At 63.1% G+C, this 57361-nt stretch carries 52 protein-coding genes and 1 pseudogene (2 of these 53 only partly in view); 18 read left to right on the top strand and 35 right to left on the bottom strand.

The window, feature by feature from the left end:
• Window positions 1–338, bottom strand: the 5' portion of a protein-coding gene (locus tag JGZ97_RS01640) for a hypothetical protein (RefSeq protein WP_207060852.1). The gene continues 268 nt to the left of window position 1, outside the view; only the first 338 of its 606 coding nucleotides appear in the window; its start codon is at window positions 336–338; its stop codon lies beyond the left edge, outside the window.
• 177 nt (window positions 339–515) lie between these two features.
• Between JGZ97_RS01640 and JGZ97_RS01635 the strand changes: the two genes are divergently transcribed.
• From JGZ97_RS01635 to JGZ97_RS01620, 4 genes are all read left to right on the top strand, one after another.
• Complete coding sequence (locus JGZ97_RS01635; RefSeq protein WP_207060851.1) at window positions 516–761, top strand: hypothetical protein; 246 nt, start codon at window positions 516–518, stop codon at window positions 759–761.
• A gap of 98 nt (window positions 762–859) precedes the next feature.
• A complete protein-coding gene (locus JGZ97_RS01630) occupies window positions 860–1654 on the top strand; it encodes a hypothetical protein (RefSeq protein WP_207060850.1) in 795 nt (264 codons plus the stop codon).
• Window positions 1655–1734: 80 nt separating this feature from the next.
• Window positions 1735–2490 (top strand): hypothetical protein, encoded by a 756-nt coding sequence (locus tag JGZ97_RS01625; RefSeq protein ID WP_207060849.1) that lies wholly within the window; start codon window positions 1735–1737, stop codon window positions 2488–2490.
• 79 nt (window positions 2491–2569) lie between these two features.
• Window positions 2570–2899 (top strand): YebG family protein, encoded by a 330-nt coding sequence (locus JGZ97_RS01620; protein ID WP_207060848.1) that lies wholly within the window; start codon window positions 2570–2572, stop codon window positions 2897–2899.
• A gap of 15 nt (window positions 2900–2914) precedes the next feature.
• Here the strand turns inward: JGZ97_RS01620 and JGZ97_RS01615 are convergent, their stop codons facing one another.
• From JGZ97_RS01615 to JGZ97_RS01605, 3 genes are all read right to left on the bottom strand, one after another.
• Window positions 2915–3523 (bottom strand): DUF4136 domain-containing protein, encoded by a 609-nt coding sequence (locus tag JGZ97_RS01615; protein WP_207060847.1) that lies wholly within the window; start codon window positions 3521–3523, stop codon window positions 2915–2917.
• Between the two features lie 31 nt (window positions 3524–3554).
• Window positions 3555–4508: an autotransporter outer membrane beta-barrel domain-containing protein gene (locus JGZ97_RS01610; RefSeq protein WP_207060846.1), complete on the bottom strand. Its 954-nt coding sequence runs from the start codon at window positions 4506–4508 to the stop codon at window positions 3555–3557.
• Between the two features lie 111 nt (window positions 4509–4619).
• Entirely contained in the window at window positions 4620–6797 is a 2178-nt protein-coding gene (locus JGZ97_RS01605) for a bifunctional diguanylate cyclase/phosphodiesterase (RefSeq protein WP_207060845.1), read from the bottom strand.
• A 210-nt stretch (window positions 6798–7007) separates the two neighbouring features.
• Between JGZ97_RS01605 and JGZ97_RS01600 the strand changes: the two genes are divergently transcribed.
• Entirely contained in the window at window positions 7008–7328 is a 321-nt protein-coding gene (locus tag JGZ97_RS01600) for a hypothetical protein (RefSeq protein WP_207060844.1), read from the top strand.
• A 155-nt stretch (window positions 7329–7483) separates the two neighbouring features.
• Here the strand turns inward: JGZ97_RS01600 and JGZ97_RS01595 are convergent, their stop codons facing one another.
• The 7 genes from JGZ97_RS01595 to JGZ97_RS01565 all read right to left on the bottom strand — a co-directional run bounded on the left by JGZ97_RS01595 (window position 7484) and on the right by JGZ97_RS01565 (window position 15998).
• Window positions 7484–9547 carry a PKD domain-containing protein gene (locus tag JGZ97_RS01595; protein WP_207060843.1) on the bottom strand — a complete coding sequence of 688 codons (2064 nt, stop codon included), beginning with the start codon at window positions 9545–9547 and terminating at the stop codon, window positions 7484–7486.
• A gap of 276 nt (window positions 9548–9823) precedes the next feature.
• Window positions 9824–10639 (bottom strand): divergent polysaccharide deacetylase family protein, encoded by an 816-nt coding sequence (locus JGZ97_RS01590; protein ID WP_207060842.1) that lies wholly within the window; start codon window positions 10637–10639, stop codon window positions 9824–9826.
• Entirely contained in the window at window positions 10636–11946 is a 1311-nt protein-coding gene (locus tag JGZ97_RS01585; RefSeq protein ID WP_207060841.1) for a S41 family peptidase, read from the bottom strand. The genes JGZ97_RS01590 and JGZ97_RS01585 overlap by 4 nt, the downstream gene beginning before the upstream one ends.
• 18 nt (window positions 11947–11964) lie before the next feature.
• On the bottom strand, window positions 11965–13083 hold the full coding sequence (locus JGZ97_RS01580; RefSeq protein ID WP_207060840.1) for a murein hydrolase activator EnvC: 1119 nt from the start codon (window positions 13081–13083) through the stop codon (window positions 11965–11967).
• A 65-nt stretch (window positions 13084–13148) separates the two neighbouring features.
• The gene (gene gpmI, locus JGZ97_RS01575; RefSeq protein ID WP_207060839.1) at window positions 13149–14690 is read right to left on the bottom strand and encodes a 2,3-bisphosphoglycerate-independent phosphoglycerate mutase; all 1542 of its coding nucleotides are present in this window, start codon (window positions 14688–14690) and stop codon (window positions 13149–13151) included.
• An 80-nt stretch (window positions 14691–14770) separates the two neighbouring features.
• On the bottom strand, window positions 14771–15736 hold the full coding sequence (locus tag JGZ97_RS01570; protein ID WP_207060838.1) for a hypothetical protein: 966 nt from the start codon (window positions 15734–15736) through the stop codon (window positions 14771–14773).
• A 4-nt stretch (window positions 15737–15740) separates the two neighbouring features.
• Window positions 15741–15998, bottom strand: a complete 258-nt coding sequence (locus tag JGZ97_RS01565) for a hypothetical protein (RefSeq protein WP_207060837.1) — start codon at window positions 15996–15998, stop codon at window positions 15741–15743.
• Between the two features lie 271 nt (window positions 15999–16269).
• Between JGZ97_RS01565 and JGZ97_RS01560 the strand changes: the two genes are divergently transcribed.
• From JGZ97_RS01560 to secB, 3 genes are read left to right on the top strand one after another with little or no spacing between them, the layout of a single operon-like run.
• Window positions 16270–16686: a rhodanese-like domain-containing protein gene (locus tag JGZ97_RS01560; protein ID WP_207060836.1), complete on the top strand. Its 417-nt coding sequence runs from the start codon at window positions 16270–16272 to the stop codon at window positions 16684–16686.
• Window positions 16687–16705: 19 nt separating this feature from the next.
• Complete coding sequence (gene grxC / locus JGZ97_RS01555) at window positions 16706–16969, top strand: glutaredoxin 3 (protein WP_207060835.1); 264 nt, start codon at window positions 16706–16708, stop codon at window positions 16967–16969.
• Between the two features lie 25 nt (window positions 16970–16994).
• Window positions 16995–17477, top strand: coding sequence for a protein-export chaperone SecB (gene secB, locus JGZ97_RS01550; protein ID WP_207060834.1), 483 nt, complete (start codon window positions 16995–16997; stop codon window positions 17475–17477).
• Between the two features lie 37 nt (window positions 17478–17514).
• Here the strand turns inward: secB and trmL are convergent, their stop codons facing one another.
• The 4 genes from trmL to glnA all read right to left on the bottom strand — a co-directional run bounded on the left by trmL (window position 17515) and on the right by glnA (window position 22185).
• Window positions 17515–17979, bottom strand: coding sequence for a tRNA (uridine(34)/cytosine(34)/5-carboxymethylaminomethyluridine(34)-2'-O)-methyltransferase TrmL (trmL, locus tag JGZ97_RS01545; RefSeq protein WP_207060833.1), 465 nt, complete (start codon window positions 17977–17979; stop codon window positions 17515–17517).
• Window positions 17980–18003: 24 nt separating this feature from the next.
• The gene (gene glnG / locus JGZ97_RS01540) at window positions 18004–19434 is read right to left on the bottom strand and encodes a nitrogen regulation protein NR(I) (protein WP_207060832.1); all 1431 of its coding nucleotides are present in this window, start codon (window positions 19432–19434) and stop codon (window positions 18004–18006) included.
• Window positions 19418–20497 carry a nitrogen regulation protein NR(II) gene (glnL, locus tag JGZ97_RS01535; RefSeq protein ID WP_207060831.1) on the bottom strand — a complete coding sequence of 360 codons (1080 nt, stop codon included), beginning with the start codon at window positions 20495–20497 and terminating at the stop codon, window positions 19418–19420. The genes glnG and glnL overlap by 17 nt, the downstream gene beginning before the upstream one ends.
• A gap of 284 nt (window positions 20498–20781) precedes the next feature.
• Window positions 20782–22185, bottom strand: coding sequence for a glutamate--ammonia ligase (glnA, locus tag JGZ97_RS01530; protein ID WP_207060830.1), 1404 nt, complete (start codon window positions 22183–22185; stop codon window positions 20782–20784).
• Between the two features lie 378 nt (window positions 22186–22563).
• On the opposite strand from glnA, the gene typA reads away from it, so the two are divergent.
• The 8 genes from typA to JGZ97_RS01490 all read left to right on the top strand — a co-directional run bounded on the left by typA (window position 22564) and on the right by JGZ97_RS01490 (window position 32122).
• Window positions 22564–24381, top strand: a complete 1818-nt coding sequence (typA, locus tag JGZ97_RS01525) for a translational GTPase TypA (protein ID WP_207060829.1) — start codon at window positions 22564–22566, stop codon at window positions 24379–24381.
• A gap of 79 nt (window positions 24382–24460) precedes the next feature.
• Window positions 24461–25411, top strand: coding sequence for a prolyl aminopeptidase (gene pip, locus JGZ97_RS01520; RefSeq protein WP_207060828.1), 951 nt, complete (start codon window positions 24461–24463; stop codon window positions 25409–25411).
• 31 nt (window positions 25412–25442) lie between these two features.
• A complete protein-coding gene (gene dtd / locus JGZ97_RS01515; protein ID WP_207060827.1) occupies window positions 25443–25880 on the top strand; it encodes a D-aminoacyl-tRNA deacylase in 438 nt (145 codons plus the stop codon).
• Window positions 25881–26159: 279 nt separating this feature from the next.
• The gene (locus JGZ97_RS01510; protein ID WP_207060826.1) at window positions 26160–28229 is read left to right on the top strand and encodes a diguanylate cyclase domain-containing protein; all 2070 of its coding nucleotides are present in this window, start codon (window positions 26160–26162) and stop codon (window positions 28227–28229) included.
• A gap of 290 nt (window positions 28230–28519) precedes the next feature.
• Window positions 28520–29149, top strand: a complete 630-nt coding sequence (gmk, locus tag JGZ97_RS01505; RefSeq protein ID WP_207060825.1) for a guanylate kinase — start codon at window positions 28520–28522, stop codon at window positions 29147–29149.
• A gap of 77 nt (window positions 29150–29226) precedes the next feature.
• On the top strand, window positions 29227–29490 hold the full coding sequence (rpoZ, locus tag JGZ97_RS01500) for a DNA-directed RNA polymerase subunit omega (RefSeq protein ID WP_207060824.1): 264 nt from the start codon (window positions 29227–29229) through the stop codon (window positions 29488–29490).
• Between the two features lie 59 nt (window positions 29491–29549).
• The gene (spoT, locus tag JGZ97_RS01495; protein ID WP_207060823.1) at window positions 29550–31667 is read left to right on the top strand and encodes a bifunctional GTP diphosphokinase/guanosine-3',5'-bis pyrophosphate 3'-pyrophosphohydrolase; all 2118 of its coding nucleotides are present in this window, start codon (window positions 29550–29552) and stop codon (window positions 31665–31667) included.
• A 68-nt stretch (window positions 31668–31735) separates the two neighbouring features.
• The gene (locus JGZ97_RS01490; RefSeq protein ID WP_207060822.1) at window positions 31736–32122 is read left to right on the top strand and encodes a RidA family protein; all 387 of its coding nucleotides are present in this window, start codon (window positions 31736–31738) and stop codon (window positions 32120–32122) included.
• Between the two features lie 34 nt (window positions 32123–32156).
• Here JGZ97_RS01490 and ggt read toward each other — a convergent pair whose 3' ends face one another.
• Entirely contained in the window at window positions 32157–33863 is a 1707-nt protein-coding gene (gene ggt / locus JGZ97_RS01485) for a gamma-glutamyltransferase (protein ID WP_207060821.1), read from the bottom strand.
• A gap of 183 nt (window positions 33864–34046) precedes the next feature.
• Here ggt and JGZ97_RS01480 point away from each other — a divergent pair, with 183 nt between their 5' ends.
• Entirely contained in the window at window positions 34047–35321 is a 1275-nt protein-coding gene (locus JGZ97_RS01480; protein WP_207060820.1) for an HDOD domain-containing protein, read from the top strand.
• A 38-nt stretch (window positions 35322–35359) separates the two neighbouring features.
• Here JGZ97_RS01480 and JGZ97_RS01475 read toward each other — a convergent pair whose 3' ends face one another.
• Complete coding sequence (locus tag JGZ97_RS01475) at window positions 35360–37261, bottom strand: ATP-binding cassette domain-containing protein (protein ID WP_207060819.1); 1902 nt, start codon at window positions 37259–37261, stop codon at window positions 35360–35362.
• 240 nt (window positions 37262–37501) lie between these two features.
• Between JGZ97_RS01475 and JGZ97_RS01470 the strand changes: the two genes are divergently transcribed.
• Window positions 37502–38212, top strand: a complete 711-nt coding sequence (locus JGZ97_RS01470) for an FKBP-type peptidyl-prolyl cis-trans isomerase (RefSeq protein ID WP_207060818.1) — start codon at window positions 37502–37504, stop codon at window positions 38210–38212.
• A gap of 89 nt (window positions 38213–38301) precedes the next feature.
• Here the strand turns inward: JGZ97_RS01470 and JGZ97_RS01465 are convergent, their stop codons facing one another.
• From JGZ97_RS01465 to JGZ97_RS01380, 18 genes and pseudogenes are all read right to left on the bottom strand, one after another.
• Entirely contained in the window at window positions 38302–38694 is a 393-nt protein-coding gene (locus JGZ97_RS01465) for a carboxymuconolactone decarboxylase family protein (RefSeq protein ID WP_207060817.1), read from the bottom strand.
• Between the two features lie 257 nt (window positions 38695–38951).
• Window positions 38952–39650, bottom strand: a complete 699-nt coding sequence (locus JGZ97_RS01460) for an HNH endonuclease (protein ID WP_207060816.1) — start codon at window positions 39648–39650, stop codon at window positions 38952–38954.
• Between the two features lie 384 nt (window positions 39651–40034).
• Window positions 40035–41432: a TRAP transporter large permease gene (locus tag JGZ97_RS01455; protein ID WP_207060815.1), complete on the bottom strand. Its 1398-nt coding sequence runs from the start codon at window positions 41430–41432 to the stop codon at window positions 40035–40037.
• A complete protein-coding gene (locus JGZ97_RS01450; RefSeq protein ID WP_207060814.1) occupies window positions 41432–41989 on the bottom strand; it encodes a TRAP transporter small permease in 558 nt (185 codons plus the stop codon). The genes JGZ97_RS01455 and JGZ97_RS01450 overlap by 1 nt, the downstream gene beginning before the upstream one ends.
• 224 nt (window positions 41990–42213) lie before the next feature.
• Window positions 42214–43197: a TRAP transporter substrate-binding protein gene (locus JGZ97_RS01445; RefSeq protein WP_207060813.1), complete on the bottom strand. Its 984-nt coding sequence runs from the start codon at window positions 43195–43197 to the stop codon at window positions 42214–42216.
• A gap of 292 nt (window positions 43198–43489) precedes the next feature.
• A complete protein-coding gene (locus JGZ97_RS01440) occupies window positions 43490–44854 on the bottom strand; it encodes a sigma-54 dependent transcriptional regulator (protein ID WP_207060812.1) in 1365 nt (454 codons plus the stop codon).
• A 62-nt stretch (window positions 44855–44916) separates the two neighbouring features.
• Complete coding sequence (locus JGZ97_RS01435) at window positions 44917–45321, bottom strand: bacteriohemerythrin (protein ID WP_207060811.1); 405 nt, start codon at window positions 45319–45321, stop codon at window positions 44917–44919.
• Between the two features lie 30 nt (window positions 45322–45351).
• Window positions 45352–46323 carry an HD-GYP domain-containing protein gene (locus JGZ97_RS01430; RefSeq protein ID WP_207060810.1) on the bottom strand — a complete coding sequence of 324 codons (972 nt, stop codon included), beginning with the start codon at window positions 46321–46323 and terminating at the stop codon, window positions 45352–45354.
• A gap of 191 nt (window positions 46324–46514) precedes the next feature.
• Window positions 46515–47651, bottom strand: coding sequence for a chemotaxis response regulator protein-glutamate methylesterase (locus JGZ97_RS01425; RefSeq protein ID WP_207060809.1), 1137 nt, complete (start codon window positions 47649–47651; stop codon window positions 46515–46517).
• 14 nt (window positions 47652–47665) lie between these two features.
• Complete coding sequence (locus tag JGZ97_RS01420) at window positions 47666–48145, bottom strand: chemotaxis protein CheD (RefSeq protein WP_207060808.1); 480 nt, start codon at window positions 48143–48145, stop codon at window positions 47666–47668.
• Between the two features lie 21 nt (window positions 48146–48166).
• The gene (locus tag JGZ97_RS01415; RefSeq protein ID WP_207060807.1) at window positions 48167–48979 is read right to left on the bottom strand and encodes a protein-glutamate O-methyltransferase CheR; all 813 of its coding nucleotides are present in this window, start codon (window positions 48977–48979) and stop codon (window positions 48167–48169) included.
• Between the two features lie 152 nt (window positions 48980–49131).
• A complete protein-coding gene (locus tag JGZ97_RS01410) occupies window positions 49132–49680 on the bottom strand; it encodes a chemotaxis protein CheW (RefSeq protein WP_242521446.1) in 549 nt (182 codons plus the stop codon).
• A gap of 9 nt (window positions 49681–49689) precedes the next feature.
• The gene (locus JGZ97_RS01405; RefSeq protein ID WP_207060806.1) at window positions 49690–51849 is read right to left on the bottom strand and encodes a methyl-accepting chemotaxis protein; all 2160 of its coding nucleotides are present in this window, start codon (window positions 51847–51849) and stop codon (window positions 49690–49692) included.
• Window positions 51850–51897: 48 nt separating this feature from the next.
• Complete coding sequence (locus JGZ97_RS01400; RefSeq protein WP_207060805.1) at window positions 51898–54090, bottom strand: chemotaxis protein CheA; 2193 nt, start codon at window positions 54088–54090, stop codon at window positions 51898–51900.
• Window positions 54091–54182: 92 nt separating this feature from the next.
• Window positions 54183–54503, bottom strand: coding sequence for a lipid asymmetry maintenance protein MlaB (locus JGZ97_RS01395; protein WP_207060804.1), 321 nt, complete (start codon window positions 54501–54503; stop codon window positions 54183–54185).
• Window positions 54504–54523: 20 nt separating this feature from the next.
• On the bottom strand, window positions 54524–54895 hold the full coding sequence (locus JGZ97_RS01390) for a response regulator (protein ID WP_207060803.1): 372 nt from the start codon (window positions 54893–54895) through the stop codon (window positions 54524–54526).
• Window positions 54896–55249: 354 nt separating this feature from the next.
• A pseudogene (locus tag JGZ97_RS18420) lies at window positions 55250–55519 on the bottom strand (methyl-accepting chemotaxis protein); the annotation flags it as partial.
• A 781-nt stretch (window positions 55520–56300) separates the two neighbouring features.
• A protein-coding gene (locus JGZ97_RS01380; RefSeq protein ID WP_207060801.1) for an ATP-binding protein crosses the window boundary here: on the bottom strand, window positions 56301–57361 show its end. The gene runs 1210 nt beyond the window's last position; the window shows 1061 of its 2271 coding nt (coding positions 1211–2271); its start codon lies off the right edge, out of view; its stop codon occupies window positions 56301–56303.

Below are 57361 nucleotides of genomic sequence, written 5' to 3'. Positions count from 1 at the left end.
ACCTCTGCCCCGTATTGAAAGAACTCCTCGCCGCCGAAATAGTGGGTAACGCGGGCAATATTATTGAGCCGCACCCGGGTGATAGTGCCAGCGCGAAAGCGGATGACCGAAGGGTCGAACTGAAAGTCCGAGAGGTAGACATATTCGGTCTCGCCGTTGAAGACCAGTCCCCGGCCTTCCACCGCTTTCACCGCCTTGGCCAGCGCCCGTCTTTTACCCTCGGCATACTGGTCTTCGGTCAAAAGCGGTTCGCGATCATGAAGATGCCGGCTCTGCGGCGGCGCCTCCACCGCAGGCCCACTGCACCCCAGTACCAGCGACAAACCGAACAGCGGCATCCACCTCTTCACCCGCGAACCTCCAAGTCTCTTTTTCTAAAGAATAGAAAAAATGCCAAAAATCACAAACTTATCGACAGCCTGCCGATGGCGCTGAATTTCAGATTTTTTCCAATCCCAACTTTCCGGGCACTGTGGCAGATTGGAGGCCTGATAATAAAAACAACCGAGTTTTCCGTGCCTGCACCCTCGCAATACATAGGCCACGTGCTGTTTGAGCTGGACCAGTTGCACCTTCAGGCGATGCGTTCAGGATTTGACGCCATCCACGTCATCAAGGCCTGCCAGCGCATCGAACAGGAAATCAACGCCCGCTGTAACGAGGAGCAGCGAGCCCAGATGGAGCGCATGTCCCGCGCTTACCGGCAGTTGAAAAACCACGTCCCCCGCTGGCCCTCCCCCCTGCAAGACCGCCTTCCATGATCTGGGACAAAAACCCCGCCTTCAGCCCCGGGACTCAGCCCCTTATAATTCCATCAACCCAATTCAGGGGACCGACCAACAGGTAGCACCGCTTTCTTATGGCCCAACGCATCCTCAGCTGGCTTATCGGACTTCTTACCGTGGCGGCGATCGCCCTGGCCTTCACCGTGCAGGCAGTGGTGCCCGACCCTCAGGACCGCTCAGCCGGGATGGGTGCCAGCGAGCCCGCTCCACCCAGCGAAGAGGAAAGCTGGATGCGCAGCGAAACACGCGCCAGCGACAACAGCCTCCAGCACCCGGCCAGCCTGTCAGACGGTGACCGCTCGCTGGAAGAGCGGGTCATCAATACCCTCAAGGCCGAAAACCGCAAGCTGGCAGACGAGCTGGGCGCGGACGAGGAGGAACTGAAGCAACTTGCCGTCGATCGCGAACTGCTGCTTATCCAGTCTCAAACCCCCAACGCGCCGGCAGCGGCAACGATCGTCGGCGACCCGTTGCGAGAGGCCCGCAAGCAGGCTGGCGCGCATATTCGCAACCTTCTTCAAAGCACCTCCCTGGGGCAGGGACTGCACCCGGAAGAGCGGGAGATCATCGCCCGACTGGCGGTAGACAGTTACCAGGAAATCATGCGCCGCAGCCGCCTCGGCATGGCCGATGAACTCCAGCAGATCATTCTGGATACCGCGCTCCCCGATTACAGCCAGTGCCTGCGCGAGGGCATTCCCTATATCGCGCCTCTGGCGCACGAGCGCCAGCGCCTGCTGCGCTACCTCGAGACCGGCAACTCCCGGCAGCTCAACTACCGCCACCTGCGCGAAGACTACGAGGTGATCACCCAGGAGTGCTTCAGCGCCCTCACCGACCAGGTCAACCGGCGGATCGCCGCGGGCTAACCCCGGCTACCCGCTGAGCCCCTACAACCAAGCGAGCTCCCCTATACTTAGCCGTTAAAGCGGCCAGGCTCGTTACGCCCATGTCCCTCGACCCGTTTTTCACCCACCACCGCCCCTGGCGCTGGATAGAGGAGCCCCTCGGCGAGGCGCCGGGGGCGGCCCTTGCCCGCGATACCCAGCTGGTTCAGGCGCTGGCCCGGGGCGAAGGGACAGCCGTGGCCCGGCTCTGGGAGAACCCGCGTTGCCTGGTGGTCACCCGCCGCGAAACCCGCCTGCCCCAATTCGAAGCCGCCTGTCGCCTGCTGGCCGACGAGGGCTGGCCGGTCATCGTGCGGGAAAGCGGCGGTACCGCGGTGCCCCACGGGCCCGGCATTCTCCACTTCAGCCTCGTGTTTGCCCAGCACCGCGATGGCCGCTACGACCTCGACCAGGCGTACCAGGCCCTGTGCGAGCCACTGCGCGGCGCCCTGTCGGCCCTGGGCCTGAAGACCCAATACGGGGCGGTCGCCGGTGCTTACTGCGACGGGCGTTACAATCTCAACATCGATGGGCTGAAGGTGACCGGCACCGCCCAGCGCCTGATCGCCGCCCGGGCAAAGGGGATTAAAAATGCCGTTCTGGCACAGGCTATGCTGATGGTAGAGAGCGATGCCGCCGCCGGCACCGAACAGGTCAACCGGTTTTATCGCCTGGCGGGAGATTCGCGGCACTACGACCCAACCGTTTCCACCAGCGTTGCCGAGCGCCTGCGCGCCGCCGGTCGCCCCACCGAGGGACTGACCCAACAGGTGCGGGGCTTGATCAAGGAATCCTGGCAGCATTTAACCTCAGGCTGATTTTAGTCAAACGGTCGTTTAGCCCCTTGGGGCTATACTCCCTGCATCGCGAACCGCCCGAACCAGTTGGAGTACCGAGATGAATTTTCAACGCAAGACCGTTTTCATATACGAGATAAACGGCAAGGAGAAGATGCGGATCACCGATCCCAAGGATGCCGAAAAATGGGATCTGATCTTCGACACCGCCACCCGGCTAGACGGCATCCTTAGCAAGAAGGACCTGGGCTTCAAGCTGGGGGAGAGCGAGCGGGGCGACCTGTGCCTGTTCATGGCGCAGAACAAGCACGAGCTGATCGAAGCCCTGCGCGGCGACACACCCGCCACCGCCGGCAAGGCCGCGGCCAAACAACGCTCCAACATTCCGGAGATGAAGGTCCCCTCCTCCAGCGACGGCTTCAGCCTGTAGCCCGGTGCTAAGGCCTCAGGGGGCGCCTTCCACCGGGCGCCCCAATTGGGGCGGCAACCGTTCCAAAATCGCCCCCACCATTTTTTCGGTAAAGCGGCGGTAACCGGCCGGGTCGGAAAAACCGTCTGCGCGCCGCTCCCCCACCCCCCGCCAGATCAACGCCTGCTCGGGCAGCTTCACCAGGTCCAGGGTCAGGACCAGCGCCCGGTAATCCCGGGCCGTCCAGTGCACGCTGCCGCCGAGTTGGCTGCATCCCAGGCAGCCACCCAGCCCCACGAAGCTCTCGTACCCCTGCAGCTCCGTGCGTGGTTCGAGCTGCAAGTGAAGCTGAACGCCGAGGCCTGCCTGCCCGCTGCCGGGCCGCAGCCCGCGGGCCTGCAGGATCGCTTCCACCGCCTCCTGCACCCGCCGCACCGCCAACGGGCTGTTGTAGATCCGCGCGGCCCCCTCGCCCACCTCCGGAGCCAACCAGACATAACGTTCAAAACCGTCGAAAGCGGCCCCCTCGTCGTAATCCACCAGGACCGAGACGCTGCTGCAACCGGCCAGCAGAAGGAGACCGAGAAGAAGCCCCAGCCAGGCTGCCCCCTTGGTCGCCATGCCGCTTACGATCCCAGTTGCCATCCCGCTTCCCCCTGCCCTTACCGGCCTGCCCCTAAAAGCTGCGCTGGTAGCTCACCACCAGAGCGGTGCGGCTCCAGTCGACGCCATTGAGCCGCGTGCGGGTCACCCCGCCATCGGCAAAAAACACCGTATCCAGCCCCGGCGCACCGCGCCAGCGCTGGCGGCTGAGGGTAAGCCTGAGCCGTGCCGGGTCATCACCGGCCAGCCGGTAAGCCGCTCCCAGCTCCAGGCCGAGGCCGCTGCCGCGGGTATCCTGTACAAAGCTCTCGGGATGGGCAAAATCAGGCCTCAGGTTCCAGTCGGCGGTGGCCGAGTAGTCATCATCCCAGGAATAGCGGGCTTCAGCGAACCACTGCCAGCGCTCGGAGTAGGCGAAAACGGCGCCGATTCCCAGGAAAGGCCCGCGCCACGTTGCATCATAGGTACTGTCCAACCCCGCGAAGGGGCCCAGCTCCTCGCCCAAGGTGTTGAGGGTCTGGTTGCCGTCGGTAATAACCAACGCCAGCTCCCGGTAACCGTAGCCCAGGTAAGGGGACAGCCGCAGCCGCGGCAAGGGCAGGAAATCGACCCCCAGCGCCAGGCTCAGGTGCCAGGAGGCGCCATCATCGGCGCGATTTTCAGTACGCAGGAACTCCTGCTCCCGGTTGTCCGCCAGGAAGTCGCTGTCCCGGTTATCCCCGTCATAAATCCAGCCGTAGCAGCCCTCGATAAGAACAAAAAACGGAGGCTTCTCAACGGCCTTGCCCAGATTGAGCCGCAACCCCGCCTCCAGCTCGACCATCTGAACATCCCGCCAAATCAACTCCGAAAGAATATTGGGGTCGCTGCCGGCCAGGTTACCGGCGATCGACCAGTCGAATTCATGCTGGCTGACACCAACACCCAGGCGCAAGGCGGTTTCGGCCGGGAAGGGCTCGGCGCCGCTGACGCCACACAGGCTGATCAGCGCGGGGAAAGCCCACCAGGGCCTGCTTGGTTCGCTCACGGCAGTCTCGGAAAGTTCGCAGCTGAAATCAGGGGCCAGGGCCCGCCCACAGCGACAACCGAGCCCAGGCCGCATCGATCAGTGTAGACCCGGGAGCGGCCCCGGTGAGGGTTACGAGGAGGCCTTCCGCGCCTTGATCTGGACCGGCCAGGGAGCCGGCCGACTGATCAGAAAGCCCTGTCCCAGGTCGCAGCCATACCCCTTGAGCAAACGCCGCTGCTCGGAGGTCTCGATCCCCTCGGCCACCACCTTGAGTTGCAGTTTGTGGGACATGGAGATCAACGCCTGGACGATTTTCTTGTCGCTGGGATCCGTTTCCAGATCCTGGACAAAGCTCTTATCAATCTTGAGCCGTTCCACGGGGAGCTGTTTCAGCAGGGCCAAGGACGAGTAGCCGGTGCCGAAGTCATCGATCGCCGCCGAGACCCCGATCTCCCGAAGCTGGCGCAAGGTAGCGACAGCCTCGTCAACATTCTCCATCACGCAGGATTCGGTGACTTCGATCTCCAGGCGCCGTGCCTCGATACCGGCGTCCTCGACAATGCGCCGAATGTTGTCGAGCAACAGCGGGTCCTTGAACTGCTTGGGCGAAAGGTTGATGGCAATTCCAAAACGCCCCTCCCGAGCAACATCACTCGCCTTTAACTGGCGGCAGGCCTCGCGGATCACCCAGTAACCGATCTGGGTGATCTTGCCGGTCTCCTCGGCGAGGCAGATAAAGCGATCCGGATAGAGCAGACCGTCCCGGGGGTGCTGCCACCGGATCAGGGCCTCGTAGCCACGGGTCTCGCCGCTTTTCAGGTCGATGATCGGCTGGTAGTGCAGCACGAACTCTTCCCGGGCGATGGCCTCGTTCAGATCTTCTTCAAGTTGCATGCGGGCCAGGGCCTCGGCCTGCAAGCCGCGGTCATAGAAGCTGAAGTTGCGCTTACCGGCTTTCTTCGCCGCGTACATCGCCATGTCGGCGTTACTCATGATGGCCGCGACGCTGTCGCCGTCGGCGGGAAACAGGGTGATCCCGACGGAGGTGGAGACGTTCACCGCACGGCTGCCCAGCACCACGGGGCGCTCAACGGTTTCAATCAGCTTCTCGGCAATACGGCTGACGTCACGCACCGACTCGGCGTCCAGCAGCAGAATCCCGAATTCGTCGCCACCCAGACGGGCCACCAGGTCGCTGGTGCGCACACAGCCCCTCAGGCGCTCGGCGATCTTTCGCAGGAGCGCATCGCCGGCGTCGTGGCCCTGGGTGTCGTTGACCCGCTTGAAGTCATCCAGGTCCAGGTACATCAGCGCCGCCGGCTGACGATAGCGCTCGTGCTCGCGCACCACCCGGTCCAGCTGCTCGCTCAACTGCCGGCGGTTGGCCAGCTCGGTGAGATGGTCATGAAATGCGAGCCGCTCCAGGGCATAGGTCTTTTCCTTGACGATTTGCCGCAGCCGCTCGGGCTGGCGCAGCAGAATGTAGGCCACCCAGGCGGTCAGCAGCCCGGCCAACAGGCTGGCGATATAACCGGTGGTCGAGCGCCACTTCGGTGTCGGCGTGGACCGGCTCATGACCAGTTGCCAGGTGGCGCCCGGCACCTCCAGATCCACCGCGTAGCTGTCTTTGGTGAGGGGCGTGGAGGAACGGGAAAACACTTCCCTTTCCCCGGATGTTGGGTTGTTTCGACTCAGTTCGTAGCTGTATCCCTTGCGCCCTTCGGGATCCAGCTCGGTGACCCGGAGCAGGTCTCGCAGCGAGACCAGGGCCGAGGCAAAGCCCCAGAACGTCTCCCCGTCGGGGCCGCTCAGGAACACCGGGTTACGACCGATCAGACCCACCCCGCCCTGGATCAGGTTAAGGGGACCGGCCAGGGTCAGCCGGCGCTCCTCGATGGCCTGCAGCGCCAGGGAGCGGCGCTGCTCATCGGCCAGGATGTCATGGCCCAGCACCGCCTCGTTTCCCGCCAGCGGATAGACATGGCGAACCACGCCCCCCGGCGCCAGCTGCAGGTTGGAGATACCGTCGACCGAGCGCAGCACCTCGGCGGCGTAATCATCAAAGCCCGCAAAGGCCCCGCCGTTCTGACGCACCGCCTGGGCCAGGATGCGGGTGGCGGAGAGCGAACGGGTCAGGCGCCGCTCAATGGCAGAAGCCTGACCGTTGACCAGCTCGCTCATGTAGAAACGCTGCTCGTTGGTATAGAGCGCCTGACCCAGCCGGGTCCAGTAGGTGCCAATACCGCCAAAGAGCAGGAAAACCAGCAGGCAGATGAATGTTTTTCGGGTCACCACTGCAGAAGGCAAGCCGCCGCCTCTTCCGATAAAGTCTTTACAGTCTTCAGGGACAAACTACTCACAATTTCCACCCGTGACCACATTTTTTGATGATTTCGATCAGTCGCGTGGCGAATATCCGTGGCCGCTTTGACTGCCCCTGCCCCCTGACTCCGGAGAAGACAACCCTGACTATACTTTTCCGGCACCGACAGTCGGTAAAAACAAGGAGCAAGAATGATGAAAAGGATAATCACGGCCGCGGCCCTGATCGGCGGCATGACCCTGGGAGCCAACAGCCACGCTTGGGAGTGCCCCCAGCATATCGCCGCCGCGGAGAAGGCCCTGGCTGCGGCCGCCCAGGCGCTCGAAACAGCCCAGGGAAGCCCCAACAGCGCCCTGGCGCACACCCTGCGGGATGATGCCGAGATGCTGCTGCACAGTGCCAAGCACAATCACGAGAATCCCGCGGCCGGCGCCTTCGATCACGCCCGCTCCATGGCCAAGGCCAAGTCCGCCAAGGCCTTTGCCGAAACGGCCGAGGAGCTGGCGAACCGCTAGCGGCAAAGGCCCCGGCCCCTGGTTACCCAAGAAGCCCGCCCTGCTCAACCGGGCCTTGTGATGCGCCCCGGAAAAAGAAAAACCCCGGCCTCTCGGCCAGGGTTTTCAACGTGAGCGACGGGTAACTGCGCAGTCAGAAAGGACGCAACGCCCGACTAGCAGCCCCTTTTCGGGTGGCACTTGGCGTTGCTGTCGCCGGTCGCGCCACCGGTGACGGTAAGGCCAACCCAGGGGCTCCAGTCGGAGCCCCCCTGCGCGTTAACGGCACGCACCCGATAACGGTAGGTCCCGACGCCGCTGGGGTCGGTGTAGGCCGTGCCGGTAAGCCCGCTGGCCACGACGCTGTTATCCACCCAGCGTCCGTTCTTATGCTGTTTCTCACGCAGCAGTTCGTAGCTGTCGGCCTCGGCGGACGCGTCCCAACCGAGGGTTGCGGTGCCGTCACCGTTGTCGGCGGCGATCAGGTTGCCCGGGACGGAGGGCGGCGGCAGATCCGGTGTGCTCACCACGATTGCGCTCTGCACGGTATCGCTCAAGCCCTGGTCATCCGTCACGGTCAGGGTCACGGCGTAGGTGCCTGCGCTTGCAAAGCTGTGGGACGGGTTTTGCAGGGTGCTGGCAGTCCCGTCACCAAAATCCCAGCCCCAGGCGCTGATACTGCCGTCGCTGTCGCTGGAGGCGTCGCTGAAGCTGCAGTCCAGTGCGGTACAGGCGTGGGTGAAACGGGCCGTCGGTGCCTGGTTGCTGGCGCTGCCCCCCGGCAGCGTGATGCTGCCTTCGAAAAAGTACTGCCCAAGGCTCGCGTAGTCGCTATAGGGTGTCGCGGAGTTCCCCACCCCGCGTACCCGCAGGTAGTAACGACCGGCCGCCAGCGAAGCGGAGACCGTGCCATCGGTGTTGTCCACTGGATCGCTCTTGGCCAGCACGACACCGCCCTCATCCAACAGGGCAAGCTCCAGATCCAGGTTGGCGCCACGGCGCTGGCCACGGTAGAAGGCGTCCCAGGCAGGCAGGGCGCTCAGGGTCAGGGGGCCTGCGCCAACATCCACGTAGAACAGGTCAACGTCCGTCCGGGATTCAATCACCCCCTTGTTGCCGCTGGCATCGTTGAAGGCATCGGTCTGGGGATTACTGGAGACCACCTGGCCGGTCGCGTCCGCCACCAGAGCGGTGGCGCTGGCCGGAACATCGCCGTGATCGTCGCTGCGCAGCCCCAGGCCGCTGGCGATGATGGCCAGGTCATCCTGGGTGTTGTTGGCACCGGGATACTCGCCCTTGCTCCACTGGGTGACATTCTTGTAGTACCCCACCCCCATTACCGGCGCCCAGGAGACGAGGCTGCTGTCCGCGCCGTGGCCGGTGTAATAGGAGGCCGTGCTGCTGCCGTCATGGGATAGGCCCAGGTTATGGCCGAACTCGTGAGCCGCCGCTTCCGCCACATAGGGGGCGTAACCATTGCCCAGGTTGTTGTAGTACACCAGCGCAGGAGAATAATAGGGGTAGTTGTTCAACCCCCAAACATTGGCATAGGCCACTCCGCCAGCGCTGGAGTAAGGCATGGCCCGACCGTGCGCGTCGGTGTTATGGGTGATGAGCACGCGTCCGGTCTGCGGGCCAAAGGTAATCGGATCCTCGGTGGTGACATCGATATCAAATGGGGCCAGATCTTCGGCAACCCGGTGCCAGATCTCGGCGATCCGCGCCAGCTCGTCGTCGTCGAAGCCGTTAGTGCCGTTGGGGTCGAAGGGGCGCGCCTGGTAGCTGGGCTCTGCATTGGCGTTCCAGGCGGTGTTTTCGACCCGGTGGCCGTCAAAGTCGAGGTAGAGGGTTTTGCTGGCGCCGGGCTTGCTGTGCAGCATAAACGCGGTGTTCGGATCCACCGCGCTCACCGGCTCAGGGATGCCGATCGCCTGCGCCGCCGGCTCGGGCTGGTAAGCGTCGGCATAAAGGATGGCCCCCTGGGCATCCGCCCGCAGATACCCCGCGTCCTCGGCTGGAAAAGCAAATCCGTGCAGCCAGTCGATGGCCCGCGCTTTGGCCTGGGCCGGCAGCGCCTCCAGCGAGGCGCGAAGCGGCCCCGCCGGCAGCTGATCCAGGGTAAAGGGCGCCCCCTGGCCATACATGCGGGCGTCGGCCGCCTGCTCGGGCACGGCCTTCACCGGCAACGCGGCGGTGGCCATTAGCAGAGAAACCATCAACGAGGGGTGGCACTTTCGCATTCAAAACTCCTGTAGCCCACTGGGCTAAAAACATTCCATTGAGGGTGGTGTAACAACCGCGGCCAAACGTATCATTCAAACGATCGTTTTAATAGCCGACAAAATGCTACAGGAAGCGATAGGCGCGCATTGATCCACGTCAGCCAGGGCGACAAAGCGCAGGGGAAAGGTGACGAAAATGAAGGAATAGGAGAGCAGAAAAGCGCTCCGAACAACGCTGCCGGCTGACCGGTGCCGCGCTGGGCGTTAGGCTTAGCCGGTGGCGGCAGCGTTGCCTCAGTCTGGTTTGAAAGCCACCGCCCGCGCCTGCTGGCGTCGGTAATAGGCCGCCAAGCGGGCCTTTTCTTGCTGCTCCATCAACAGCGCGGAAGCCGACACCAGGCGAATACCCATCTCGTCCAGCAGCGGCAACGCCCGCTTCAGGTAACCGACCGTCACCGGATAGGGATGCCCGATGGCGATCGCCACGCCATGCTCCCTGGCGATTTCGATGGTTCGCAGAAACTGGCGGTGAACGAACGCGGGGGTCTGCTCGTGGTCCAGGAATACGTCCCGTTGCAGGTAGGGGATACCGCGGTCGCGAGCGACGCGCCAGGCGACGCTGTCGGCGGCGGTGCGGCTGTCGAGGAAGAACAGCCCCCGTCGCGCCAGCTCCTCCATCACCCACGCCATCTGCGGTTCCAGCGTGGTGAGCAGGCTGCCCATGTGGTTGTTGAGCCCCAGCGCCTGGGGCACGGCATCGAGGTCACGCTGCAGGGTGTGAAGGAAGGCCTCGGGAGAGAGGTCCCGGGTCAGGCCACCGGGGCCCAGGGGGCGGTCACGACGATTCTCCATCGGGGCGTGAAGGATCACATCCTTACCGCTGGCACTGGCCTGGTTCGCCAGCCGCGTGCCGAAGGGACTGTGAGGCAGGATGGCGAAGGTCACAGGGCCCGGCAGGGAAACGGCCGCTTCACCACGGGCCAGGTTATCCCCCATATCATCGATGACAATGACAATGGCCGGCTGCTCCACCGAGCCGCCGGGCCCGGCCTCGGCCCGTGGCCCGAGCAGCGCCCAAGCAATAAGGACTGTCAGTAAAGCCGCTTTCATCCGCCGCCGGCACGCCCTTGGCTGAAGATGACCAGCCCCTTGAGCAGGTTCAGCGCCTCGTTGAGCTGGTAATCCGCCTGCAGAATTTCCTGCTCCTCCTCGCTTGCCGCCGGGGCGGCTTCCTCAACGGCCGCCTCCTTGGCGTTGCCGTTGGAAAGATGGCCCTGCAGATTCGCCTCCTTGACCCGCTGGTGCGCAGGCTCAACCCGGGTCACCTTGGAGGGGTCGACCCGAATATCCGGCACGATGCCCTCCGCCTGGATGGAGCGCCCCTCGGGGGTGTAGTAGCGGGCGGTGGTCAGTTTCAGGGCGCGCTCGTTGTTGAGCGGCAGCACCGTCTGCACCGAGCCCTTGCCGAAGCTGGGCGTGCCCATGATGATGGCGCGCTGGTGATCCTGCAGGGCGCCGGCCACGATTTCCGAGGCCGAAGCCGAGCCGGCATTGATCAGCACCACCAGCGGCAGTCCGCCGGTGAGGTCCTCCTCGGCGGCGCTGTAGCGCAGCTCGGCCTGCTTGAGCCGTCCCTCGGTGTAGACGATCAGCGCGTCCTGGTCGAGAAAGGCGTCGCTGACTTCCACCGCCGCCTGCAGCACCCCACCGGGGTTGTTGCGCAGGTCCAGCACCAGCCCCTGCAAATCGGTCTGCTCGGCCAGGTCAGCGATGGTTTTTCTTACATCGGCCCCGGTGTGGGACTGGAACTGGGAAATCCGCAGGTAGCCGTAGTCGCCGTTCAGCAGCCGGCCCTTAACGCTGGCCACCTTGATCACCGCACGGGTCACCACGATTTCAATCGGCTGGGTCTCGCCCTCGCGCATGATGGTAAGGGTGATATCGGTGCCGGGCTTGCCGCGCATCAACTTGACCGCATCCATCAGCCCCATGCCCTGGACCGCCTGGTCATCGAGCTTGATGATCATGTCCCCGGGCTGAATGCCCGCCCGCTGCGCGGGGGTATCGTCAATGGGCGCAACCACCCGAACGAAACCGTCTTCCATCCCCACCTCGATGCCCAGGCCGCCGAACTCGCCGCTGGTATTGACCTGCAGGTCTTTGAACGCATGGGGGTCGAGGTAGGCCGAGTGGGGGTCGAGACCGCCGAGCATGCCCTTGATGGCGTTCTCCAGCAGTGTCTGGTCCTCCACCGGCTCCACGTAGGCGGCTTTGATACGCTCGAACACCTCGGTAAAGGTGCGCAGCGACTCCAGCGGCAGTGGCGCCTCACTCTGCGCCTCCTGGGCGGTTACCGCGGGGGCCCCCAGGCAGAGGCTGAGGCCGAGCACGGGAAGCAGTTTGTTTAACACCTTCATCAACGATCCTTCTTTCGGTCACCCTCGGCTTCGATTGAGCCAGGGGGCAGGGTTACGGGGCTTACCCTCGTGGCGCAGGGCGAAATAGAGTCCGGCTTTGGCACGACCGCCGCTGTCACCGACGCTGGCGATGGTTTCACCGGGCTGGACCCAGTCACCGACTTCTTTAAGCAAGGTCTGATTATGTCCATACAGTGTCATATAGCCACCGCCGTGGTCCACAATCAAGAGCAGGCCGAAGCCGCGCAGCCAGTCGGCGAAGACCACGCGGCCATGGTGAACCGCCCGCACCGGACTGCCCGCCTTGGCCGCGATCAGCATGCCATCGGCCTTGACCCCCAGGCTATTGCGGGCTCCGAAGTGCTCGGCCACCGGCCCCTGCGCGGGCCAGGCAAGCGCCCCCTTACGCTGGACGAAGGTCTTATCATCCAGCTGCAATTCGTTGAGATCCAGGGCACGCCGCAGCTCCTCGAGCACGTTCTGCAGCCGTTCACTGTTGGCTTTAAGCTGCCCCAGGCGCGTCTGGTCACCCCGCATGTCCCGCTGCAGCGCCGCCAGCGCCTGCTCGCGCTGCTTGCGTTGCGCCTGCAGGCTCGCCGAACGCTGCTGCAGCTGCGCCAGCTCCCCCTCTAACTGCAGCTGCCGCGCCTCCAGATCGGACTCCACCTGGTTCAGTCCCGCCAGGGTCGCCTCGTACTCCTCGATCGCCTGCAGCCTAGCCCGCCCCAGGTACTCGTAATAGGTCAGCATGCGGGTGACCCGGTGTGGGTCCTCCTGATTCAGCAGCAACTTGATGCGGTTCTGCCGGCCGGTGTGGAAGGCGGCCCGGAGTTGGGTTGCCAGCGTCTGCTGCTGGATTTCGCGGGCCTTCAGCAAGCCCTCCCGGCGGGACTGAAGCGCGGCCATCTCCTTGCGGGTCGCGGCGATCGCCGCCCGGCTCTTCTCCACCTGACCCGCGGTTTTGCCGGCCTCCTTTTCCGCCCGGCTCAGCGCCGCCTGCAGCCCCTTCTTCTCGCCCCGCGCCTTGGCGAGGCGTTGCTCAAGGGCGTGAATGTCCTTTTTCAAAGCCTGGATCTGGCGCTGGGTCTGCTCGCTGTCCGCCGCGCCCCAGGCCAAGGGGCCCGCCAGCAGGGCCATCAGCGCCAGCAGCGCCCCGCGGTGACGCCGCGCGAACCTCGATGCTTTCGCTGTGCGCGCCAAGCCTAACGAGCCAGCGAACGGCCGGTCATCTCCGCCGGTGCCGGAAGGTCCATCAGGTCCAGCAGGGTGGGCGCCAGATCTGCCAATGAGCCGTCTTCCAGGGTGAGCGACCGCTCACCCACGTACACCAGTCCCACGGGCCACAGGGTGTGTGCGGTATGAGCCTGCCCGGTGGTCGGATCGCTCATCAGCTCCACGTTTCCGTGGTCGGCTGAAATCAGGGCCTGGCCGCCGGCCGCCTGCAACGCCTCCAGCACCCGTCCCAGGCAGGTATCCACCGCCTCCACCGCCTCGACCGCCGCCTCGAAGTTGCCGGTGTGGCCCACCATGTCGGGGTTGGCGTAGTTGCAGACGATCAGGTCGTAGCCCCCTTCGGCAATCGCCCCCACCAGTTTGGCGGTCACTTCGGGTGCGCTCATCTCCGGCTGCAGGTCGTAGGTGGCCACCTGCGGTGACGGCACCAGCACCCGGTCCTCACCGGGATACGGCTCTTCCCGGCCCCCGTTGAAGAAGAAGGTGACATGGGCGTATTTTTCCGTTTCAGCGATGCGCAGCTGCTTGCGGCCCAGCTCTGCCATGTATTCGCCCAGCCCGTTACGGATCGGCTCCGGCGGGAAGGCACAGGGGGTGTCGATGTCCGCGGCGTACTCGGTCATCATCACGTAACCGGCCAGCCGGGGCTGGGCCTGACGGGCAAAGCCGTCAAACTCCCTGTCGACAAAGGCGCGGGTAATTTCGCGGGCCCGGTCAGGGCGGAAGTTGGCGCAGATCACCGCATCGCCATCACCGATAATGCCGCGCGGCTGCCCCTGATCGTCGAGAATCACGGTAGCCTGAACAAACTCGTCGTTCTCGTCCCGCTCGTAAGCCGCCGCCAGCGCTGCGGCGGCACTGCCCGCAGTGCAGGGCGCCTGCCCCAGGGTCATGGCATCGTAGGCCAGCTGCACCCGCTCCCAGCGGTTGTCCCGGTCCATGGCGTAATAACGCCCGGTGACGGTGGCGATAGCCCCCTTGCCAAGAGCCTCAAGTTTGGCTTCCATGGCGGCGATGGAGGGCTCGGCGCTGCGCGGCGGCATGTCGCGGCCGTCGAGAAAAGCATGGACGTAGATGTTTGCGGCACCCCGCTGCTCCGCCAGCTCGCACAGCGCCTGCAGGTGCTGCTCGTGGCTATGCACCCCGCCGGGGGAGAGCAGGCCCAGCACATGCACGGACTTTCCGGCGGCAATGGCCTTGTCGATAACCGTCACCAGCACCTCATTCTGGTAAAAGCTGCCGTCCTCGATCGCCTTGGTGATGCGGGTAAAGTTCTGGTAGACGGTGCGGCCGGCGCCGATGTTCATGTGCCCCACTTCCGAGTTCCCCATCTGCCCCTCGGGCAAGCCGACGGCCAGCCCCGAGGTCGCTACCTTGGCGTGGGGGCACTGGGCCCAGATCCGGTCCCAGGTGGGGGTGCGTGCGGCGTGAATGGCATTGTGGGTAGGGTCTTCGTTGACGCCCCAGCCGTCGAGGAGAATCAGGGCGGTCGGGGTGCGGGGATTGGGCATGGTGATGGGAACTCCCGTGCTGGCAATAATCGTGCTGGCAATAACAAGGGTCAGCCAAGGCTGTTTAATGCCCGAGGATTTTACTCCGTTGTGTTCCCCTTCGCTAGGCAGGCCCCGTAGCCGGGCGAAGCCCGGAAAGCTTGGCGCGCAGCCAGCTCAAGCAGGGGCGGCAGGCAGGCCGGGTCAGCAGCCGAAAGCCGGACCGCGCAGGTGTAGCTGGCTTCATCAGCACAGAATTGAAACCGCGCTAACCGGTCAAATTCGGTGGCCGGGTGCCGGATCAGCTCCATTGCCGCACGGGCCCGCACCAGACTCATGGTTTTGAGGGGCTGGCGCTCGGCAAGCACCTGCAACTGATCTGCAAAGAGATAGCGCTGAAAGAGCTCAGGGTCCGCCAGGGCGAGCACCTGATATGCCTCCAGGGCTTCATCGTGATGCCGGTGGCGCTCGAAAAATGAGCCCAGAAGGTAGTAACAGACCACCAAACCCTCGTCAGCGCAGCGCCTGAGTTTGGCCTCGGCGTCCGCGTAATCACGACGCTGGGCAGACCAGTCTAAAAAGTGCTCGACGTAGAGCTGCTCGAGGGCCGGGGCAAAGCGCAGCCGGGCCGCCGCCAGCAAGGCGTCATCGGCCTGAGCCTGACGCCCCTGCGCGCTCAGCGCCTGAGCGTGCAGGTAGAGAGCCGCCGGGTGGTCGCGAGAGGCCGCGGCGGCAACCTGCCGCTCAAGCGCCTCGGAACTCGGCAAGCAGCGCTGCCAGCAGTAATAGAGAACGTCCGCGCTGCCTGCGGCGGCGGCGCGGAGAAAATAGTCCTGCGCCCGGCTCGCGTCCCCCTCCACCCCGTAGCGCCCCTGTTGGTGCAGCCAACCCAGCAGGAAAAGCCCGTCGGCATCTGCCTCCAGCTCTGAGCGCTGGGCCTCGCTCAAGACCTCACCCCGTGCCAGCACCTCGACCGCCTCCTCCACGGTGGCCATGGCACTGGCCGACAGTACCCAACCGCACAGTACCAGCCACCCGCAGAGCAGTCGTCGCCTACATACCCTCATCGGCTCAGGCCTTCTCGCGCCATTGCAAGGTCCCGATTTCGACCCGGACCCAGTCGAAACCGATGCGCCGGGCAACGGAAACCGCGCCGTCCAGGCTCTTGAATTCCCGTTCACGAGGTGCCCGCTGCAGCGTCAGCACCTCCTCCCGTTCGTCCTCGGTGACAAATTTCAGACTCCAGCCCTTGGCCATGGATATCGGAATAGCACGGCACGCTTTGAAACAACCCGCCTTGAACAGCAACCGCAGCTCCCGCTCCTGCACCCTAAGCCTCCCCCTTTCCTTTGCCGTATATGTGCATAATTTAAGCATTATAAATGCTAAATGACTATCTAGTATTGGTTTTTGATTGATCGTAATTAATTTTTAATCGCCAGCCTCTCGGTCAGCTGCGCAGTACTTTCGGGAGGAGTAAATCCCGCTCGGTAGCCGCCCGGCCCTGCATGGCCACCCCCTTCCCGAACGGGTATACTTCGGCTTTCGCCGCCCCGGGCTACCGGGGAAGTCACTGATTTTTAGTATCGGAAACCGCTACATGGACCAACTGCTTGAATTCGCCAGCAACCACTGGTATCTCGTGCTGGCGCTGCTCGCCACCCTCGCCATGCTGATCTTCACCGAGTCGCGCAAAGGCGGTAAGTCACTCTCCACCCACGACGCGACACGCCTGATCAACAAGGAAGACGCGGTGGTACTGGATATTCGCCAGAAGAAAGAGTTTCAGACCGGCCACATCGTCAGCGCCATCAACATCCCCTACGCCGATCTGGACAAGCGCATCGGTGAGCTGAACAAACACAAGTCCAAGCCGGTGATCGTGGTCTGCAACCTGGGCCAGACCGCCTCCGGCGCAGTCAAGAAGCTGAACGACGCCCAGTTTGAAAACGTACAGCGCCTGCGGGGCGGGATGACCGAGTGGAAAGCCCAGAACCTGCCGGTGGTGAGAAAGTAAACAGGAGGAGCGGCGCACCATGGCCAAGATAACCCTCTACGGCACCGCGTACTGCCCGTTCTGCGTGCGCGCCAAGGCCCTGCTCGAGCAGAAGCAGCAGGCGTATGAGGAGATCCGGGTAGACCTGGAGCCCAAGCGCCGCAGCGAAATGATGAGCCGCAGCGGCGGCGCCCACACGGTGCCGCAGATCTTCATCAACGACATCCACGTGGGAGGCTGTGACGAGCTCTACGCCCTGGAGCGCCAGGGCCGTCTGGACAGCCTTCTGAACCAGCCCGACTGACACACTGACATTTAAGGACACAGCAATGGCCGAGCAAGAGAACACCGCCGGCGGTGAGAAGCCACAACCGCAATTTTCGATCCAGCGTCTCTACCTGAAGGACGCCTCCTTTGAGAGCCCCGGCGCCCCCAAAGCCTTCACCCAGGAGTGGAAGCCCGACGTCAATCTGGAGATCAACAGCCGCACCCGGCCGCTGAGCGAAGAGCTCTACGAGGTGACCCTGACCCTGACCGTCACCGTCAAGAACGGCGGCGAGACCGCCTACCTGATCGAGGTGCAGCAGGCCGGCCTGTTCCAGCTCAAGGGCATCGAGGGCCCCCAGCTGCAACACACCCTGGGCGCGTTCTGCCCCACCATCCTCTTCCCGTACGGACGCGAAGCCGTGGACAACCTGGCCCTCAAGGGCAGCTTCCCTCCGCTGCAACTGTCGCCGGTGAACTTCGAAGCCCTGTTCGCCGAGCAGATGCGAAAGCAGGCGCAGGAAGAGGCGCCCCAGGAGACCCACTGATCTCCCCGGGAAGCGGCGCCCGCCGCTTCCCTTCCCCTTACTCCCCTCCGGAAAATCCCAGCTGCCGCCAGGCTTCGTAGACCATCACCGCCACTGCGTTGGAGAGATTCATGCTGCGGCTGCCCGGGCACATGGGCAAACGCAACCGCTGCTCGCCAGGCAGGGCATCACGCACCGCCGCAGGCAGCCCCCGCGTTTCGGGACCGAACAGAAGGGCATCGCCCGCCTCGAAGCGGGCATCGCTGTAGGAACGTTGTGCCTTGGTGGTCAGGGCGTAGAGCCGCCGCGGCTGCACCTCGGCGACAAAGTGCTCCAGGCTGTCATGGCGCGACACTTGAGCCAGCTCGTGGTAGTCCAGGCCGGCGCGCCGCACCCGCTTTTCGTCCAGTTCGAACCCCAGGGGCTCGATCAGGTGCAGCTGGAACCCGGTGTTCGCACACAGACGGATAATGTTGCCGGTATTGGGAGGAATTTCAGGTTGGTAGAGCACGATATGCAGCATGGGAGAACCTCTTGAAGCCGCATATTATACGCTGCCCTCTTCCCCCCGGGCACCGGTTTCCATCCCCAACTCCTTGATCTTCCGGGTGAGCGTATTCCGGCCCCAGCCCAGCAGCTGCGCCGCGTCCCGGCGCCGCCCACCGGTGTGCTTCAGGGCGCTTTCGATCATAATCCGCTCAAACACCGGCACCGCCGCCCCCAGCAGGTCCTGCTGACCGCGGCCCAGCTCCTGGTCGGCCCACAACCGCAGCCCCTCTTCCCAGCTTCCAACCGGCACCTGCGCCTGCTCCTCGGCCAGCAGTTCCGGCGGCAGGTCATCCACCAGCACCTCGCGCCCGGAAGCCATAACCGTGATCCAGCGACAGGCATTTTCGAGCTGGCGCACGTTCCCCGGCCACTGCAGCTTGCTCAGGTAATTTTCCGCCTCGGGGGTGAGCACCTTGGGCTCCACCGACAGCTCTTCCGCGGCGCAGTTGAGAAAGTGCTGGGACAGCCGGGGAATATCCTCGCGCCGCTCACGCAGCCGGGGAATGTGAATACGGATCACGTTAAGGCGGTGAAACAGGTCCTCGCGAAAGCGCCCTTCCTTGACCAGCATCTCCAGGTTCTGGTGGGTGGCGGCAATGATCCGCACGTCCACCTTGATCGGGGTGTGCCCCCCCACCCGGTAGAATTCACCGTCCGCCAGCACCCGCAGCAGCCGGGTCTGGGTCTCGGCGGGCATGTCGCCGATCTCGTCGAGAAACAGGGTGCCGCCGTCCGCCTGCTCAAAGCGCCCCTTGCGCTGGCCGCCGGCGCCAGTGAACGCCCCCTTCTCATGGCCGAACAGCTCCGATTCGATCAGATCCTTGGGAATGGCCGCCATGTTCAATGGAATGAAGGGCGCGCGCGCGCGCGGGCTGTGCACGTGCAGCGCGTGGGCCACCAGCTCTTTGCCGGTGCCCGATTCACCGTTGATCAGCACCGTGATGTTGGACTGGGAGAGGCGGCCAATGGCACGAAACACCTCCTGCATCGCCGGCGCTTCACCGATAATCTCGGTGCTCTCCTGCAGCCCCGCGGCCTCGGACTCCACCTGGTTTTCCCGCGCGTGCGCCACGGCCCGCTTGACCAGGGAAACCGCCTCGTCCACATCAAAAGGTTTGGGCAGGTATTCAAAGGCCCCTCCCCGATAGGAGGCCACCGCGCTGTCGAGGTCCGAGTGGGCCGTCATGATAATCACCGGCAGCTGGGGATAACGTACCTGGACGGTATCGAGCAGCTGCAAACCGTCGATACCGGGCATGCGGATATCGCTGATCAGGGTATCGGGCTGGGCGGACTCCAGGGCGCGAAGGGCGGCGTCGCCGCTTTCAAAGGCGCGGGTGACAACCCCCTCCTGCTCCAGCGCTTTCTCCAGCACCCAGCGAATCGAGCGGTCGTCATCGACGATCCAGACCTTAGTTTCCGTTCGCATGCTTCTGCTCCAAGGGTAGGTAGATCAGGAACTCGGTACAGCCGGGCTCGCTCTGGCACTCGATAAGGCCGCTGTGCTGGTTGATCACCGACTGGGCAATGGACAACCCAAGCCCCGTGCCTTCGGCGCGGCCACTGATCATCGGGTAAAAGAGAATCTCTTTGAGCGCCTCGGGAATTCCGGGTCCGTTATCGATAATGGCAATCTGGCAGACCAGCCGGTGGCGCTCTGTACCGAGGGTAAACTGGCGAATCGCCCGGGTTCTGAGAATCACCCGCGGCGCTTCAACATCGCCTTCGGTGAGCGCCTGCACGGCATTGCGCACCACGTTGAGAAAGGCCTGAATCAACTGCTCCTCGTCCCCCTCCACATCGGGAATACTGGGGTCGTAATCGCGGATAACCTCCAGCTTGCCGTCGGTCTCGGCACTGATCAGGCTGTAGATGCGTTCCAGGATCAGGTGGATATTGAGGGGCTGAATCTTGGGCATGGTGCGCGGCCCCAGCATCCGGTCCACCAGGTTCTGCAGCCGATCGGCCTCACCGATGATTACCTGGGTGTAGTCGCTGAGACTGGCATCGGGCAACGCCCGGTCCAGCAGCTGGGCGGCGCCGCGAATCCCCCCCAGCGGGTTTTTGATCTCATGGGCGAGCCCGCGAATCAGCTCCCGCGTGGTCTGTTGCTGGGCGCGGGCATCCTCCTCGCGGCTGATACGCATCAGGCGATCCCGGGGCTGAATTTCCAGCAGCAGGTAGCCCCCCTGGTCTGCCGCCAGGGGCGTCACGCTGTAATCGGCCACCAGCTCACGACCGCTGTGAAGCTGAAGCTGCGCTTCACGCCGGGTAAAGGCATGACCTGCGCTGACGGCGTCATCGATAATTTGGTAAAAGCCGGCGTGATCCCTCACCAAGCCGACGATGTTCTCCCCCTCGACCCGCTTGGCACTGATCTCGAACAGCATCTCCCCCGCCGGATTGATGTAGCGCAGGCAGCGGTCGCGGTCGAGAAGCAGCACAGCGCTGGAAAGGTTATCCAACAGCTGTTTGTAAAGCTTCTGCACCATATTGAATCCCATCCCTTTGCGATCATTAAATCAATGCAAAAAGCAAACCATTAGAGCTGAAAATTTATACGTCTGTTTTTAAAGGCTTTAACCGGAATACATAAAGAGAGAGGGAGTAGTGTGCCTCAGGGCCTCGCACCATTTTAGAGCACAGCCAAGAGCGTGCGCCATCGTGCTGCGGCGTCCCGGATACCGCTACCGGCGCCCTGCCTCCGCGGCATGCCTACATCCCTGTAGGCAAAAAAAAGCCTCCCGAGGGAGGCTTTCTCTTCCAGCGGCTTGGCTTAGACGCTGTAGTACATGTCGAACTCGACCGGATGCGTGGTCATGCTCAGCACTTCCACTTCTTCTTTCTTCAGGGCGATATAGGCATCGATCATATCGTCGGTGAAGACACCGCCGGCAGTCAGGAACTCGCGGTCTTCATCCAGCGCGGCCAGGGCCTGGCTGAAGTTTTCGGCCACGGTGGGGATTTGCAGCGCTTCCTCGGCGGGCAGGTCGTAGAGATCCTTGTCGGCAGGGTCACCGGGGTGGATCTTGTTCTTGATGCCATCCAGGGCCGCCATCAGCAGTGCCGCGAAACACAGGTAGGGGTTGGCGGAGGGGTCCGGGAAACGGAACTCTACGCGACGGGCCTTGGGGTTGCTGACGTAGGGAATACGGATAGACGCGGAACGGTTACGGGCGGAGTAAGCCAGCATAACCGGCGCTTCGAAACCCGGCACCAGGCGCTTGTAGGAGTTGGTGGAGCCATTGGCGAAGGCGTTGATAGCACGGGCGTGCTTGATCACACCGCCGATGGCGTGCAGCGCCATATCGCTCAGGCCGCCGTAGCCGTCACCGGAGAACAGGTTCTGGCCGTCCTTGGAGATGGACATGTGTACGTGCATACCGGAGCCGTTGTCACCGACCAGCGGTTTGGGCATGAAGGTCGCGGTCTTGCCGTAGGCGTGGGCCACGTTGTGGACGCAGTACTTGAGGATCTGCACTTCGTCGGCTTTCTCGACGATGGTGTTGGCGCCAACGCCGATTTCACACTGGCCGGCGGTGCCCACTTCGTGGTGGTGTACCTCGACGGTGAGGCCCATGGCGCTCATGGCGTCACACATGGCGGCACGCAGGTCGTGCAGGGAGTCGACCGGGGGAACCGGGAAGTAACCGCCCTTGACGCCCGGACGGTGACCGATGTTGCCACCTTCAAAGCTGTGGTTGGACGCCCAGGCCGCCTCGTCGGAGGAGATGGCGTAGCCGCAGCCGCTTATGTCGGCGTGCCACTTGACGTCGTCAAAAACGAAAAACTCGGGTTCAGGGCCGAACAGGGCGGTGTCACCCACGTTCAGAGACTTCATATACTCTTCGGCACGACGCGCCACGGAACGGGGATCACGCTCGTAACCCTGGCCGGTGGCGGGCTCGACGATGTCGCAGCGAACGATGACGGTGGTGTCTTCGGTGAAGGGATCCAGCACGGAAGCGGAATCATCAGGCATCAGAATCATGTCGGACTCATTGATCCCCTTCCACCCGGCGATGGAGGAGCCGTCAAACATCTTACCGTCTTCAAAAAAGTCCTCGTCCACTTCGGTGACGGGAATGGTGACGTGCTGTTCTTTACCTTTGGTATCGGTGAAACGCAGGTCTACCCACTTCGCTTCACTTTCTTGAATCAGTTTCAGAGTCTCTGACATTTGGATCTCTCCGTATTTTCTTGGGCCGATTTTGGTCCTAAGCGGTTGCTTCCCCCTGTGCCAGCGCACAAAGCGGAAAAACTCGAGTGAATAGTAAGGCAAATGCCATGCCAGACATTAAAAACCTATAACTCTTTGATTCTTCGAAAACAGCCCCACCTTCCCCCATCTGCAGCGCTTTGTTTTGGTGCACGCAAACGCCAAAGGCACCAAAATGGTGCGGCAGAATTGATTTTCGCCTCATTGCAGAGCACATCACTCAGCACGCAGCTTAATACAGCGAAAAGTTATTGCATATATTTGCAACGCCAAACCGCGTGTAAGGCTCCAACTGTTGTATAATCGCGCCCTTTTAAAAGCAGCTCCCGGAGTGAAGCAGTGATTGAGAACCTCAGAAACATCGCCATTATCGCGCACGTAGACCACGGCAAGACGACCCTGGTCGACAAGCTGCTGCAGCAGTCCGGGACCCTTGCGCGTCGGGACGAGGGCGCCGAGCGCGTCATGGACTCCAATGACCAGGAGAGAGAGCGCGGCATTACCATCCTGGCCAAGAACACCGCCATCGAGTGGAACGGCTACCGCATCAACATCGTCGACACCCCCGGCCACGCCGACTTCGGCGGCGAGGTGGAGCGGGTGCTCTCCATGGTGGACTCGGTGCTGCTGCTGGTGGATGCCGTGGACGGCCCCATGCCCCAGACCCGCTTCGTCACCCAGAAGGCCTTCGCCCAGGGGCTCAAGCCCATCGTGGTAATCAACAAGGTAGACCGCCCCGGCGCGCGTCCCGACTGGGTGGTGGACCAGGTATTTGACCTGTTCGACAACCTGGGCGCCACCGACGAGCAGCTCGACTTCCCCATCGTCTACGCCTCGGCCCTCAACGGCATCGCCGGACTCGATCCCGAAGAGATGGCTGAAGACATGCAGCCGCTGTTCGAGGCGATCGTGGAAAAGGTCGAGCACCCGCAGGTGGATGCCGAAGGCCCCTTCCAGATGCAGATTTCAGCCCTGGACTACAACAGCTACGTGGGCGTTATCGGAGTCGGTCGGATCAAGCGCGGCCGTGTGGCGCCTAACGCACAGCTGAAGATCATCGACGCCGAGGGCGGCGTGCGCGGCGGCAAGGTACTGCAGGTGATGGGCTACCTGGGTCTGGAGCGGGTCGAGGTCAAAGAGGCCCAGGCCGGAGACATCGTCTGTATCACCGGCATCGACCAGCTCAACATCTCCGATACCCTCTGCGCCCCCGAGCAGGTTGAAGCACTGCCGGCCCTGACCGTCGACGAGCCCACCGTGTCCATGACCTTCCAGGTCAACGACTCGCCCTTCGCCGGCCAGGACGGTAAGTACATCACCAGCCGCAACATCAAGGAACGCCTCGACCGTGAGCTGATTCACAACGTCGCCTTGCGGGTGGCCCAGGGCGATAGCCCGGACAAGTTCATCGTCTCCGGTCGCGGCGAGCTGCACCTGTCGGTGCTGATCGAGAGCATGCGCCGCGAAGGTTTCGAGCTGGGTGTTTCGCGCCCCGAGGTCATCCAGCGCGAAGTGGACGGCGAGATCCACGAGCCCTTTGAGCAGCTGATGATCGACGTGGAGGAACAGCACCAGGGCGGCATCATCGAGGAGCTGGGCAAGCGCAAGGCCGAAATGACCAACATGGAGGTCGACGGCAAGGGACGGGTACGGCTCTCCTTCACGGTGCCCTCGCGTGGCCTGATCGGCTTTCGCAGCCAGTTCCTGACCATGACCTCGGGCACCGGCATCATGACCTCCATCTTCGACCACTACGGCCCCGCCAAAGAGGGCGCCATGAGCAGCCGCATCAACGGCGTGCTGATCTCCAACTGCGCCGGCAAGGCGCTGACCTACGCCCTGTTCAACCTGCAGGAGCGTGGCCGCCTGACGATCGACCCCAACATCGACGTCTACGAGGGAATGGTGATCGGCATTCACAGCCGCAGCAACGACCTTACCGTCAACCCCACCAAGGCCAAGCAGCTGACCAACATCCGCGCCGCGGGTACCGACGAGAACCTGCTGCTCACCCCCCCGGTGCGCTTTTCCCTGGAGCAGGCTCTAGACTTCATCGAAGACGACGAGCTCGTGGAGGTCACCCCGCACCACATCCGCGTTCGCAAGAAGCTGCTCAAGGAACACGAGCGCAAGCGGGCCTCTCGCAGCCAGGGGTAATCAATACGGCCACGGAGGGCCTTGCCAAATTTCGCGGGCTCTCTTTCGTTATACTTAGCCGAAAACGAGACGGAGCCCCATGCTGACCCTCTACCCCGAAATCCAGCCCCATACGCGCCACTTTCTGGCGGTGGACCCACCCCACCAGATTTACGTGGAAGAGTCGGGCAATCCCAAGGGCATTCCGGTCCTCGTGGTCCACGGGGGCCCCGGTAGCGGCAGCTCCGACAGCAGCCGCTGCTTCTTCAACCCCCAGAAGTACCGGATCATTCTGTTTGACCAGCGCGGCTGCGGGCGCTCGGTCCCCCACGGCTCACTGGAAAAGAACACCACCGCCCACCTGATCGGTGACATGGAGGCGATTCGTCTTCGACTGAATATCGACCAGTGGCTGCTGTTCGGCGGCTCCTGGGGCTCCTCCCTGAGCCTGGCCTACGCCCAGGTTCACCCGGAGCGGGTTGCAGGCCTCATTCTGCGGGGCATCTTTCTCTGCCGCCAGGCCGACGTGCAGTGGCTCTTCCAGCGCGGCGCCAGCCGCTTCTTTCCCGACCACTGGCGGGAGTTTCTCGAACCCATTCCCGAGCCGGAACAAGACGACTTGGTTGGCGCTTACTACCGCCGCTTGATGGACAACAACGAGATCGCGCGCATGGCCGCCGCCAAGGCCTGGAGCGTATGGGAGGCACGCTGCTCAACCCTGGCCCCCAACACGGAGTTGGTGGAGCAGTCCCGGGAGCCTCACTTCGCCCTCGCCCAGGCCCGTATCGAGACCCATTACTTCGTCCATAAGGCCTTTATGGAAGAGGGCCAGTTGCTGAGCGATGCCCACCGTATCGCCCACATCCCCACCGTGATCGTGCACGGCCGTTACGACATGGTCTGCCCGATCGAGCAGGCCTTTGAGCTTTACCAGGCCCTGCCCGACGCCGAACTTCACATCGTCCGCAATGCCGGTCACAGCGCCCAGGAGCCGGGCATCACCGACAACCTGATCAAAGCCACTCGCCAGTTTGCCGAGCGCCTGGCTTGAGGCTGGCAACCTGGAGAGGTCCCCTTCAAAGATGTTGGCACTGTTGCAACGGGTAAGCGAAGCCGCCGTCAAGGTGGATGACCAGGTGGTGGGACAGATCGGCCCCGGCCTGCTGGTCTTTCTGGGCGTGCAAAAGGATGACGACGAGGCCACCCTGCAACGCCTGCTGCAAAAAGTTTTAAGCTATCGAATTTTCGCCGACGCGGACGGCAAGATGAACCTCAGCCTCACCCAGACCGGTGGCGGATTGCTGGTGGTATCCCAGTTCACCCTCGCGGCCGACACCGCCAAGGGGTTACGCCCCGGCTTCTCCCGTGCGGCACCTCCAGCCCTGGGAGAGGCGCTTTACGACCGCTTCGTCAGCGAGGCACGGCGCATTCACGCACCGGTCGCAAAGGGACGCTTTGGCGCCGATATGCAAGTCAGCCTGGTCAATGACGGCCCGGTAACGTTTCTGCTGGAAGCCTGAACCGCCGGTGCCCCATACCCTATTTAGGAATTTTTCCTATTTTCAAACAGCCGTTCGATTGAGATACTGCTTTCAACGCGCTGACAGAGGGATCTGACGGTAGCAGGGAGAGCCACCGGTTCACACCAGAGGACGAAACGCTCGTTACAAAAAGGCCCCGCCGGGAAGGTTGGGGCCTTTTGTTTTTCCGTCCGATACTCCGCCCCCCGCGGCTGAACTATTATTACGCCGTATCGGGGCCCTCTTCTCGCCCCTCGCCTTTCTATTCAGGGATGAACCATGGAGGCTTCCCGCCTACGCCGTTCCCATCGCTGCCGCGCGGCAACGGCGGCGCGGCTGGTTTGGATGCTTTGGGTGCTGCTCGCACCGTCACTTGCCACCGCCCAGGACAAGGCCGGTGCCGGGCTGACCCCTGTTCGCCTGCAGTTGCAAAACCAGCACCAGTTCCAGTTCGCCGGCTATTACGCTGCCAAGGCCCAGGGTTATTACCGCGAGGCAGGCCTTGCGGTGGAGTTCGTGCCGGCCTCCCCCGACCACGAGCCGATTGAGTCGGTACTGGGCGGCCACGCCGATTACGGCGTGGCCAACGCGGCCGTTCTCCAGCAGCGGCTGCAGGGCCGCCCGCTGGTGGCCCTGGCTGCGGTATTTCAGCACTCGGGAGCGGCGCTGATCGCACGACAAGACAAGGGGGTGCAGGCCCTCACCGACCTGACCGGGCGGCGGGTAATGCTCAAACCCAGGGATGTGGAGCTGATTGCCCTGCTACGAAGCGAAGGGGTATCCGTCAGCGAAATGATACTGACCGAGCACACCTTTGATATCGAACCGATGGTCGAGGGCCGCGTGGCTGCGACCAGCGGCTACCTGCCGGCCACGCCCTACGAACTCGAAGCGCGGGACATTCCCTACGCCGCCTTTTACCCCGCCGCCTACGGGCTCGGCTTTTACAGCGACATTCTGTTTGCCAGCGAGCAGCAGTTGCGGGCGCACCCAAAACAGGCACGGGCATTTCGCGCCGCCTCCCTGCGCGGCTGGGAGTACGCCTTAAGCCATGTGGAGGAGATGATCACCCTCATCCTGCAAGACTACCGTCCCGAGCTCAGCCGCGAGCGACTGCGCTACGAAGCCTTGCGCATGCGCGGGCTGATCATGCCGGAGCTGGTCGAATACGGTCACATGAGCCGTGCACGCTGGCAACACATGGCCGATACCCTGGTGCGCACCGGCATGGTTCAGCCCAGTTACTCTCTGGAGGGCTTTATCTACGACCCAACACCCCGGCCGGACTTCAGCCGCTGGCAAACCACGGTGATTCTGCTGCTGGCGGTCTTGGCGGGCGTCGCACTGGTCGCGGGGCTGCTGGTGCGCTACAACCGCCGCCTGCAGGCGGCCATCCGAGACGGCCACGAAGCCCGCGCCGCCCTGAACGAAAAGACCGCGCTGTTTCAGGCCATCTTCGACAGCATGCCCGACGCCACGGTGGTCTCCGACACCCGCCGCAACGTGATCATGACCAATCCTGCGTTCGGGCGCACCTTTGGCTACCACGAAGCGGAGCTGGTCGGGCGCAGCTTTAAACGCCTCTACGCCGACCCTGAGGATTTCGAGAAGCAGGGACGACTCCGCTACAACCTGCAGACCACCGCGCGCCTGGCGCCTTTTGAAATTGCCATGCGACGCAAGAACGGCGAAGCCTTTCCCAGCCTGACCCAAGGCGCGCCCGTGTTGAGCGAAGACCGGCAGGTGCTGGGATTTGTCGCCGTGATTCGGGACATTACCGAGCAGAAAAAGGCCCGCGAGGAGATCGAACGCCTGGCCCTCACGGACCCGGTAACCGGGCTGGCCAACCGCCATCACTTCAACCAACGCTTTCACGAGGCCGTCAAACTGGCCGAGCGTCAAGATCTCTGGCTCTCGCTCGCCATGATGGACCTGGACCTGTTCAAAGAGGTCAACGACCGCTTCGGCCACCCTGTCGGTGACGAGGTGCTGGTGCGGGTCGGACAGGTCCTCAAGCGCTGCTTTCGGGAGAGTGATGTGATCGCCCGCATTGGCGGGGATGAGTTCGCCGTCATCATTATCGGCCCTGAAAGCCTCGCGGACGTGCGCCACCTGGCCGAGCGGGTAATCCAGGCCTTTGCCCAACCTCTGGCGCTGGAAGGGTGCGCCGTGCAGATCGGTGCCAGCTTCGGCATAGCAACCTACCCGCTGGACGCCACGGACCCCAGTGAGCTTATTCGCCTGGCCGACAACGCCCTCTATACCTCCAAGCACCAGGGCCGCAACATCTGCACCCTGGCCAGCGAGCCCCGTTCGGGCTGCGGCCAAGACCAGCCCGGCGCCCCATGAACCCCACCCGGGGTGCCACCCTCGGCTCAGCCCCCTCCCCGTCAACCTCAAGACCCCGATCAGGAAGGTCAGGATGAGGCGCATGAACCGGGGGGCGGCAGATCGGAACCGTGCCGCCAGCGCCTCAGCAGGCTGCATCTGAGTGGCAGTCTGATATCATTGTGCGACCACCCCGAAGTGCTCGGGGCCAGCGCCAAAAGCGCTTTATGGGGTCCGGCGCCCAGGCGGGCCTCGGCGGTTGTCGCTCCAAGCCACCAAGACTCTTTGTCAATACACTAGCGGACGTTTTCATGAACCAGCAGTTGGACAGCAAAGGCACTCTTTATATCGTTTCCGCCCCCAGCGGGGCCGGCAAGACCAGTCTGGTCAAGGCGCTCCTGCAGCGCGACCCGCTGGTCAGCGTATCCGTTTCCCACACCACCCGGGCGCCACGCCCCGGCGAAGTGGAGGGCTGGGACTACTATTTCGTCAGCCGCGAGGATTTCGAGTCCATGGTGGCCGAAGATGCTTTTCTGGAGTCGGCGGAGGTGTTCGGCAACTTCTACGGCACCTCCCGCGCTGCGGTGGAAAGCACCCTGGCCGAAGGCAAGGACGTGATTCTGGAGATCGACTGGCAGGGTGCCCAGCAGGTGCGCACCCTGATGCCCGAGGCAGTATCGGTCTTTATCCTGCCCCCGTCGCGGGAGGCCCTGGAAGAGCGGCTGAACAACCGGGGCCAGGATGCGGCCGAAGTGATCGCAGGGCGCATGGCCCAGGCAGTGACCGAGATGTCCCACTACCACGAATACGATTACCTAGTGGTCAACGACCAGTTCGAGCAGGCCCTGGAGGAGCTGGCAGCGGTCTTTCTCTGCCGCCGCCAGACCCTGGTCCGTCAGCGTCAGCGCCACCAGGCCACCATCGACCAGCTCTTGTCATAAGGGGCGCCGGTTTGTAAACTGTCTGGCTTGTTTTTTGGACCCCAACCCCTTTTCTTAACTGCCCCCAGAGGTTAATAATGGCTCGTGTAACCGTAGAAGATTGCCTGGAGAACGTCGAAAACCGCTTCGAACTGATCATGGTCTCCGCCAAGCGCGCCCGCCAGCTGGCGGTCGGAGGCAAGGAGCCCAAGGTAGGCTGGGAAAACGATAAGCCGACGGTCGTCGCCCTGCGCGAGATCGCCGAAGGCCACATCGACGCCAGCATTCTCAAGGAACAGCCGGTTGAACTCGATCTTCTCGAAGAAGCTGCCGAGGCGCCCAGCACCGAACGTGCTGAATAGGAAGTACCCCGCCCCCCGGGCGGCCGGCTTCTTGGCCCGGTAGTCGTCAAGGAGTCCGGATGCCCACGATCCAAGACCTGTCACATAGCCTGACCTCCTACCTGGACGCCGACCAGATCAATCTGGTTCGGCGTGCCTACTACTACGCCGAACAGGCCCACGATGGCCAGCGCCGCAAGAGCGGCGAACCCTACGTTACCCACCCCCTGGCGGTGGCCTCCATCCTCGCCGAAATGAACATGGACCATCAGAGCCTGATGGCCGCCATGCTGCACGACGTCATCGAGGACACCCAGGTCGACACAAAGGGGCTGTCCAGCCAGTTCGGCGAGACCGTCACCGGCATCGTCGATGGGGTCAGCAAACTGACCCACCTGCACTTCGAGACCAAGGCCGAGGCCCAGGCCGAGAATTTCCAGAAGATGGTCATGGCCATGGCCGAGGACATCCGGGTAATTCTGGTGAAGCTGGGCGACCGCCTGCACAACATGCGCACCCTGGGGGTGATGGCGCCGGAGAAGCAGCGCCGCATCGCGCGCGAGACCCTGGACATCTACGCCCCGGTGGCGGCACGGCTGGGGATGCACGACATTCACGTGGAGCTGCAGGACCTGGCATTTAGGGCCTACTACCCGATGCGTTACAAACACATCGGCCGGGCGGTGCAGCAGGCCCGGGGCAACCGCCTGGATATGATCGAAAAGATCGGCGACACCCTCAGCGCCTGTCTCAAGCGCGAGGGGCTTCCGGGCACCGTGACCGGCCGCGAGAAGCACCTCTACAGCATCTACCGCAAGATGGTGACTCAGAAGAAGTCCTTTGCCGAGATCATGGACGTCTTCGCCTTCCGTATCGTCACCGACAAGATCGACACCTGCTACCGCATTCTTGGGGCGGTACACAACCTCTACAAGCCGGTGCCGGGACGCTTCAAGGACTACATCGCCATTCCCAAGGCCAACGGCTACCAGTCCCTGCACACCGACCTGTTCGGCGCCCGGGACATCACCATCGAAATCCAGATCCGCACCGAGGAGATGGAGCAGGTAGCCAACCAGGGCATCGCTTCCCACAGCGGCTACAAGGCCGGCGGCGAACCGGCCAGCGCCAAGGCGCAGGGCAACTACAACCGCGCCCGGCAATGGGTGCAGGGGCTGCTGGAGATGCAGAAGCAGGCCGGCAACTCCATGGAGTTTATCGAGAGCGTGAAGATCGACCTCTTCCCCGACGAGGTCTACGTCTTTACCCCCAAGGGGCGCATTCTGGAGTTGCCCAAGGGGGCGACGCCGGTGGACTTTGCCTACGCGGTACACACGGATGTTGGCAACAACTGCGTCTCCTGCCGCATCAACCGCCGCCTAGCCCCCCTGAGCACGCCCCTGGAGAGCGGCCAGACGGTGGAGATCATCACCACCCCCAGCGCCCAGCCCAACATGGCCTGGCTTAATTTCGTCGTAACCGGCAAGGCGCGGACCAATATCCGCCACTTCCTCAAGCACAAGCAAAACGCAGAATCGGTGAGCCTCGGCAGGCGCCTGCTGAACCAGTTCCTCGCCAATTACGACCTGTCCGTGGACACTCTGGACCCGGAGCACCTGGGTCAGTACCTGAAGGGCTCAGGCCTGCAGAGTCTCGACGACCTACTCAAGGAGATCGGGCTTGGCAACCGCATGGCCTACATCGTGGCGCAGAAGCTCAAGCCCCGCTCAGGCAATGAGCAGGATGAGAACCAGAGCGAGGAGCCCCTCTCGGTGAGCGGGACCGAGGGTATGGTGCTCTCCTACGCCCGCTGCTGCCACCCGATTCCCGGCGACAGCATCCTGGGCCACATCAGCAGCGGGCGGGGAATTGTGGTGCACCGGGACGATTGCCGGAATATCGCCGAGTTCCGCCATGATCCCAAGAAATGCGTCTACCTCAACTGGGACAAGCGGGTGTCGGACGAATTCCAGGCCAGCCTCAAGATCGAGCTGATGGCCCAGCGCGGCATCATCGCCACCCTGGCCACCAAGGTATCCGCTGCCGGCGCCAATATTCACCGTATCGACATCGATGAAAAAGAGGCCCAGATGAGCACCGTGCACCTTGACGTCTCGGTACGCAACCGGGTTCACTTGGCCCAGGTGATGAAGCGCATTCGCACCCTGAGTTCCGTTTCACGGATTACCCGGGCCTGAGCCTGACCGGCAAACCGGCCCCGTTCGCGGTCCCTGCGACCCCGTACCCTTATCTACAAGGAGCCCCCATGAGCAACCGTGCAGTGATTCACAGCGACCAGGCCCCCGAGGCGATCGGCACCTACTCCCAGGCCGTTAAAGTGGGTCAAACCGTTTACCTTTCCGGGCAGATTCCCCTGATTCCCGAAACCATGCAGTTGGTGGACGGCGATGTGGAGGCCCAGGTAGTCCGCGTATTCGAGAACCTCAGCGCGGTCTGTGAAGCGGCCGGCGGTTCCCTGCAGGAGCTGGTGAAGCTCAACATCTACCTGACCGACCTTTCCAACTTCGAGACCGTCAACCAGGTGATGGCCCGTTACTTCAAGCAGCCCTACCCCGCCCGCGCCGCCATCGGGGTTGCAGCGTTGCCCAAGGGGGCGCAAGTGGAGATGGACGGCGTACTGGTCGTCGCCTGATTTCTTTTCCAAAGGCGACTGATTTTCCCGACGGTTACTGACCCATCGCCGCCCCCTCGCGGCGCGGGTCGATGCCGCTGCGCATGATACCGGCGCGGTCGATGGCGATGCCGTGCAGGCCGCTGTTGAGCACCCGCACTTTCACCGTATGCCCCAGCCGCTCCAGGGATGGCTTGAGCCTTGCTGCGGCCCTGCCTTCTTCCAGCGCCGTATAGCCGTTGCGGTTGCTGACGTGAGGCGCGGCGATGGCGGTCTGTAACGGCCAGTCCCACACCAGGGTCGTCAACAGGGTCCGTGCCACGTAATTGATAATCCGGCTGCCGCCCGGAGATCCCAGCAGCAAGCTGGGCTTACCCTGGAGATCAAAGACTATCACCGGCGTCATCGAGCTGCGCGGGCGCTTGCCCGGCTGCACCCGGTTGGCCACCGGTGCACCGTCCTCCTCGGCGGTGAAGGCAAAGTCGGTGAGCTGGTTGTTGAGTAGAAATCCCCCCACCATGAGCGTTGAACCGAATGCCATCTCGATGCTGGTGGTCATCGAGACGGCATTGCCGGCGGCGTCGACGATCACAAAGTGGCTGGTGGAAGGGAATTCGGGGGAGCGGTCGTCGCCCCGGGCCAGCCGTGCAACCCGACCGGGAGCCGCCTCGCCCATGTCCCGCTCCGGGTCGATCAGGCGGTGGCGGCGCGCCAGGTAATTCGGCTCCAGCAAGGCGTCGACCGGCACCGGAACAAAGTCGCTGTCGGCCAGGTAACGCGCCCGGTCAGCATAGGCAAGCCGGGCCGCCTGGGTGAAGAGGTGGACAAAGGCCGCCCCGTCAGGCTCGAGATCGACCAACGGGAAGGGAGCCAGCAATCCCAGTATCTGCAGCAGAGTCACCCCACCGGAGGTGGGGGGCGGCATGCTGCAGACCCGGTGCTCAAAGAAGGGGCGACACAAAGGCTCGCGCGCCACGGCCCGGTAACCGGCCAGATCCTCTTGGCTCAGCCTGCCCGGGTTATCCGAAGCCCCCTGCACTGCCTCGACAATCTGCGCCGCCAGCGGGCCACGGTAGAAATAGTCCGCCCCTTCGCTGGCGATCTGCTCAAGGGTCCGGGCCAGCGCCGGGTTACGCAGCCGGGTGCCCACCGGGAGCGGCTCGCCCTGCTCAAAAAAGTAATCGGCAGCCACCGGGTAGCGGCCCAGGCCCGGATTGATACCGCTGGCGATCAACCGGTGCAGCCGGGGGCTGACCTCAAAACCCTCCTGGCTCTGGCGAATCGCCGGCTGAAAAAGCTGCTCCCACGGCAGCTCCCCGTGCTCATCGTGGGCCAGCTCCAGCATGCGCAGCACACCGGGCACCCCCACCGCGCGGCCGCCCACCAGTGCATCACCCCAGGCCATGGGTGTGCCATCCGTCTTGAGAAAGAGGTCAGGGTCGGCGGCGGCCGGCGCCGTTTCACGGCCATCAAAGGCCTGCAGCCGTTGCTGCCCGGCATCCCAGTGGAGCATGAAGGCCCCGCCGCCGATACCCGATGACTGGGGCTCGACCAGGGTCAGCATGGCCTGTACGGCGACGGCCGCATCCAGGGCGCTGCCGCCGGCCTCGAGCATGGCGTAGCCAGCTTGGGTGGCCAGCGGGTGGGCGCTCACCACCATCTGCTCCCGAGCTTGCAATACCGGCTTGTCGGTCAGGCCGGTGGCAGCCTCGGGCGCTGCGGCCTGCTCCTGCGCCCGGGCGACACCACTGACGAGCACCATTATCAGGAACAGTGCCGGGATATGGAAACCCCCCGGGCACAGCGGGCGGCGTCTAACATATTGTTTATAATTCACGGGGCGAAACCGGGCCTTTTGGAGCTTGACGGCTTGAGTCGGCTCCTTCTAGGATAGCCGACAGTGTGCGCCCGGCGCACCGTCCGCCAACAGCGAGTGTGTAGTCCTATGCCCCATCAGCCGATCAGAATCGTGATGCTTAACGACAGCCAGGGAAAGATGCTGGTGATGTTGCCCAACGACCAGCTCCTCAACCTGGTTAGCGTCTGGAAATTCACCGGCCGCCGGCTGCAACCAGTCTCCTCGACAGATTCCCACAAGATTTTTTCCCAGCCGGCGCTGGAGTCCGACAGCGGCCGCCAGAAGCTGCTGGAACTGCCTTTGCTGGTCGATCCGGACTGTAAGCTCGAAGGCACGCTGAAACTGGTCGAACCCCATTCCGAGCGCGACTTCGAGGTGAGCGCCAGCGAGCTTGGCGCTCACGAAATCTGCAAGCTGGGGCTGACCCCGGCCGCCATCGACGCCAAGCAGCCCAAGGGCGATGATGTCACCGTCATCACCCGGGCCGTGGAGAAGTTCACCGCACTGCGCATCAAGCAGCGGCTGGAAGACACCCTGGGGCTGCCCACGCTGCCACCGACGGCCCAGAAGATCGTGGAGCTGCGCTCCGACCCCAACTCCGGCGTCGACGACCTGGTGCCCATCGTCAAGCTCGACCCCAGCCTCTCGGCCCAGGTCATGAGCTGGGCCTCTTCACCCTATTACGCCGCACCCGGCACCATCGACTCCATCAACGATGCGGTGGTGCGGGTGCTCGGCTACGACCTGGTGGTGAACCTGGCGCTGGGAATCGCCATGGGCAAGACCCTGGAGGTGCCCAAGGACACGCCCCGGGGTAGCACCCCCTACTGGCTGCAGTCGGTTTACATGGCCACCCTGACCGAGAAGCTGGTCAAGCAGATGCCGATCGCCACGCGCCCCAAGGCGGGCCTGGCCTACCTGGGCGGCCTGCTGCACAATTTCGGTTACTTGGCCCTGTCCCACATCTTCCCGCCGCACTTCTCCCTGGTCTCGCGCTATATCGAGGCCAATCCGCACCTGCACCACGAGTACGTCGAGAAACAGATTATCAACGTCACCCGCGAGCAGGTGGGCGCTTGGCTGATGGAGATCTGGAAGCTGCCGCAAGAGGTCTGCGGCGCCATTCGATATCAGAATGACCTGGGCTACGACGGCGAACACGCGGTCTACGCGCGGCTGCTCAACCTGGCGCTGCGGGTACTGCGTCAGAACGGAATCGGCGACGGCCCGGTCGGGGCGATCCCTGCCGACCTGTACGAATCCCTGGGGCTGAACCCCGAGCAGGTCCAGTTGGCCTTCGAGCAGATCAACGACAAAGAGAAGGAGCTGGAGGAGATGACCCGGCTGCTCAAGGCCGGCTAACCCTCACTTCCCCGCACCTTCCCGGCGGTTCGAGGCGCCTAGTCGCCCGCCAGGGCCTCGAGCTCTTCGCTCAGTTCCAGCCAGCGCGCCTCGGTCTCCTCCGCTTCTGCCCGCAGGGCGGCCTGCTCCTGCAGCCGCCCCCTGAGCGCATCCTTGTTCTCCTCCAGGTAAAGACCGGGGTCCGCCAGGGCCTCCTCCAAAGCTGACAGCGCCTCGCCCTGGCGCTCCATCGCCTGCTCGAGCTTGGCGATCTCCTTTTTCAGCGGACTGAGCCGCTGGCGCCGGGCGGCCTCTTCCCGCTTGCGCTCCTTACGGGCCTGGGCCGACTCGGCGGCCGGTTCCGCCGCACGCTCCACCGGCGCCTCCTCGCGGTTACGGCTCATCAGCCAGCGAGAGTAGTCCTCCAGGTCCCCGTCAAAGGGGGTGATGCGCCCGTCGCTCACCAGCAGGAACTGATCGACGCAATTGCGCAGCAGGTGGCGGTCGTGGGAGACCAGGATCAGGGCGCCGGGAAACTCCTGCAGCGCCAGGGTCAGGGCGTGGCGCACCTCCAGATCCAGGTGGTTGGTGGGCTCGTCCATCAGCAGCAGGTTGGGCTCCTGCCAGGCGATCAGGGCCAGGGCCAGGCGCGCCTTTTCGCCACCGGAGAAGAGCCGCACCGGCTCCAGGGCATCGTCACCCTGGAACCCGAAGCTGCCCAGGTAGTTGCGCACCGCCTGCTCACTGGCCTCGGGGGAGAGGCGTTGCAGGTGCAGCAGCGGGCTGGCGTCCAGGTCCAGGGCTTCGAGCTGGTGCTGGGCGAAGTAGCCGACCTTCAGGTGCTCGCCCTCCACCCGGCGCCCGCTCAGCAGCGCCAGGTCACCGGTGAGGGTCTTGATCAGGGTCGACTTGCCGGCCCCGTTGGGGCCCAGCAGGCCGATACGCATGTCCGGCTGCAGGTTGAGCGCCGCCTGCTCCAGCACCGGCTTGCCGGCATACCCCAGGGTCGCCTGCTCCAGGTTGAGCAACGGGTTGGAGAGCTTGCGCTCGCCGCGAAAGGAGAAGGTAAACGGGGAGTCGACATGGGCCGGCGCGATCTGCTCCATCCGCTCCAGCTCCTTGACCCGGCTCTGGGCCTGCTTCGCCTTGGAAGCCTTGGCCTTGAAGCGGCGTACGAACTGCTCGATGCGGGCCACCCGGGCCTGTTGCTTTTCGTAGCTGGCCTGCTGCAGGGCTAGGCGCTCGGCGCGGATCCGCTCAAAGGCACTGTAATTGCCCCGGTAGAGGGTCAGCTTGCCCCGCTCGAGGTGGGCGATCTCGTTGACCACCCGGTCGAGGAAATCGCGGTCGTGGGAGATCAACAACAGGGTGCCCGCGTAGCGGCCCAGCCACTGCTCCAGCCACAGGGTCGCATCCAGGTCCAGGTGGTTGGTGGGCTCGTCAAGCAGCAGCAAATCGGAGCGGCACATCAGCGCCTGCGCCAGGTTGAGGCGGATCCGCCAGCCCCCGGAAAAGTCCGACACCGGCCGTGACAGGCTGGTCTGGTCAAAGCCCAGGCCGTGCAACAGCTGCTCGGCGCGCGACCGGGCGCTGTACCCCTCGATGGCATCGAAGCAGGCGTGCAGCTCACCCAACTGACTGTGGCGGTCCTCGGCCTCGGCCTTCGCCATGGCCGCCTCCAGTTCACGCAGGGGAGCATCGCCGTCGAGCACGTAGTCCAGGGCGCTGCGCGCCAGGGCTTCCACCTCCTGGGCCATGTGGGCGATCTGCCAGCCGGCGGGCAGGCGCAGGGTGCCGGCGTCGGGCTGAAGACCGCCGAGCAGCAGTTGGAACAGGCTCGACTTGCCGCTGCCGTTGGCGCCGATCAGCCCCACCTTGTGGCCGGGGTGAATCCGCAGGTCGACCTGCTCAAGAAGAAGCGACTTGCCTCGCTGGAGGCTGAGAGACTGGAGTTCGATCATGGCGCGCAAGTCTACCACAGCCCCTGGCTAACCGGCGCGGGTGGAATTCACGGGAACTTTCCAGTTAAATGGTCGCTCAACGTAACCAGTATGTGGCCGAAGGGTTTTCCCCGCTGACAGCCCGATACGATGGCGCCGACGCTTACTCCAGGTAGAGCGCCCGTCCCATACCCAACGACAATTCGCCGGCCCCCCGGGCCGAATTAATCGACGCTTTAGTGACCGATACAAGGACAGCCAATGAAGAAAGCACTGATCTCCTCCGCGATCGCCCTCGCCCTCGCCTCCGCCCCCCTCGCTCAAGCCGCGGAGCTCGGCTCCGACGAGCAGAAGGTCAGCTACATCATGGGGCTGGATGTCGGCACCCGAATGGAGGGGCTGGGTTACGAGCTGGACCAGGAGGCCTTCCGCCAGGGACTGATGGAATCCGCCAAGAACAGTGAGCGCACACTCACCAACGAGGAGATCCAACAGGCCATGCAGGGGGCCCAGCAGCGCTACCAGCAGCGCCAGCAGGAAGCCCAGCAGGCTCAGGCCAAGGAGAACCAAGCCAAGGGTGAGGCCTTCCTCGCCGCCAACAGCGAGAGGGACGGTGTGGTGACCACCGCCAGCGGCCTGCAGTACAAGATCCTCGAAGCCGGTGAAGGCGACAAGCCCAAAGCCAGTGACACCGTCCAGGTGCACTACCGCGGCACCCTGATCGACGGCACCGAATTCGACAGCTCCTACTCCCACGGCGGCCCCGCCACCTTCCCGCTCAACGGCGTGATCCCCGGCTGGACCGAGGGGCTGCAGCTGATCGCCGAGGGCGGCAAAGCCGAACTCTACATTCCCGCAGAGCTGGCCTACGGCGCCCGCGGCATGGGCCCAGTGATCGGCCCCAACTCCACCCTGGTGTTCGAGGTGGAGCTGCTGGACATCAACCCGGAAGCGGAAAAAGCGGCCGAGTAAAAGCCGCTTATAACGCCTTCAAGGGAGCCCGATGGCTCCCTTTTTTGTGCCCGGTTGATTCCGGAGCGCAGAAAGCCTTGCGGTACGAGTCAGCCGTTATGGGGGTTTGATTCCCAGTCCGCTATCACCTCGTTCGCCACCCGAAACGCCTCGATCCCCGCAGGGGCGCCACAGTAGACGGTGCAGTGAAGCAGCACATCCTGTATCTCCTCGGCTGTACAGCCGTTACGAAGCGCCCCCAGCACATGGCCCCTGAGCTCGGCGGAGGCCTTCAGCGAGGCCAGTATCGCGACGGTGACGAGGCTTCTCGTCTTATCGGGAATCACCCCCTCAGACCATACCCCGCCCCAGGCATTCTCCGTCACCATGGTCTGCAGGGGCCTGGTAAAGGCCGTGGCGGAGTTCAACGCGCGATCCACGTATTCGTCACCCATCACCTTCCTTCTGACTTTCAGGCCCTTCTTGAATTTTTCTGATTCCATCCCCGTGTTCTCGTTTTTGTTTTTAGTACCGGGCCGAAACTGCGTAGCAGTGAAGGTCCGACCCCAACAACGCTGTGTTTAACGTTGCCGGCCTTGTTATGCAACAGCGTTTTACAGTGATGCTCTCTTAATCAGGTCGTAACGAATTCAAGGAGAAGTCCATGCTGTTGCCTTAAGAGGCGGCCCGCCGAATAATGGCGGACGCCCCAACGACGACAGCGAGCGACTGGTAACCTTTTTGAGGTGGTCTTTTCACTTCACTGAATCTTCGCGCTCTTCGCCAAGTTATGCCTTGCGCACAGGAGCTGGATGTTTTCCACCTTCAAAGATGTGCCTCCCTTCGAATACGGCAGGATGTGATCGAAGTGCAATTCATCAGTTGCGCCACATTCAACACACTTACCGCCATCACGTTTCCAAACTTGGAGCTTAACGCGAGTAGGAATAATTCTACTGCGCTTAGCTTCAGTATCATGTTCATCTTCCGGCGCATCCTCGCGGGATACACCCTCGACAGCCACAAGTTTGAATTTGAAAACCTCGCGCGAGCCGTCAGATTCGCGCCATGAATCTACCAAATGAAAATACCCATTATCGGACCAAATCCCTTTCTTGATTTTTTCGTATACCCTGACGATATCGGGATGCTTCAAGCCCGAGTTGTGATCCTGTGCAGCCTTGTGGAACTTTCCATTCTCTGACCGATTACCCGATGGTAAAAACTCTGGCTGATCGACAGCCTTGGGATTTCGAACGTGCTCCGTTCGTGGCTCATCATGACCTTCGTAGATGAGCACCGAGCCATCTTCTTCGACACGATCTTGGTAAGGAGCATTCGGATGAAGCGACATCAAAATTACAGAATGCCTACCACGCAGCCTAAAGTTCATACCGCGCTGCAAGCTCGTACCTTCTCTTTGGCACATCTCGTAGTAAGAAATGATATTCCCTCTCATGTCACCTTCTCTTCAGCACTTAACGCCGCCAAGAGCAAAAGCGCCGGGGCAGATCCCGCCTTTTGCCCGAGTTAAACACGGGAAACCTGGTCGTTCAGCGAGTCGTGAAAAATAGTTCTGTCCCTAGTTTGCTACGCACCACAGGCAGCTCACTTTGCCCCGCGCCTACGCTATCCGCTGCCCCATTAGCCACAGCATCAGACTATACCGTAGCAACCGAATTGATGACTATAACCTATTGATTGAATGGAAAATGCAGCGCACACCATTGGCAGGGGAAGCCTTCGCTAGGCGGGGCAGTACGGCGCAAGAACGGCCTAAATCCCCCTCTCCCTTCCAGATACAAAAAAACCCGCCGAAGCGGGCTTTTTATTGCGGGCCGGATCAGTAGCCCTTGAGGTAGTCGATGTACTCCGGCAGCCAGAGCGAGATCTGCGGGACGTAGGTGATCAGCATCAGGAACACCAGCATCAGCAGCAGCCAGGGCAGTACGGAGCGGATTACCCAGATCATGTTGCGTCCGGTGATACCGGCGGTGACGAACAGGTTCAGACCCACCGGCGGCGTCAGCATGCCGATCTCCATGTTCACCACCATGATGATACCCAGGTGAATCGGGTCGATGCCCAGCTGGGTGGCGATGGGGAACAGGATCGGCGCCATGATCAGCAGGATCGCCGAGGGCTCCATGAAGTTACCGGCGATCAGCAGCAGGATGTTCACCACGATCAAGAAGCCCCAGGCCGGCAGGCCCCACTCGATGATCACCTCGGCGATGGTATGAGGAATCCGCTCGGTGGTCAGCACGTGGGCAAAGAGCATCGCGTTGGCAATGATGAACAGCAGCATCATCGCCACCTTGGCGGCGTCCAGCACCACCTTGTTGACGTCCTTGCAGTAGATGCTGCGGGGGAACGCCAGGGCGATCTGCACCGCGTTACGGGCAAACGCGCTACCCAGACCTTCGCCGTCCTTACGCCAGGGCACGCCCTTGATAGGGCCGATGTCACGGTAGCCCATGACCGAAACCAGGTACGCGTAGACCGCCGCAGCCGCGGCCGCTTCGGTGGGGCTGGCGATACCACCGTAGATGGAGCCCAGCACGATGACGATCAGCATCAGGCCGCCCATGGCGATGGCGCCGGAGCGTGCCAGCTGGCCGAAGCCCGGGAAGGGCTGGGCGGGCAGGTTCTTGATCTTGGCGACGATGTAGATGGTCAGCATCAGCAGACCGCCCATCATCAGGCCGGGCACGAAGCCGGCCATGAACATGCGGGAGGCGGAGACCTCGGTGGCGGCGGCGTAAACCAGCATCACGATGGAGGGCGGAATCAGGATGCCCAGGGTGCCGGAGGTGGTGATGACGCCGGCGGCGAAGCTCTGCGGGTAGCCGGCGCGGACCATACCGGCGATCACGATGGTACCGATGGCCGCCACGGTGGCCGGGGAGGAGCCGGAAACCGCCGCGAACAGCATACAGGCCATGACCGAGGCCATCGCCAGACCGCCCTTGATGTGACCGACGCTGTCGATGGCGAAATCGATCAGGCGCTTGGCCACCCCGCCGGTGGAGAGGAAGGCCGAGGAGAGGATAAAGAACGGAATCGCCAGCAGCGTATAGTGCTCGGAGGTGGCCTCGAACAGCTTCAGGGCGATGGACGCCAGGGAGTCGTTGGAGAACATCAGGATGGTACCGATGCTCGACAGACCCAGCGCGATGGCGATGGGCATGCCCATGAACATGCAGGCAAACAGAATAATAAACAGCGTTGCGGTAGCCATTATTTCGCCTCCTGGGACTTGGCGTTCATCTCTTCCAGCTCTTTGGCGATATGCATGCTCTCTTCAGCTTCATCGGCCAGATGGAACCCTTCGGCCTGTTTGCGGAGCACCGCCCAGAACAGCTGCAGGAAGCGGATAATCAAGAGTCCGAAGCCGATCACCAGGATGCTCATGGGTATCCACTTCTGAATCGGCAGGTCTTCCATCTCGATGCCGATCATGTGCATCTTCTCCAGGTAGATCCAGGAGCCGTACAGGAACAGGCCGCAATAGATGAGGCACAGCAGAATGGCGAAAATAGTGACGCCGCGGTGCACGCCGCGGGGCAACATCTTGACGAAGACGTCAACGCCAATGTGGCAGCCCACTTTAACGCCGTAGGAGGCGCCGAACAGGACGAACCAGGCCGACAGGGTTAGCGTGACCTCCTGGGCCCAGTGGATGCCGGCGTTGAACCCGAAACGGGCCACTACCTCGGCGAAAACTAAGAGTGTCATGGACACCAGCAGGAGGCAGAGAATACTCTCCTCCAACCGTGTGATGGTTGCTTTAATCATGCCTCAAATACCCCTGATAGATCCTGTAGTGAAGCCGTCCCGTTCCTGGGACCCTTCACCGGCCGTGGAGGAATGTCCCACAGGGCATCCCGAAGGGCTTGCGCCGGGATCTCCTGTGGAACCGAGCCTCGCAGTCAGGCCCTTGAGCCTGAATCGAAAACAGGGGGGATTGCTCCCCCCCGTCCGTGGGGGTCAGCCGGGCTGACCCCGCTGGAAGGAGCGATTTAGTTGTTGGACGCGGCAGCGGCGTCGATCAGGTCAGCACCGATCTCGCCTTCGAACTGCTTCCAAACCGGCTTCATCGCCTCGACCCACTGCTGACGCTCTGCGTCGGTCAGCGAGATAACTTCGGAGCGGCCGGAATCGATGATGGCCTGCTTGTCGGCGTCGGCCTTCTCAGCGGCGATCTTGTTACCGTGAGCGATGGCTTCGTCCAGGGCCTTCTTCAGCTCGGTGCGGACATCGTCATCCAGGCCTTTCCAGAACTCGGCGGAGGTCACGACCAGGTAATCCAGCACACCGTGGTTGGACTCGGTGATGTAGGGCTGCACCTCGAAGAACTTCTTGGAGTAGATGTTGGACCAGGTGTTCTCCTGACCGTCGATGGCCTTGGTCTGGAGCAGGGTGAAGACCTCGGAGAAGGGCTTCTTCAGGGGTACGGCTTCAACCGCTTCGAACTGGGCCTGCAGCACGTCGGAGGTCATGATGCGGAACTTCTTGCCGGATGCGTCGGCGGGGGTGCGCAGGGCCTCACTGGCGGACAGCTGCTTCATGCCGTTGTGCAGGTAACCCAGGCCAACCAGCCCCTTGCTCTCGAGAGAGCCGAGCAGTTTCTGACCGGCGTCGCTCTGCTGGAAACGCTCAACCGCTTCCATATCCTTGAACAGGAAAGGCAGGTCGAACAGCTGCAGGGAGGTGGTGTACTTCTGGAACTTGGACAGGGAAGGCGCTGCCATCTGCACGTCACCCAGCAGCATGGCTTCGAGGACCTTGTTGTCGCCGAACAGCTGAGAGTTCGGGAACACCTTGACCACTACGTCGTCAGCCATACGCTCGGCGACCAGGTCACGGAATTTGATCGCCATCTGACCCTTGGGGGTGTTCTCGGCGACCACGTGGGAAAACTTCAGTTCAACGGGGGCTGCGGTGGCCACTTGGGCACCCACAGTCAGGGCAAGGGAGGCGACAGCCGCGGAAAGAATACGCATCAGTTTTTCCTCATCATTATTTGTTGTCGTTTTTAATTTGCCGTGTTTGGACCCGGAAGGCCGCTCACGATCTGGAGGGCTTTATTGCAAGCAAGATGCCAAACACTGAAAGCCATGCGCCGTTTTCTTATTTTCGCTTAATTTACAGAGTGTTAAAGCCTGCAAGCCACATCGAAGAGACCAATTTCGGGTTTCAGAAACGGCGGAAAACCACCCATTAGCTCGCAGTGAAGACGGGGAATATGACCCATACGCTCCGCGGTTGCCGACTGTTTCCGGCAACCGCGGTCGCTCAGCCCTTGAAGTCCCGCTTGTCGAGGTGGTACTTGCGCATCTTGTCGTAGAGGGTTTTGCGGGGCAGGCCCAGGTTGATCAGGGTCTCCTTGATGCTGCCCCGGCAGCGGGCCAGCTCTTCCTCGATCAGCATTTTCTCAAAGCGCTCGACTTTCTCCGGCAGCGTCAGGGCCGAAGCCGCTTCCAGCTGCGGGATCAGCTGATCAAACTCGAAGGTGCAGCCCTCGCCGAGCAGCACGTAGCGCTCGGCGACGTTGCGCAGCTCCCGGACATTGCCCGGCCAGTCGTAGCTCACCAGACTGTGAACCCGCTCAGGGCTCAGCGCCGGCACCTCCCGCTGGTACTGGGTGGAGGCAATCAGGGCAAAATGCTGGAACAGCAGCGGAATGTCTTCGGCCCGCTCGCGCAGCGGCGGAATATCCACCCGCACCACGTTGAGCCGGTAATAGAGGTCTTCGCGGAAATTGCCGGCGTCGCTCTGCTCCCGCAGGTCCGCCTTGGAGGCGGCGATAATGCGGATATCCAGCGGAATCTGCTCGTTGGAGCCCAGCCGCTCGATGCAGCGCTCCTCCAGCACCCGCAGCAGCTTTATCTGCAGCGATACCGGCATGCTCTCGATCTCATCGAGAAACAGGGTGCCGCCCTGAGCGTGTTCCAGCTTACCCACCCGCTGGCTTTTGGCGTCGGTGAAGGCCCCCTTCTCGTGCCCGAACAGCTCGCTCTCCATCAGGTTCTCGGGCACCCCGCCGCAGTTGATGGCGACGAAATTACGGTCCTTGCGGTCGCTGTTCTCATGGATGTAGCGGGCCACCAGGTCCTTGCCGGTGCCGGTCTCGCCCATGATCAGAATATCCGCCGGCGTATTGGCCACCTGGGCCAGGAGCTGGCGCATCCGCTGCAGGGGCAGCGACTTGCCGATGATGCGCGGGCCGGGAGCGCTCTGCGCCTGCAGCTCCTGGCGCAGGTTGCGGTTCTCGATGGTCAGGGCCCGTTTCTCCATCGCCCGGCGCACCACGTCGGTCAGCAGGTCCGCGGGAAAGGGCTTCTCGATGAAATCGTAGGCCCCGCCGCGGATGGCGTTCACCGCCATGGAGATATCGCCGTGGCCGGTGATCAGGATGACCGGCAAATCGGGGTCGATCGCCTGCACCCGCTCGAGCAGCTCGAGGCCGTCGATGCCGGGCATGTTGATATCGGTGACCAGCACTCCGGGCCAGTCGAAACTGACATCGGCCAGGGCTGGTTCGGCGCTCTCCAGCGCCTTTACCTGGTAGCCGGCCAGTTGCAGCGTCTGGCTGCTGGCGGTGCGGATGGATTTTTCGTCGTCGATCAGGATGACCGGCAAGGGCCGCTGCTCGCTCATGGTCTCGGTTCCGTTTGGAAAGCGCTGGGGCCCAGAGGATACCGCAAGATTCAGCCTCGCAGCTAGCGGATGCCCTGCGCCTTGAGAAAGTGCGCCATCTCCCGGTCGGCGTGAATATGGGCCAGCAGCCAGTCACGCAGCAGCTGCAGCAGGGCCTTGCCCGCCTCCTTGTCGCGGCCCAGGGAGGCGGCGTCAAAACCGAAGGCGCGCTCCAGGGAGCCGTCGTGCAACTTCTTGTGCTGGGCGAGGTCGGGGTAACCCGCCTCGCGCATCAGCGCCTCTTCCGTGCTGAAGTGATCGATGCAGAGCGTGTTGAAGCGGTTGAGGATCTGCACCAACTGGTCGCCGCTCTCCTCCGCTTCGAGCAGGGCCTGGGTCTCGTTGATCATGTCCACCATCTCGCCGTGCTGGCGGTCGATAGCTTCAATGCCAAGGTGAAGACTGGGTTCAAGTCGCAATGCGCGCATGCGTGTTCCTCCTACTGCCGGCCGCAAGGCCTAGGATAGTCTTGGCCATAGCCCGCTGAGGATGGCCGAAAGGTTGAAATGAAAGGGTGCCTTGACCATTTCCGCCACCGTGAAGCGGCGGATACCGGTATCCCGAAGTTCAGGCTCCGCGAGGTGCTCGCCGTCACTGGAGAGAATCACCGCCACCTCGGGAAACGGGTGCCCGGTCCCGGCCCCGGTCACCACCCCCACCTCGTCATTGATCAGGCGCACCCAGCTGCCGGGGGGATGCATGCCCAGGGTATCCGCCAGTGAGCGGGCGATATCGGCATCCACCTGCTCGTCACGCATTCGGAAGATATTTTTAATCGCCTCCCGGGGCGACAGTGCAGGACGGTCACCGCGAGGGCGCACCATGGCCACGTAGACATCGGCCACGGTCAGAATCCGCGCGCTGAGGGCGATCTCGCTGCCGGCCAGCCCCTGCGGGTAGCCCTTGCCGTCGGGCCGCTCGTGGTGCTGCTCCACCGCCTCCAGCCAGACCGCATCCTTGACCCCGGCCCGCTCCAGGATCCGGCGCCCCCCCGTGGGATGCTTGCGGATCATGGCGCGCTGCCCCTCGGTCAGTCCGGTGGCCTGCCGGTCCAGCTTGTTGTCCTGCAGGTCGAGCATGGCGATATCCTGGGTCAGGGCGGCGCAGATCAGCAGCAGCCGCGCCGAGGGCGAAAGCCCCGCCTGCTGACCCAGCTGCTCGCACAGCACGCCGACGAAGAGCTCCTTGACGTGCTGGTATTGAGGATTGCGGTTGAGCTGCAGCGCCGCCAGCAGGCCGTCCTTGTGCTGCTTGCAGGCGCCCTGAATCTGGTGCGCAAGATAGAGGCAACGGGAGATATGTTTGCGGTCGGGGCTGAGCAACAGCTGGTCGTAGGTATCCAGCAGAAATCGATGCCGGGCATCGATCCAGGCAAACACGCTAATACTCTTGGCGCCCCCCCGGGCGTTCCCGGGGTCGTGCGTCGACATTACCATCACCTCTAAAAGAAAGAGTTTCCGGTCCCTGGAGTCGCTCTACGGCAGAAAAAGCGTCGCTATTCTACTCTAGTACAGGGCGTGGAAGATACTCCAAGCGAGGCGGGAGAGCAAAACCTAATCCTTTGTTTTAATGAGGCTATTGATTCGTTTGAAGGGGGCGGGGGAGACGCCCCGCCTACAGGCTACTGGGCGTGAAAGTAGTCGATGATTTCCCGGGGAATCTGCTCCAGATCGACGCTGCGCTGCAGTGCGCCGATCTTAAAAGCCTCTTTTGGCATCCCGTACACCACGCAGCTGGCCTCGTCCTGGCCCAGGGTCTGGGCCCCGGCCTGGCGCATCTCCAGCAGGCCGCGGGCGCCGTCGTCCCCCATCCCGGTCATGATAATCCCCAGGGCGTTGGGGCCGGCACAGCGGGCAGCCGAGCGGAACAGCACATCCACCGAGGGCCGGTGGCGATTGACCAGCGGTCCGTCCCGCACCTCCACGTGAAACTGGGCGCCGTTGCGCTTGACCAGCAAATGACGGCCTCCGGGAGCGACCAGGGCCACACCCGGCAGCAGGCGGTCACCGTCATGGGCCTCACGCACGTTGATCTGGCAGAGGCCGTCCAGTCGCTGGGCAAAGGCCTCGGTGAACTTTTCCGGCATGTGCTGCACGATGGCGATGCCCGGCGAGACCCGGGGCAAGGCCTTGAGCACCCGCTCCAGGGCCTGGGTGCCGCCGGTAGAGGTACCGATCACCACCAGTTTCTCGGTGGTTTTCACGCCGTGCAGAGATCCTTCTCCTCTCAGAGACGCAGCCTTATCTAGGGGCGCTCCTCCGCCCAAGGCTGGCCCTTCAGGCAGGACGGCATCGGCGCTGAGCTTGGGGCTGACCTTCAGCTGCGCGCTGGCGTCGGTGCGCGCCTCAAGCCGCGCCTGGCTGGCGGCCTTAACTGCGGCGATCAGCCTCTTGGCCGACTCGTGCAGGAAGCCCTTCAACCCCACCTTGGGTTTGGTAATGATCTCCACCGCACCGGCCGCCAGGGCCCGGTGCAGGGTTTCAGAATTGGACTCGGTCAATGACGAGCAGATCACCACCGGGGTCGGGCGCTCGGCCATGAGCTTGCGCAAAAAGCTGATCCCGTCCATGCGAGGCATCTCCACGTCGAGGACGATGACGTCGGGCCAGCACTTTTCCATCTTTTTCAGGGCGAAGAGCGGGTCGGCGGCGCTACCGATCACCTCTATGGCCGGGTCGCTGGCGAGGGTGGCGGTCACGACCTGGCGCACCACCGCCGAGTCGTCCACCACCATGACTTTGATCTTTTCTCTGCCCATCTGCTCTTGGACCCTCAGTGTTCGTTCCCAGCGCCCTGCCCCTGCCAACGTACCCAGGTCCGGCCCGTCTCCAGTTCCAAAATTATCGCGCGGTGACCGCTCTTGCCCACGTGCTCGGCCCGGATGCGAAAACCCTCCTGGTGCAGCAGCCGGCGGGCGGCGCCGATGTTGCGCTGACCAATATCCAGCCCCTGGCGCGCCAGCTGGGGAAACATGTTGCCACCGCCGAACACCTTGACCTGGTAATCCCGGGGCCGGGTCCGGGTGCGGACCAGCTCCCGCTTGAACATCGCCATGACCTGGTCGGCGTAGCGGCCGTCATAGCCCCCCTTCTCCAGCTCCTTGCCGCCGTTATCGGGCAGCAGGAAGTGGCACATGCCGCCGATACGCTGTTGCGGATGCCAGAGGGTAATCGCCACGCAGGAGCCCAGCAAGGTTTTGATCTGTTCACCCCGGCTGCCGAAGTAAAAGTCGCCGGGTTTAAGTACCTGCATCGGCATCCTCTTTGGCATGACTTAAAGGGGCTTGCGGTAGAGGGTGGGACGAATGAGCTCGAGGGAGTCGGTGACCCCGTTGAGACTCTCCGAGTGGCCGACGATGAAATAGCCGCCGGGCTTGAGCTTGGGCAGCATGCGCGCCACCACCGACTGCTTGGTCTGCAGCGAAAAGTAGATCATCACGTTGCGCAGAAAGATCACGTCGAACTCACCGATGTTCGGCAGCGGCGCGTTCAGGTTCACCTGCTCGAAGCGCACGTGCTTGCGCAGCTCGGGGGCGATCAGAAAGGCGCCCTCCTGGGAACGGACCCCCTTGAGGCAGTAGCGCTTAAGGTAGTGCTCGGGAATCTCGTGGGCGACGTTCATCGAATAGACCGCCCGTTGCGCCCGCTGCAGAATCGCCCGGTTGATATCGGAGCCGAACACCTCCCAGGTGCCCTCGCCGAGCCGGTCGTGTATCACCATGGCGCTGGAGTAGGCCTCCTCGCCGGAGGAGCTGGCGGCGCTCCAGACCCGGATCCTGCGGCCCGGCCCCAAGGGGGCGAGCACCTGCTCGCGCAGAAAATCAAAATGGGCGGGCTCTCTGAAAAAGTGGGTCTCGTTGGTGGTGAGCTGGTCGATCACCACCTGCAGCTCCTGGGGCTCGAGCTGATGGGACATCAAGCGGTTGAAGTAGTCACCGAAGCTCTGCAGCCGGTAGTGACGCAGGCGCTTGCCCAAACGTCCCACCACCAGGCGCTTCTTAGCATCGGACAGGGTAATCCCCGCCTGCTCGAAGATCAGCTGGCGAAACTGGTCGAACTCCTTCTGGCTGATGGTCTCGGCGCTCAATGACTCTCCCTCCGCTTACTCCCCTAATCATCCGGCAAGGGGGCCGCCGGGGCAATCCGCGGCGGATAAGACATCTGTTTTGAATAGAAAAACGCCCGAAACACAGGCTTCGGGCATGGTTCCGGCAAATCGCCGCTTCTTCTTAACCGCCCTCAGGCGTCTTCACCACCAAGATCCGCACCGGGGACATCACCCAACTGGGAAAGCTCGTCCACCGACAGCACCTTGTTGACGTTAAGCAGCACGATAAAGTCCTCACCGACCCGGCCCATGCCGGCGATGAAGTCAGTGCGGATCTTGGCGCCAAAGCTCGGCGCCGCGCCGATATTGGCCGCCTCGATATCCAGCACCTCGCTGACGCTGTCGATCACGATGCCGATATCCAGCCGCTCCTGGTCACTCTCCACCTCGACAATGACGATGCAGGTGCGCTTGTTGGGCGGCGAGGAGGCCCAGCCGAAACGCACCGGCAGGTCGATGACGGGCACCACGTTGCCGCGCAGGTTGATCACCCCGCGCACGTATTCCGGAACCATGGGCACGCTGGTCACCTTGCCGTACTCGATGATCTCCTTGATGGGAAGGATGTTCAGGCCGAACATCTCTCCCTGCAGGTAGAACGTCAGGTACTGCCCGCCCTGCTGCGCTTGCGCCTCGGTCAGCTCGCCGGCCTCGGCCGGCTTCTCCATTATCTGCCCCATGCTGGCCTCCTAGAACCGCTGAAACTCGGCTTCAGGCGCCTCGGCAGCCGCCTCGGCTTCGGGCTCCTGGCGGCTTTGCCGGTTGCCGCTGATGGCGGTTGAGGTAGATAGCGGCAGCGGACTGCGGACGCCGTGCCCTTCCTCCACCTTGAAGTAGCTCATCAGCTGCTGCAGCTGCACTGCCTGGCTGCTCATCTCTTCGGAGGTGGCCGCCAGCTCCTCGGAAGAAGAGGCGTTCTGCTGGGTCACGCCGTCCATCTGGGTCATGGCGGAGTTGATCTGACCGACCCCGCAGGCCTGCTCGTTGGAGGCCGCGGCGATCTCCTGCACCAGGTCAGCGGTCTTGGCGATGCTGGGTACGATCTCATCCAGCAGGCGGCCGGCGTTTTCCGCCACCTCCACGCTGCTGGAGGCCAGGTCGCTGATCTCCTGGGAAGATTTCTGACTGCGCTCGGCCAGCTTGCGCACTTCCGCCGCCACCACGGCAAAGCCCTTGCCGTGCTCGCCGGCGCGGGCCGCTTCGATGGCCGCGTTCAGCGCCAGCAGGTTGGTCTGGTAGGCGATGTCCTCGATAATGGCGATCTTCTCAGCGATGTTCTTCATCGCCGCGACGGTGTTGCTGACCGCCTGGCCCCCTTCCTGGCCCTGTGTCGAGGCCTTGGTGGCCATGCCGTCGGTGAGCTTGGCGTTCTCCGCGTTCTGGCTGATGGAGGCGGTGATCTCCTCCAGCGACGCGCTGGTCTGCTCGACGCTGGCCGCCTGCTCACTGGAGGCCTGACTCAGGGACTGGGAGGTGGCGCTCACCTCTTCGGCGGCGCTGGCCAGGGCGTCTGCCCCGGAGCGTACCTGGCCGACGATCTCGCCCAGCTTGGCGTTCATCAGCCCCATGGCTTTCAACAGCTGGCCGATCTCATCCCTGGAATCGGATTCGATCTTCGCGGTGAGGTCGCCCTTGGCCACCTGTTCGCAAGCCTTGACGGCCCGGGCCAGAGGACCGCTGACGGAGCGGGTAATGGCGACACCCAGGATCACCCCGATCACGATGGAGGCCAGGGAGACCCCGATCAGCACGGTGATGGCCTCCTGCTGGGCACGGTTGCCGGCGGCCTTGGCCTCTTCCATCTCAGCCCCGGCCAGCGCTTCCACCTGGTTCAACAGCTCCTCGGCGTGGCCCCCGGCAGCATCCAGCGCCTGCATGGCGAGGTTAGCCGCCTCCATTTCACTGATCAGGGCCCGGCGGCTGGCCATCACGCTTTCAGCCGCCTGCTGGAATACGCCGTGGTACTCATCCAACTCTTTGACGGCCTGGCGCGCCGCCGGATCCGTGACGGCGACCATCGCCGAGCCGTCCACGGTACCGCCGTTCAGCAGCGCCTCTACCAGCGCGTCAAACTCGACGATGGTATCCCGGTACTCGGCTTCAAGGTCGTTCACGGCAGCAGCTTCGGTCATCTGCGCCACCTCTTCGAGCTTGATCCGCGCCAGCTCGATCGACACCTTGATCTCCATGGCGGCGTCAATCTTGGGCACATCCTCCCCGACCACTTTTTGCAGCGCGGCGAGGGTTCGGGCATTGGCCAGTCCGGCCTCCACCTGCTCCTTGAAGACCGTCTCGGCCTGGTCGGCAAGGTCGACCACCTGGTCAAAAGCGGCCTCCATGTTCAGCATGGCCGCATCGGCTTGCTTAGCCGACTCGATCAGCATCCGACCCCGGGCCTGCATTTCGGTCGCGGCTTTCTGGAACTCGCCGTTATGCACCTCGTCGGACTGGCGCACCAGGTTGGCCAGCTCGGGGTTGTCGGTCTTGATCACCACCGAGCCGTCCGGCAGGGTGCCGCCCTCGACGATGGCACCGTTGTAGATGTCAAAGGCTTCAACCGAGGCCTGGTAGTTGCGCAGAATCTCTTCGAGCGCCACTTCATTGTCGGTGGCGATGGTGGCGGTGGCGCCCTTGAACTCCTCCATGGCGTTGCGGGCCACCATCAGTTCGAGCTTCATCTCGTTGGCCGCCTCCACGATGGGGGCCTCTTCGTTGCCGACCACCTGCAGGCTGTGATCCACCTTCTTGATGCCATTGAAGCCGACAAAGCTGGCAGCGCCGATCAGCACCAAGAGGGTGCCGAATCCAATCGCAAGCTTGCTCCCAATCAATAAATTACGCCATTTCATGGCTTACTCCTTTCGCTCTTGCCTTAGGTACTGCACAGGTTTTGCGGCTCAACCCAACTGAAGGGTTTTCTGTTCCGCCTCTTTGATCAGGGCCGACACATCCAGAATCATGGCCACTTCGCCCGATCCCAGGATGGTGGAGCCGCTGATTCCGCTGAGCCGGGAGAAAATCCGGCTCAACGGCTTGATGACTGTCTGGTATTCGCCCATTAACTCGTCCACGACCAAACCCGCTTTCTGGTTGCCGCTTCTGACCACGACGATGTTCTCCCGCCCCACCGTGGACGCGCCCCGCTCACCGAACAGTTCGCGCAGGTTGAGATAGGGCAGCACCTCGTCACGCAGGTTGATGTAGCGCCCGCCGTGGGCGCGTACCTTGTCCACGTCCTGGTGCTCGATGCACTCCACCACCGAGTCCAGCGGGATGACATACCCGGCGCTGCCGACCCCCACCAGAAAGCCGTCGATGATCGACAGGGTCAGCGGCAGGCGCACCTTGATCGAGGTGCCCCGCCCCAGCTCGCTCTCCACCTCGATGTCGCCGCGCAGGGCCTCGACGTTCTTGGTCACCACGTCCATCCCCACGCCACGTCCGGAGAGGTTGCTCACCGCCTCCTTGGTGCTCAGCCCGGCCTTGAGGATCAGGCGCAGGATCTCCGGACGGCTGAGCTGGGCGTCAGCGGGCACCAGACCGTTGGCGCGGGCCTTGGCCAGCACCTTGTCGGCATCGATGCCGCCGCCATCGTCACTGACCTCGATAACGATGCTGCCGGAGTCGTGGTAGGCATCGAGCTTGACCATCCCCTGTTCCGGCTTGCCGGCGGCGCGGCGCGCCTCGGCGCTTTCGATGCCGTGATCAATGGCGTTGCGCACCAAGTGGGTCAGCGGGTCGCCGATCTTCTCCACCACGCTCTTGTCCAGTTCGGTCTCGCTGCCCTCGATCACCAGGCGGATGGATTTGCCGAGCTCCCGGGAGACATCCCGCACCACCCGGTTAAAGCGATTGAAGGTATCCCCCACCTGCACCATGCGCAGGCGCAGGGAGCGGTCGCGGATCTCCTCCACCAGGCGCGAGATCAGGGACACCGACTCCTGCAGGTCGGCATCACCCAGCTGCTGGGCCTTGAGGTTGGTGCCGGCGCCGGCGATCACCAGCTCCCCCACCAGGTTGATCAGCTGATCGAGGCGGCCGGCGTCGACCCGGATCGACTTGCTCTCCTTGAGCTTGACCTCCTTGATCTGCTTCTGCTTGCCCAGGGCCGCCTTGACGGTTTCCGGGTGCACTGCCCGCTGCTCCACCAGCACCTCACCCAGGGGCTGGGGCTCGGGGTCGCTGCGGTGGGCCTGCTGGTAGGAGAGCGCCTTGTCCAGCTCCGGCTGCGTCAGGGCGCCGCACTGGAGCAGCAGGTCACCGATGCGGTAGCTGTCGTCCTGGGCCTTGAGCTTTTCGATCAGCTCGGCATATTCGGAGAGCTTGCTGTAGGGGGGCAGCACCGCCACTTCGGAGTCTTCGGCGATGAAGTCGAACACCTCCATGATCGTCTGCTTGTCGGCGTCGCTCTTAAACGCCACCTCCATCCCGAGGTAGCAGGACTCGGGGTCCATCGCCTCGGCCTCGGGCATGGCGTCAAGGCTGGTGGCCACCCGCACGATCTCGCCGAGAGTGGCCAGGTAGCGCAGAAAGGAGAGCGGGTCCATGCCGTTGCGAAACACGTCAGGGTGGAACTTGAGGGAGATGTGCCAGTTGTCGTTCTCCACCGGCGGGCTCTCCTGACGGTCAACGCTCGCTTCCCAGGTCGAAGGGCTGCTGGCCGCCGCCTCGGCGCCCGCCGCGGGCGAGGCGCCGCCCGGACCACCGGCCACGCCTTGAAGCCGCTCCAGCAGCTGACCGGATTGCTCAAGCAGGGCCGGATCCGTGGCTTCGCCGCCCATATCCTCGATCAGCGCCTCGGTGTGATCCCGGCACTCGAGGAGAATCGCAATCAGGGGCGGCGTGATAGCGATATCACCGTCGCGCACCCGGTCCAGGACGTTCTCCACCTTGTGGGTGAAGGCGACGATATCATCCAGGCCGAACAGCCCGGCAGAGCCTTTGATGGTGTGGGCCGCGCGAAAAACAGAGTTGATCAGTTCCTCATTGTCCGGCTCGGATTCCAGCTGGTTAAGGCCTTCCTCCATGGCGATCAGCAGGTCGAGACTCTCGGTGACAAAGGTCTCCTGGGCCTGTTCCATCAAATCCATAATCCGTGTTCTCCCACCGCTGAGTGTTGCGCATCAAGGCATTGGCGCAGACGGTCCCCGGGCAGCCTGCCGGGTGACCGCGGGTTGCATTGTTAAGAGGCGAGGACCAAAGGGTCGCCGAAATCTGCTTCCATGTTGAGCAGCGCCAGGACCTCGAGCATTGCCGGGCTGTGCGCGACCAGGGAGACAACTTTGTTGCCGGACTTGGCTTCGCGCTTGAGCAGATAAAGCAATTGAAAGCCGGCCGCATCCATCTCTTCCACGCCGGCCAGGTTGATCTCCAGCCGGCTGGCGCCGGCCAGGTGCTCAAGCAGCACCGGCTTGAGCTCCGCCGCGCCGTAAATGGTCAGCTCGCCGCTGATGTTGATGTGGCAGTGGCTGCCTTCTTGGTGCACTTGCAGGTTGGCGTCCATGAAAACCTCCGCGTGCCGGGCTAGGGCAGTACCAGCTTGGAAACCGCCGCCAGCAGCTGCGGCGGCTGAAACGGCTTGACCACCCAGGCCTTGGCGCCGGCGGCCTGGCCGGCGCGCTTTTTCTCATCCTGGGACTCGGTGGTCAGCACCATGATCGGGGTGAACTTGTAGCGGGGCAGCTGCTTGGCTTCCTTGATAAAGGTGATGCCGTCCATGTTGGGCATGTTGACGTCGGTGATGATCAGGTTGAGCTTCTGCCCGTCCAGCTTGCCCAGCGCGTCCTTGCCGTCGCAGGCCTCGATCACGTCGTAGCCGGCCCCTTTCAGGGTCATGCTGACAACCTGGCGAATGGACGCCGCATCATCGATCACCATGATGGTCTTGTTGGCCATAAGCGTTTCTACTCCCTAGAAAAAGGTAATTTCGCCGGACTCGGACTCGTCGTTTTCCTGCTCGGCGCCGTGGTTGAGGCGCTGCTCGCGGGTCACGTAGTCCAGCTCCATCTGCCGGAGCCAGGCGTCAATGTCCAGGGGCTCGACATCACCAGCGTCTGTCCGGCGCCCCATCTCCTCGGCCAGCTCGTCGAGGGAGCCGCCGACCTGATTGAGGATCTGGCTGGTCCGGTCCTGGAACTGCAGCGCCACGATCACCTCGCAGATGTCCTGGTGCACCAGTCGGTTGCGCTCCTGCAGCTGCTGGGCGTCGTTGGCCAGGGCCGAAGCGGTGTCGTTGAAGCGGGCCAGGACCTTCTCGATATGCTCACGGGAGGCGCCTTCGGCCTTGGCATCGCGCTCGGAGGTCTGCTCGGCGATGTTGACCGCCTCGGTCATGGCGTGGGCCACCACCTCCACTTTCTCACGGATTTTCTGCGCGGTTTCGCCGGAGAGGCGGGACAGGTTACGGACCTCGTCGGCCACCACCGCAAAGCCGCGTCCGTGCTCACCGGCACGGGCGGCCTCGATAGCGGCATTGAGGGCCAGCAGGTTGGTCTGCTCGGCGACCTTGGCCACATCCAGGGCCATGCCGTCCAGCTCCGAGGTATAGCTGGCCAGCACCTGCACCTTGGTCAGCATCTGTTCCTTGGTTTCCATGATCGAGCGCAGCATGTCGACCACCTGGTTGAGATCGCCCTCGCTGTTCTCAATCGTTCGCAGCACGCCGCTCTCGCCCTGTACCTGGGACTGGGAGATGGTCGCGTCGAGTTGCTGGCTGAGGGAGCTGAAACGCTCCGTGAGCTTGGCGACCTCGGCTTCGGTCTGGTCACGCACGGTGCCAACGTGGCGCTTGAGAATCGGCAGCGCTTGGCTCAGCAGCAGCTGGGCCTGCTGCAGGCTCTGCCGCTGAGCGGCCTCCCGGGCGCTGACGACCTGCCGCTCGTTATCCAGGTGCTGCTCGCGAGCCTGCTGCGCGCGCTCTAGATAGCGCCCCACGCCGGCACCGGCAATAACCAGCACCAACGCCGTAACAAGGCTAGCAACAGTAAAACCGGACAGCAGCAGCACCGCGAAGGCGGCCGCCACGGAAATTGCGCAGGGCAAGAGCAGGAAAACGCGCTGCTTCATCAAAACATCCTTTGTTCGCAAGTTGAGTTCGCCCTGAACCAGCGGAGAACAACGGCAAGGTGCCGAGAAACCGCGAAAAATAGCAGGTTAATATCGGCAAACCCTTGATCTGAGTCAGTCTTAACGGCAACGGAAAGCGTTATTGGAGAGAATGGAGCGGAAGGGGTAGTGACAAAAGAGAATAAATCTTATTTGTCACCTAATTATTTGATCGTGAAGCACTTTATGACTTTAATCAGGCCGTCTCAGAGTTCGGCTGGGTCTGCGCCCGCGCCTGCCGCAAGGTCAGAGTAAAGACGGCGCCGCCTTCGGGGTGGTTGTCGACCTGCAGCCGCCCGCCCAGGCTTTCGATAATGCGATAGGAGATCGAGAGGCCCAGGCCCAGCCCCTGACCCGCCCGCTTGGTGGTGTAGAACGGCTCAAACACTTTTTTAAGCTGTTCCCGGGGAATGCCCGGGCCATTGTCGTGGAAGCGCAGCTGTACCTCCCGCTCATCCTCCTCACAATCAACCCGGATCCACTTCGGCTCCCTCTCCTCCATGGCTTGCATGGCGTTGGCCAGAAGATTCACCACCACCTGCTCCAGGCGCACCATGTCGCCCATGACCAGGATATCCTCCAATTTTTCAGGCCAGAGCACCGCCACCTGCTCCTTGTGCAGACGGCCGTAGAGGATGGACAGCGCACCGTCGCGCACCGTCTGCAGCGAGACCGGCTCCACCTGCCCGCTGGTCTTGCGGGAGAACACCTTGAGCGAAGCGATGATCTTGGACATGCGTTCGGTCAGCGCGGAGATTTCCGTCAGGTTGTCGGCCACCGGCTCCATCTCGCCCAGGCGCATGAACGCCCGGGCGTTGTCGGCGTAGGCGCGAATCGCAGTGAGCGGCTGGTTGAGCTCGTGGTTGATCCCCGCCGAGAGCTGGCCCAGCACCGCGAGCTTGGCGGTCTGAATCAGTTCGTCCTGGGTGTGGCGGTGCTCTTGGATCTCCTGGCGCAAGCGGGCGTTGGCGTGGGAAAGATCCTGGGTACGCTTTTCCACCCGGGACTCCAGCTCGTCACGGGCCTGGCGCAGGTGCTCCTCGTACTCCTTACGTTCAGTGATGTCATGGATCGTGACGATAAACTTGCCTTCACCCTGGTGGTGGATGCGGCCGATGGTCAACTCCATGGGGAAGCGCTGGCCGTCCCGTCGACACCCCTGGGCCTCGATCATCGGCGCCGGCGACACCGCGGCCTCCCCCGCCGGGTCGGAAATGACGCGCCAGCAGACCGGCCGGTCTGCAGGGGCAATCAGCA

Source organism: Motiliproteus sp. SC1-56 (genome assembly GCF_017309075.1).
Lineage (GTDB): Bacteria > Pseudomonadota > Gammaproteobacteria > Pseudomonadales > Balneatricaceae > Motiliproteus.
This window is presented reverse-complemented; position numbering and strand designations above follow the sequence as displayed.

Bases quoted from the DNA above. Each gene is read 5' to 3' on its own strand.
- JGZ97_RS01570 (WP_207060838.1), bottom strand. From the start codon at position 15,736: ATGAGGGTATGTAGGCGACGACTGCTCTGCGGGTGGCTGGTACTGTGC.
- JGZ97_RS01625 (WP_207060849.1), top strand. From the start codon at position 1,735: ATGTCCCTCGACCCGTTTTTCACCCACCACCGCCCCTGGCGCTGGATA.
- spoT (WP_207060823.1), top strand. From the start codon at position 29,550: ATGCCCACGATCCAAGACCTGTCACATAGCCTGACCTCCTACCTGGAC.
- glnL (WP_207060831.1), bottom strand. From the start codon at position 20,497: ATGGTGCAGAAGCTTTACAAACAGCTGTTGGATAACCTTTCCAGCGCT.
- JGZ97_RS01405 (WP_207060806.1), bottom strand. From the start codon at position 51,849: ATGAAATGGCGTAATTTATTGATTGGGAGCAAGCTTGCGATTGGATTC.
- JGZ97_RS01620 (WP_207060848.1), top strand. From the start codon at position 2,570: ATGAATTTTCAACGCAAGACCGTTTTCATATACGAGATAAACGGCAAG.
- JGZ97_RS01580 (WP_207060840.1), bottom strand. From the start codon at position 13,083: ATGGCCCTGCTGGCGGGCCCCTTGGCCTGGGGCGCGGCGGACAGCGAG.
- glnA (WP_207060830.1), bottom strand. From the start codon at position 22,185: ATGTCAGAGACTCTGAAACTGATTCAAGAAAGTGAAGCGAAGTGGGTA.
- JGZ97_RS01460 (WP_207060816.1), bottom strand. From the start codon at position 39,650: ATGAGAGGGAATATCATTTCTTACTACGAGATGTGCCAAAGAGAAGGT.
- JGZ97_RS01425 (WP_207060809.1), bottom strand. From the start codon at position 47,651: ATGGGCAGAGAAAAGATCAAAGTCATGGTGGTGGACGACTCGGCGGTG.
- secB (WP_207060834.1), top strand. From the start codon at position 16,995: ATGGCCGAGCAAGAGAACACCGCCGGCGGTGAGAAGCCACAACCGCAA.
- JGZ97_RS01615 (WP_207060847.1), bottom strand. From the start codon at position 3,523: ATGGCAACTGGGATCGTAAGCGGCATGGCGACCAAGGGGGCAGCCTGG.
- JGZ97_RS01410 (WP_242521446.1), bottom strand. From the start codon at position 49,680: ATGGGGCAGATAATGGAGAAGCCGGCCGAGGCCGGCGAGCTGACCGAG.
- JGZ97_RS01585 (WP_207060841.1), bottom strand. From the start codon at position 11,946: ATGAAGGTGTTAAACAAACTGCTTCCCGTGCTCGGCCTCAGCCTCTGC.
- dtd (WP_207060827.1), top strand. From the start codon at position 25,443: ATGTTGGCACTGTTGCAACGGGTAAGCGAAGCCGCCGTCAAGGTGGAT.
- pip (WP_207060828.1), top strand. From the start codon at position 24,461: ATGCTGACCCTCTACCCCGAAATCCAGCCCCATACGCGCCACTTTCTG.
- JGZ97_RS01475 (WP_207060819.1), bottom strand. From the start codon at position 37,261: ATGATCGAACTCCAGTCTCTCAGCCTCCAGCGAGGCAAGTCGCTTCTT.
- JGZ97_RS01400 (WP_207060805.1), bottom strand. From the start codon at position 54,090: ATGGATTTGATGGAACAGGCCCAGGAGACCTTTGTCACCGAGAGTCTC.
- JGZ97_RS01435 (WP_207060811.1), bottom strand. From the start codon at position 45,321: ATGCGCGCATTGCGACTTGAACCCAGTCTTCACCTTGGCATTGAAGCT.
- JGZ97_RS01480 (WP_207060820.1), top strand. From the start codon at position 34,047: ATGCCCCATCAGCCGATCAGAATCGTGATGCTTAACGACAGCCAGGGA.
- JGZ97_RS01390 (WP_207060803.1), bottom strand. From the start codon at position 54,895: ATGGCCAACAAGACCATCATGGTGATCGATGATGCGGCGTCCATTCGC.
- JGZ97_RS01395 (WP_207060804.1), bottom strand. From the start codon at position 54,503: ATGGACGCCAACCTGCAAGTGCACCAAGAAGGCAGCCACTGCCACATC.
- glnG (WP_207060832.1), bottom strand. From the start codon at position 19,434: ATGCGAACGGAAACTAAGGTCTGGATCGTCGATGACGACCGCTCGATT.
- JGZ97_RS01445 (WP_207060813.1), bottom strand. From the start codon at position 43,197: ATGCGTATTCTTTCCGCGGCTGTCGCCTCCCTTGCCCTGACTGTGGGT.
- JGZ97_RS01470 (WP_207060818.1), top strand. From the start codon at position 37,502: ATGAAGAAAGCACTGATCTCCTCCGCGATCGCCCTCGCCCTCGCCTCC.
- gpmI (WP_207060839.1), bottom strand. From the start codon at position 14,690: ATGCCCAATCCCCGCACCCCGACCGCCCTGATTCTCCTCGACGGCTGG.
- ggt (WP_207060821.1), bottom strand. From the start codon at position 33,863: ATGGTGCTCGTCAGTGGTGTCGCCCGGGCGCAGGAGCAGGCCGCAGCG.
- JGZ97_RS01595 (WP_207060843.1), bottom strand. From the start codon at position 9,547: ATGCGAAAGTGCCACCCCTCGTTGATGGTTTCTCTGCTAATGGCCACC.
- JGZ97_RS01455 (WP_207060815.1), bottom strand. From the start codon at position 41,432: ATGGCTACCGCAACGCTGTTTATTATTCTGTTTGCCTGCATGTTCATG.
- JGZ97_RS01490 (WP_207060822.1), top strand. From the start codon at position 31,736: ATGAGCAACCGTGCAGTGATTCACAGCGACCAGGCCCCCGAGGCGATC.
- rpoZ (WP_207060824.1), top strand. From the start codon at position 29,227: ATGGCTCGTGTAACCGTAGAAGATTGCCTGGAGAACGTCGAAAACCGC.
- JGZ97_RS01600 (WP_207060844.1), top strand. From the start codon at position 7,008: ATGAAAAGGATAATCACGGCCGCGGCCCTGATCGGCGGCATGACCCTG.
- JGZ97_RS01560 (WP_207060836.1), top strand. From the start codon at position 16,270: ATGGACCAACTGCTTGAATTCGCCAGCAACCACTGGTATCTCGTGCTG.
- grxC (WP_207060835.1), top strand. From the start codon at position 16,706: ATGGCCAAGATAACCCTCTACGGCACCGCGTACTGCCCGTTCTGCGTG.
- gmk (WP_207060825.1), top strand. From the start codon at position 28,520: ATGAACCAGCAGTTGGACAGCAAAGGCACTCTTTATATCGTTTCCGCC.
- trmL (WP_207060833.1), bottom strand. From the start codon at position 17,979: ATGCTGCATATCGTGCTCTACCAACCTGAAATTCCTCCCAATACCGGC.
- JGZ97_RS01430 (WP_207060810.1), bottom strand. From the start codon at position 46,323: ATGTCGACGCACGACCCCGGGAACGCCCGGGGGGGCGCCAAGAGTATT.
- JGZ97_RS01630 (WP_207060850.1), top strand. From the start codon at position 860: ATGGCCCAACGCATCCTCAGCTGGCTTATCGGACTTCTTACCGTGGCG.
- JGZ97_RS01450 (WP_207060814.1), bottom strand. From the start codon at position 41,989: ATGATTAAAGCAACCATCACACGGTTGGAGGAGAGTATTCTCTGCCTC.
- JGZ97_RS01440 (WP_207060812.1), bottom strand. From the start codon at position 44,854: ATGAGCGAGCAGCGGCCCTTGCCGGTCATCCTGATCGACGACGAAAAA.
- JGZ97_RS01420 (WP_207060808.1), bottom strand. From the start codon at position 48,145: ATGCAGGTACTTAAACCCGGCGACTTTTACTTCGGCAGCCGGGGTGAA.
- JGZ97_RS01510 (WP_207060826.1), top strand. From the start codon at position 26,160: ATGGAGGCTTCCCGCCTACGCCGTTCCCATCGCTGCCGCGCGGCAACG.
- JGZ97_RS01465 (WP_207060817.1), bottom strand. From the start codon at position 38,694: ATGGAATCAGAAAAATTCAAGAAGGGCCTGAAAGTCAGAAGGAAGGTG.
- JGZ97_RS01590 (WP_207060842.1), bottom strand. From the start codon at position 10,639: ATGAAAGCGGCTTTACTGACAGTCCTTATTGCTTGGGCGCTGCTCGGG.